Below are 56,366 nucleotides of genomic sequence, written 5' to 3' on the forward strand. Positions count from 1 at the left end.
CGAGTGCAAGCTCGACTGGTACAGCGGCACGCTGATCCACCGCAGCACGCCGCTGGAGGGCCTGCGCGAGCGCTTCGGCGCGCAGAACGTCGTCTTCGCGGAGGGCGTGGACCGCGTCCGCCTGCGCACCTCGGCCGGCGCCTTCCTCCATGTGCCGCGGGCCCCGGAGGCCGCCGGCGCGGTACGCGGCGCGGAGGGCGCCCTCGACCCGGCGCTGCTGGCAGGCCGCACGGACCTGCCCCCGCTGACCACCGACGCCGCCGGCACCGAGCTGGCCCTCATCGACTGGGGCGAGGGCGTCCTCACCCTGCGCGCGCCCGACGGCCGCTACCTGTCCGTCGCCGAGGACGGCTACGTGCGCGCCTCCGCCGACCAGCCGGGTGGCTGGGTCGTCCAGGAGACCTTCCGCCTGGAACCCCATGGCGACGGTCACCTCCTGCGGCACACGGGCACGGGTCGCCATGTCTCAGTGACCGCCGAGGGCGTGAAGGTTGCCGACGAATCCCCGGAGATCTTCGAACTCGTGCACATCGAGCGCGGCGAGGACGCCGTGGCCCGGGCGGCGGCCGGCGCCGACGTGGTCGTGGTGGTCGCGGGCAACGACCCGCACATCAACGGCCGCGAGACCGAGGACCGTACGACCCTGGCCCTGCCCGCGCACCAGGACCGCCTGCTGCGCGCGGCCCGCGAGGCGAACCCGCGCACGGTGCTGGTCCTGACCTCCGCCTACCCCTACGCCTTCGACCCGTCCCCGCTCCCGGCCGCCCTGTGGACGGCCCACGGCGGCCAGGCGGCGGGCACGGCCCTGGCCCGCGTCCTGGCGGGCGACGTCTCCCCCGCCGGCCGCCTCCCCCAGACGTGGTACGCCTCGGACGCGGACCTCCCTTCCCTCCTCGACTACGACGTGATCGGCAGCCGCCAGACGTACCTGTACTTCGAGGGGGCCCCGTTGTTCCCCTTCGGCCACGGCCTGTCGTACGCGCAGTTCGCCTACGCCGGCCTGACGGCGAGGGTCACGGACACGACGGTCGAGGTCTCCTTCACGGTCACCAACACGGGCGACGTGACCGCCGACGAGGTCCCGCAGCTGTACGCCCGCGCGGCACAGCCGTCGGCGCCGCGCCCGCGCCGGGAACTGCTGGCCCACGGCCGGGTGACCCTGTCCCCCGGCCGGACCACGACCCTGTCCTACGAAATCCCCCTGTCGGCCCTGGAGTTCTGGGACGTGTCCCGCTCGTCCTGGCGCCTGGACCCCGGCCCGTACGACCTCCTCGTGGGGGCCTCCAGCGAGGACGTCCGCCTCCGCACGACGATCACCCTCACCGGCACCCCGGCGACCCCGCGCCCGCTCGTCGAACGGGGCCTGTCCGCGGCCGACTTCGACGACCACACCGGCGCGGAACTGGTCGACCGCACGAAGAGGTCGGGCGACGCGGTGACCCCGGCGGGCGCGGGGCCGGCCGAACTGGTCTACCGGGCCTGCGACTTCGGCACGGGGGTGACGGGCGTGACGTTCGAGGTGGCGGGCGCGGGCACGATCGAACTGTCCCTGGACGGCGGGGAACCCGTGGTCACGGTGAGCACGCCCGCCTCGGACCCGTACGCCTACACGACCGTGTCGGCGCCGCTCACCGCCGAGGGCGTGCACGACGTCCGGGTCGGGCTGGGCGGGGAGGTGCGGCTGGCGCGGGTGGAGGTCTCCCGCTGAGCCAGCGGAGGACGTCTTCCCCTGACACGCCGATGGCCGGAGCCCCCGCACAGTGGGCTCCGGCCGTCGGGCCGAGGGGTGTCGGTCAGAGGGCGAGGCCGGTCAGGACCAGGACCCGCTCGTAGGTGTAGTCCTCCATGGCGAAGCGGACGCCCTCGCGGCCGACGCCGGACTGCTTGGCGCCGCCGTACGGCATCTGGTCGGCGCGGTAGGAGGGCACGTCGCCGATGACCACGCCGCCGACCTCCAGGGCGCGGTGGGCGCGGAAGGCGGTCTGCAGGTCGTGGGTGAACACGCCGGCCTGCAGACCGTACTTGGACGCGTTGACGGCGGCGAACGCCTCGGCCTCGCCGTCGACCCTCTGCACCGTGAGGACCGGGCCGAAGACCTCCTCGCAGGCCAGGGTGGTGCTCGCGGGGACGTCGGTGAGGACGGTGGGCGCGTAGGAGGCGGCCTCGCGCTTGCCGCCGGTGAGGAGCTTCGCGCCCGCGGCGACGGCCTCGTCGACCCACGCCTCGACGCGCTGGGCGGCGGCCTCGCTGACCAGCGGGCCGACGTCGGTGGCGTCGTCGGACGGGTCGCCGGTGACCTGGGCCTCGACGGCGGCGACGATGCGGGGCAGGAGACGGTCGTAGACCGACGCGTCGGCGATCACGCGCTGCACGGAGATGCAGGACTGGCCGCCCTGGTAGTTCGAGAAGGTCGCGATGCGGTGCGCGGCCCGGTCGAGGTCCTCGTCGCTCGCCCAGTCCGCGAGGACGACGGCCGCGCCGTTGCCGCCCAGCTCCAGGGTGCAGTGCTTGCGCGGCACCGAGTCCATGATCGCGTAGCCGACCTTCTCGGAGCCGGTGAAGGAGACGACCGGCAGGCGCTCGTCCTGGACCAGGGCGGGCATGCGGTCGTTCGGGACCGGGAGGATCGACCAGGAGCCGGCCGGCAGCTCGGTCTCGGCCAGCAGCTCGCCGAGGACCAGGGCGGACAGCGGGGTCGCCGGGGCGGGCTTGAGGACGATCGGGGCGCCGGCGGCGATGGCCGGGGCGACCTTGTGGGCGCACAGATTGAGCGGGAAGTTGAACGGCGCGATGCCGAGGACGACGCCCTTCGGGAAGCGCCGGGTGAGGGCGAGCCGGCCCTGGCCGCCGAGGTCGGTGTCGAGGCGCTGGGCCTCGCCGCCGTTGAAGCGCCGGGCCTCCTCGGCGGCGAAGCGGAACACGGACACCGCGCGGCCGACCTCGCCGCGGGCCCACTTGACCGGCTTGCCGTTCTCGGCGGAGATCAGCCGCGCGATCTCCTCGGTGCGCTCGGCGAGCCGCCGGCTGACGTGGTCCAGTGCGGCGGCGCGGACGTGGGCCGGGGTGGCGGCGAACTCGTCCAGCACGGCGTACGCGGCGGCCACGGCCTCCTCGACCTGGGCGTCGGTCGGCACGCTCACCGTTCCGACGAGCCGGCCGTCCCACGGGGAGGTGACGTCGAAGCTGTCCTCGCCGGTGGCCTGGCGTCCGGCGAGCCAGAAGGCGTGGGTGGAGGTCATGGTCGAAGCCCGTGCCCTTCCGCGTTGGGTGTTCCTGTGCTGCTCTGTCGGGTCAACCGTAGGGCGCGGGGCGCGAAGGGTCGCTTGTCCGATGCGTAGCAGTGCGGGCGGGGGATGCGCCGTATTGGCCCAGTCGCGGGACGTAAGCGGCCGGGGGCCACCGGCTACTGCTCGGCCGACGTCGCCTTCAGCGCCAGCCACAGTTCCATCCGGACGTCCGGGTCGTCCAGGGAGCGGCCCAGGATCTCCTCCACGCGCCGCATCCGGTAGCGCAGGGTGTGGCGGTGGACGCCCAGGTCGGCGGCCGCGGCGTCCCACTGGCCGTGCCGGGACAGCCAGGCGCGCAGGGAGGCGACCAGGTCGCCGCGGCCGGTGGCGTCGTGGTCGTGCAGCGCCCGCAGCAGGCCGTCCGCGAAAGCGCGTACGGCGTCGTCCGCGAGGAGCGGCAGCACGGAGCCGGCCGCCAGATGTTCGTGCTCCACCAGCACGCGGCCCCTGCGGCGGGCGACCGACAGCGCCTGGACCGCCTGTCTGTACGCGGACCCGGCGGCGATCGGCCCGGCCGGCGCCGACAGGCCCACGACCAGGCCGTCCTCCTCGCCGCCGCCCGTGCCCTCGCCCGTCGCCCGGCCCACCTCCAGCCCGGCCGCGTACTCCCCGCACGCCTCGATCACCGCGCCCCCGTCCGTCGCCAGCACCACCAGGCGCTCGCCGTCGCTCTCCGGCACCGCGAGCACCGCCTCCCCCGACCGGGCCGCCGCCGTCTCCACCGCCTCGGCCAGCCCGGCGAGCCCGGCGGCCCCCGACGCGCACTCGGCGACGACGATCCGGAAGGGCGCGTCCAGCAGGTCGCCGTACAGGCCGCCGGCCACCGTGCGGGCGTGGTCCGGTTCGCCCGCCAGCAGCATCCGCAGCACGGCGGCGCCGATCCGCTGCTCGGCGGCGTGCAGGGAGCGGGAGCGTTCCGTCGTCAGGGTGAGCAGGGCGATGGCGGAGTGCACGGCGTAGCGTTCGGCGGTGCCGAGGGCGGCGGCGGTGCCGACGGCGAGGGCCGCGCGCGGACGGCGGCCGGTGCCGAGGGTGTGCAGTTCCACCCGGTCGTCCCGGTCCGGCACGCCCACCACGGAGCTGGCCGGCGCGGGCCGCTCCCGCAGCCGTTCGACGTCGGACGTCAGGCGCGCGGCACGGCGGCCGGCCCACTCCGGCGCGGCGGCGACGACGGCGCCCGAGGCGTCGTACAGCGCCGTCCACCCGTCGACCTGCGCGGCGAGCGCCCCGAGCAGCCCTTCGGGGCCGTCGTTCAGCGCCTGCCTGGTCAGTTCCCGCTGGGCGGCGAACCCGTCCGTCACCGCCCGGTACTGGTCGGCGGCGATCGCGGCCGACACCGCCTTGGTGATGGCGAGGAACGGGGTGCGGCGGGGCACCTCCAGCAGCGGCAGTCCCTCGCGCTCCGCCGCGTCGACCAGGGCCTGCGGGATCTCGTCGTAGTTGACGCCGACCGCGAACCCGAGGCCGACCACGCCCGCCCCGGCCAGCCGCTTCACGTACCGGCGCATCGCCTCCGGGTCCTCCGCGTCCAGTTTCAGCGCGGTGATCAGCAGCAGCTCGCCGCCCTCCATGTAGGGCACGGGATCGGCCAGCTCACTGACGTGGGCCCAGCGCACGGGCACGTCCAGGCGGTCCCCACCGGCCCGCACGGTCAGTTTGAGCGCGGAGTGGTGGACGAGTGAGGCGAGCGTGGGGGGCATGGGACCTTCAGGTCGAGGGGGTGATCTTTTGGCCGCCGCGTATGAACGACCTGTGTCGATTCTGCCTCACCGTACGATCCCGGGTTCCGGACGAGGACTCACGACGGCCGGGAACCGCCCTCCCCGCCCCGGGCCCTCAATCCCGCAGATCCACCAGCAACGGCGGCGCGTGCTCGCCGCCGACCGTCGTCAGGGACAGCACCGCGTGCCCCGGCGGCACCTCGTGGGCGAGCTGGGAGGCGGACCAGCGCTCCCGCTCGACCTGCCGGACGGTCACCGCCTCCGTGGTGACCGCCTTGCCGGTGACCATCTTGCGCAGGGCGTGGATGGCCCGGGTCATGGGCTGGTCGGCGAACACGGTGTGATGGGCCACCTCTTCGGTCTCGACCCACTCCTTGCCCCACGCCTCGGCGAACCGGCTGCCGTCCCAGGTCGTGACGCCGGACAGCGCCATCCGGCAGCCGACCGCCGCGTAGAGCGGCCCGTGCAGCGGCTCGGGCACGTCGGCGACCGTGCGCAGCGCGAGCACGACCCCGGCGTTGCGGGACCGCAGCCGCTGGACGCGCCGCACGGACTCGGCGGTGACCGCGCCGGTCGCGTCGTCGAGGACGAGGCAGGCGAAGTGCTCCCGCTCCTCCTCCCGCACGACGGCCGAGAACTGCGCCAGCACCAGCCGGGTGATCAGCCGGGACGCCTCCTCGTGCCCGTGCTCGGGGACGTCGATCCGCACCCGCAGCGGATGGTGGGCGACGGCCCGCAGCGAGAACGGCCGGATCCCGTCGCCACCCGCGCCGAAGAAGCCCGCGAAGGCCGGCCGGTCCAGGGTGGCGAGCCGGTCGGCGAGCGCCGGACCGGGGTCGCCGGGGGTGTCCGTCTGGCGGATACGCGCTTCCAGTTCCCTGGCCATGGCGACGTGCCGCCCGCCTCCCAGCGCCTCGCGCACCGCGCCCACCACCGCCGGGTCGCCCTCCAGCAGCCGGCGCAGGACGGTGAGGGGCGGAAAGCCGCCGAACGCCGCCCGGTAGGGGCCGAGGAGCTGCGCCAGCGCCGTGGCCGCCCGCTGGACGCCCACGGACTCCAGGTCTCCCGCCAGCGCCTCGGCGAGGAACCCGGCCGCCTCGTCGGGGTCGACGGAGCCGGCGTACGGGTCGAGGTCGTACGACGAGGCCGCGTTGCCGAGGCGTACGACGATGTCGAAGGCCGCGTCGGGGCCGACCGGCGCCCCGGCGGCGCACACCGCGACGACGGCGCAGCCGCCGGTCAGGGCCTGCAGGGCGAGGGACTCCACGACCGGCGCGACGACCCGGCGGGTCTTGCCGGACCCGGACGGCCCCACGACGAGCAGGGAGGTGCCGAGCGTCTCCGGTTCCAGGGCGGCGCCCGCGTTCCGGTAGTCGAGCGGCGTGCGCTCGGCGGGCGTCCAGCGTCCGATGCGCACCTGTCCGGCGAGCAGGTCGTGCCGGGCGGCGCGGACGGGGAGGTCGCGGGCGCCGGAGGGGTGGACCAGCGCGGCGCCGCCCTGGCGCAGCACGGCGTCCGTGAAGGCGGCGGCCCGGCCGAGGCCCCGGGCGCGCCGCCAGGCCCGGTCGAGCCGGGCGCAGTCGACGTCGTTCGTCCGGCCGCCCAGCGTCTCGGCGGTGAGGACGTCCGCCGCGTCGGACGCGCCGGCCTCGCGCAACGCGGGCCAGTGGGATCGGGGGGTCTCGACGGCCGGCGGGGGCTCGTCGGACGCCGTGCGGCGGCGGGCGGCGAGCCAGGTGCGCGCGAGCTGCGGCCAGCCCCCGATCCGGGCGAAGGGCCACAGGACGAGAAGGGTGATGACGGCGTAGAGCGCGTCGGTGGTCCAGGGCGAGGTGAAAACCTCGTAACCGCCCGTGACCAGGACGACGAGGGAGAAGATCGGCGCGACCACGGGGAGGGCGTCCCAGCCGACGCCCGGGAAGGCGCTCGGGAAGACGAAACTCAGCGTGGCGAGCGCGCCGAGGGCCGCGAGCAGGGCGCGCGCGGGCTGCTCACGCCGGGCGACGACGTGGCGCACGATGTCGGACCAGCTGCCGAGCCGGCCCATGGCGTACAGCAGCACCCCGAAGAAGAGGCCGTCGTAGACCACCTTGGCCTCCGCGCCCTCCAGGCCCTTGGGCGAGGCCAGTGAGCCGCCCCACCACCAGTCGTCCGGGGTGAACACGCGCAGCAGGGTCCACTGGAAGGGCACGGCGCCGCGCCGCCACATGGACCACAGCACGAGGGCGAGGACCAGCGGGACCAGTACGCCGACGATGGTGACCGGCGCGAGGCGCTCGGCCGGGCCGTCGTCCCTGGCCGGACGGTGGCCGAAGCGCCAGATCCCCGGCCTGACCGCCGGGCGCGGCTCGTCGAGCCAGTCGGCGACGGCGGAGCGGGCGGGCGCGGGCTGCTCGGCGCCGGCCGCCGCACCGGGCGGCGACCCCGCGGGCGGACCGGGCGCGGCAGCCGGACGGGGCGGGACGGCCGGGGCGGGCGGCACGGGCGGCACCCCCGCCCCCTCGAAGGGCCCAGACGGCCCGAACGGCCCCGGCGGCCCCGCCGGACGCGGCACCGGGTTCGGGTGCGTGCCCCGCGCGTCCTGCGTCCCGTCGCTGTTCATCGCCCTGCCCCCTGGCCAGCCGCTGCGTGCACCGTCAGCGAGTCAATCTAATGCCCCGGCAGGGGGAGTTCACCGAAGACCGACCCCGGCCGCGCCGGATGCCCCGCCGTGTCCCGCGCCCTCACCCCCGCCGCGCCCTTGCCGCAGGCCCGGCTTTGGCCCCGCCTCCCCCTCCCGATCTGTCCACCACGGACAACCGCCCCTCCCGAACAACGCCCACATGGAGCATGCCCCCACCCCCGCCCCGCCCCTAGCCTGCGAAGAAAGAAGGCAAGCATCCGCAAAACCCCCAGGAGCCCCGCATGTCCGCACTCCCCCAGGAGCGCCGCGTCGTCACCGCCATCCCCGGCCCGAAGTCGCAGGAACTGCAGGCCCGCCGTGTCGCCGCGGTCGCCCAGGGCGTGGGCTCGGTGCTGCCCGTGTTCACCGCGCGCGCGGGCGGCGGCATCATCGAGGACGTCGACGGCAACCGGCTGATCGACTTCGGTTCCGGCATCGCCGTGACGTCCGTCGGCGCGTCCGCCGAGGCCGTCGTGCGCCGGGCGAGCGCCCAGCTCGCCGACTTCACCCACACCTGCTTCATGGTGACGCCGTACGAGGGCTACGTGGAGGTCGCCGAGGCGCTGGCCGAGCTGACGCCGGGCGACCACGCCAAGAAGTCGGCCCTGTTCAACTCCGGCGCCGAGGCCGTCGAGAACGCCGTCAAGATCGCCCGCGCGTACACCAAGCGGCAGGCGGTCGTCGTCTTCGACCACGGCTACCACGGCCGCACCAACCTCACGATGGCGCTGACGGCGAAGAACATGCCGTACAAGCACGGCTTCGGCCCGTTCGCGCCCGAGGTGTACCGCGTGCCGGTCGCCTACGGCTACCGCTGGCCGACCGGCGCCGAGAACGCCGGTCCGGAGGCCGCCGCGCAGGCCGTCGACCAGATCACCAAGCAGGTCGGCGCGGAGAACGTCGCCGCGATCATCATCGAGCCGGTGCTCGGCGAGGGCGGCTTCATCGAGCCGGCGAAGGGCTTCCTGCCGGCGATCCGGAAGTTCGCCTCCGACCACGGCATCGTCTTCGTCGCCGACGAGATCCAGTCCGGCTTCTGCCGCACCGGCCAGTGGTTCGCCTGCGAGGACGAGGGCATCGTCCCGGACCTGATCACCACCGCGAAGGGCATCGCCGGCGGTCTGCCGCTGGCCGCGGTGACCGGCCGCGCCGAGATCATGGACGCGGCGCACGCGGGCGGCCTGGGCGGCACGTACGGCGGCAACCCGGTCGCCTGCGCCGGCGCGCTCGGCGCGATCGAGACGATGCGGGAGCTGGACCTCAACGCCCGCGCGAAGAGCATCGAGACGGTCATGAAGGCCCGCCTCGGCGCGATGGCCGAGAAGTTCGACCTCATCGGCGACGTGCGGGGCCGTGGCGCGATGATCGCCATCGAGCTGGTCAAGGACCGTACGACCAAGGAGCCCGCGCCGGAGGCCACCGCCGCCCTGGCCAAGGCCTGTCATGCGGAGGGCCTGCTGGTCCTCACCTGCGGCACCTACGGCAACGTGCTGCGCTTCCTGCCCCCGCTGGTGATCGGCGAGGACCTGCTGAACGAGGGTCTCGACATCATCGAGCAGGCGTTCGCGCGCATCTGAGCCGGCCGTCCGCACGTCTGGCGGCCCGCGCGATGAGCGTGTGAAGAAGGTGTGCGAGGTGGATGGCGGGATACCGATCCTGCTGTCCCGCGCCCACCCGCTGTCGTAGGTTCTGACCGATGAGAGATACCGCCCGTGGGAAGCCGCGGGCGACAGGCCGGGGCCTCCCCAGCTTCGACCTGGTCGTGCCTCGCGCACACAAACCGGGGCCTCGCGCCCCGGGTCTCCTCACCGATCGGACGGTCGCCCGCCCCAGACCCCCCGGGGCGCGCGACGTTCCGATTCGGACGCCCGTGATCGGCCCCCCCGATCCCGGCCGTCGAGAAGGGCCGACGCACACCCCCCCTTGCGTCGGCCCTTCGGCCGTTTCCGGGGCCAGGTGCGCGCTGCGGCCCGCGGGGGTACGAGGCCGCACGGGGCGGTCATGCGGTAGGCAGTACCTCATGCCGCGACCCCCCTCGCCCCGACCGCGCCCGGCCGCCCCCGTGCCGCCCTCGCTGTGCCCTCCTTTCCTCCTGTGCCTGACCCTCGGCCTGCTGTTCGGCCTGATCACCTGGCAGGTCGTCGCCGACGGGCCGCTGGTGCGGCTGGACGAGCGGATCAGCCGGGCCGCGGTCCGGCCCGGCCGGGTCTCCGACGCCCTCGCGGACCTGGGCAACGTGGAGGTCGCCGTCCCCGTCCTGGCCGCCGTCGCCGCCTACGCCGCCCGCCGCCGACGGCGGGCGGGCGAGCGGCGCTGGTGGCGGCCGGCGGCCGGCGCGCTCGGGCTGATGGCGCTGGTGCCGGTGCTCGTCGTGCCGGTCAAGGAGCTGACCGACCGTCCCGGGACCCCGGCCGTGCCCCCGGCCACCGGCTACTTCCCCTCCGGCCACACCGCCACCGCCGTCGTCGCCTACGGCTGCGCCGCCCTGCTGGTCCTGCCCTGGCTGCGGCGGGCCCTCGTCCGACGCGCGGTCGTCGCGGGCGGCGCCGTCGTCAACCTGGGCGTCGGGGTCGGGCTGGTCCGGCACGGCTACCACTGGCCGCTGGACGTGGTGGCCAGTTGGTGCCTCGGGGCGGTGCTGCTGACGGTGTTCGCCACCTCGGCCGGAGTCAGCCGAAGTAGCCGTCGAACGTGCGCTGGAACTCCCAGTTCGCGAACCGGTCCCAGTTGATCGACCAGGTCATCAGGCCCCGCAGCGACGGCCAGGTGCCGTGCGTGGCGTACGAGCCGCAGTTGGTCCGCTTCGTCAGGCAGTCGAGGGCCTTGGTGACCTCGCCCGGAGGGACGTACCCGTTGCCCGCGTTCGTGGACGCCGGCATGCCGATGGCGACCTGGTCGGGGCGCAGCGGCGGGAAGACGTTGTTCGCGTCGCCCGCGACCGGGAAGCCGGTGAGGAGCATGTCGGTCATGGCGATGTGGAAGTCGGCGCCGCCCATGGAGTGGTACTGGTTGTCGAGGCCCATGATCGGGCCCGAGTTGTAGTCCTGGACGTGGAGCAGGTCGAGGTCGTCGCGCAGGGCGTGGATGACCGGGAGGTAGGCGCCGGCGCGCGGGTCCTGGCCGCCCCATCGGCCGGTTCCGTAGTACTGGTAGCCGAGTTGGACGAAGAACGTCTCCGGGGCCATCGTCAGGACGAAGTCGTCGCCGTACCGGGCCTGGAGGGTCCTGAGCGCCGAGATCAGGTTGACGATCACCGGGGTCTTCGGGTTCTTGAAGTCGGTGTCGTCGGCGTTGAGGGACAGCGAGTGGCCCTCGAAGTCGATGTCGAGGCCGTCGAGGCCGTACTCGTCGATGATCTTCGAGACGGAGGAGACGAAGGTGTCGCGGGCGGCGGCCGTGGTGAGCTGGACCTGGCCGTTCTGGCCGCCGATCGAGATGAGCACCTTCTTTCCGGCCGCCTGCTTGGCCCGGATCGCGGCCTTGAACTCGGCGTCGCTCTCCACGCCCGGGCACTCGGTCGCCGGGCAGCGCTCGAAGCGGATGTCGCCGGAGGTGACCGAGGTCGGCTCGCCGAAGGCCAGGTCGATGACGTCCCAGCTGTCGGGGACGTCGGCCAGGCGGGTGTAGCCGGAGCCGTTGGCGAAACTGGCGTGGAGGTAGCCGACCAGGGCGTGCGGCGGCAGGTCGGAGGAGCCGCCGCCGGAGCCGGGCGCGGTCGTCGCGGTGACCGTCGCGGACCTGGCGGACTCGCCGGCGTCGTTCACGGCGGCCACCTGGAAGGCGTACGCCGTCGAGGGCGTCAGGCCCGTCACGGTGGCCGAGGTCCCGCTCACCGTCTGGACCTTCGTGCCGTCGCGGTAGACGGCGTACCCCGTCGCGCCCGTGACCGGCGACCAGGACAGGGCGACGCTGGTGGCGGTGACGGTGCCGGTGCGCAGGCCGGCCGGCGGGGCGGGCGGCTGTCCGGTCTCGCCGCCGGGGCCGACGAGGGAGATGTCGTCGGCGTGGTAGGCGCCGGTGCCGTACCAGCCGTGGGTGTAGATCGTGACCCGGGTGGTGTTCGGGCCGGTGCGGAAGGTCGTCGTCAACTGCCGCCAGTCGGGGGCCGACTGGGTCCAGGTGGAGACGTCGGTGGTGCCGGTGCCGCTCGCGCCGAGGTAGACGTACGAGCCCCGGACATGGCCGCTGAGCGTGTACTGGGAATCGGGTTTGACGGTCACGGTCTGGGAGCAGCGGGCGTTGTCGCTGCCGGCCGGGGTGGCTTTCAGCGCGGAAGTGCCGCTGCGGACGGGACTGTTGACGGTGGTGCCGGCGGTGCAGGACCAGCCGTCCAGGCCCGCCTCGAATCCGCCGTTCCTGGCGAGGTCGGCGTCGGCCGCACGGGCGGCCGACGACAGCGCGGTCACGCCGGGCATGGTCAGTGCCACGGCGGTGAGGACGGCGAGAGGTCTGAAGCGATCCACGAGTGCCTCCGCGGAGGGGGGAAGGGGCAGGGTGGAGCGCCCACAACTTGGTCCAGACCAATCCCGGTTGTCAAGGGTTGCGGCGGCCGGAGCCGTCCTCCGTCACGCCCGGGGAGCCCCGCCCCCGGACGATCCGCCCTCCGCCCGTCCGTCCTCCGCCAGTCCCGCCGCCGCCTCGTGCATCGCCAGTTCCAGCAGCGCCGGGTCGGTGAGGGTGCCCGAGCCGTCCGGCGGCACCAGCCAGCGCACGCCGCCGGACGGCCGGCCGGGATACGGCACCACGATCCAGGTGCCGCTTCCGGCGGTGCGGACGCCGGTGCCGACCCAGCGCGAGGCGGTGCCCGGCGGCACCAGGAAGCCGACCCGCGCGTCGCCGAAGTCGGCCAGCACGGGCCCGGGTTGGTCGATGATGCGGGTGAGGACGTCGAGCGTGGGGTAGCCCAGCTCGCCGGGCAGGATCAGGACGTCCCAGGCCTTGCCCGCCGGCAGCAGCGCGACCCCGCGGGGGCTGCGCTCCCACTCCCAGCGGCACGCCTCGGGATCCGGCGCCACGGATGCCAGCCACTCGACCGCCGTCTTCGCCCCTGCCATGAGGAGACCTCCCTGTCTCTCGTGTCCGACGCTGGTCGCGTCACGAGGGAGAGGGAGGTCACCGGCGTCCATTACGCGGGTCCGGCTCACTCGTCCGAGTGAGCCGGATCACACGGGCGTGTGCCGCACGCCCGCCCGTTCGCCCGTGCGGGCGGTCAGCTGTCGAAGCCGAGCCCCAGCCGGTCCATCGTCCGCAGCCACAGATTGCGCCGCCCGGCGTGGGCGTCGGCCCTGGCCAGCGACCACTTGGTGAGCGCGATGCCGGTCCAGGCGAACGGCTCCGGCGGGAAGGGCAGCGGCTTCCTGCGGACCATCTCCAGCTCGGTCCGTTCGGTGCGCTCCCCCGCCAGCAGGTCGAGCATGACGTCGGCGCCGAAGCGGGTGGCGCCCACCCCGAGGCCGGTGTACCCGGCCGCGTAGGCGACCCGGCCGCCGTACGCCGTGCCGAAGAACGCCGAGAAGCGTGAGCAGGTGTCGATCGCCCCGCCCCAGGCGTGCGTGAAGCGCAGGCCCTCCAGCTGCGGGAAGCAGGTGAAGAAGTGGCCGGCGAGCTTGGCGTACGTCTCGGGGCGGTCGTCGTACTCGGCGCGCACCCGGCCGCCGTAGGGGTAGATGGCGTCGTAACCGCCCCACAGGATGCGGTTGTCGGCGGAGAGGCGGAAGTAGTGGAACTGGTTGGCGCTGTCGCCGAGGCCCTGCCGGCCGCGCCAGCCGACCGACGCGAGCTGCTCGTCGGTGAGCGGCTCGGTCATCAGGGCGTAGTCGTAGACGGGGACGGTGTAGTGCCGCGCCCGTCTGACCAGGCTGGGGAAGATGTTGGTGCCCAGGGCTGCCTTGCGGGCGCGGACCTCGCCGTACGGGGTGCGCACGCTCATCCCGGCGCCGTACGGCTTCAGGGTGAGCGCGGGGGTGTGCTCGTAGACCCGCACGCCGAGGCGCAGGCAGGCCCGCTTGAGGCCCCAGACCAGTTTGGCCGGGTTCACCAGGGCGACGCCCCGGCGGTCGTGCAGGCCGGCCTGGAAGGTGGGCGAGTGGACCTGGGCGCGGACGGCGTCGGCGTCCAGGAACTCGAAGCCGTCGCCGAGCCCCTCGCGCACCATCCGCTCGTACCAGTCGCGCAGTTCCCACGCCTGGTACGTCTCGGTGGCCACGTCGATCTCGCCGGTGCGCTCGAAGTCGCAGTCGAGGCCGTGCCGGGCGACCGCCTGCTCGATCTCGTCGAGGTTGCGGGCGCCCAGCTCCTGCAGCTTGTGGATCTCGCCGGGCCAGCGGGTGAGGCCGTTGGGCAGGCCGTGGGTGAGGGAGGCGGCGCAGAAGCCGCCGTTGCGGCCGGAGGCGGCCCAGCCCACCTCGCGGCCCTCCAGCAGGACGACGTCCCGTGCGGGGTCGCGCTCCTTGGCGATCAGCGCGGTCCACAGTCCGCTGTAGCCGCCGCCGACGACCAGCAGGTCGCAGGTCTCGGCGCCGGTCAGCGCGGGCTCGGGGCGGGGCCTGCCGGGGTCGTCCAGCCAGTACGGGACCGGCTGGGCGTCGGAAAGAGATCTGGTCCAACGGTTCATGGCGCTTGGGGCCATGATTTTCAACTCCCCACGACTGTCAGGACTTGTGCTTGGTGCGGCGGTTTCCGACGACCATGGAAACCAGGACGAACAGCACGGCGAGCAGGAACATGGCCGTGCCGACGACATTGATCTGGACGGGCGTTCCGCGCTGTGCCGAGCCCCAGACGAACATGGGGAAGGTGACGGTCGAGCCCGCGGTGAAATTGGTGATGATGAAATCGTCGAAGGAGAGCGCGAAGGCGAGCAGCGCGCCCGCCGCGATGCCCGGCGCCGCGATCGGCAGGGTCACCCGGAGGAACGTCTGGAAAGGACCGGCGTAAAGGTCCTGCGCGGCCTGTTCCAGACGCGGGTCCATCGACATCACGCGCGCCTTGACGGCCGTGACGACGAAACTGAGGCAGAACATGACGTGGGCGATGAGAATCGTCCAGAAACCGAGCTGCACGCCCATGTTGAGGAAGAGCGTCAGCAGCGAGGCGGCCATCACGACCTCGGGCATCGCCATCGGCAGGAAGATCAGCGAGCTGACCGCGCCCCGCGCCCGGAACCGGTAGCGGACCAGCGCGAAGGCGATCATCGCGCCGAGCACGGTCGCGCCCAGCGTCGCCCAGAAGGCGATCTGGAGACTGAGCGCGAGCGAGTCGCACAGCCCGGAGACCCCGCAGGGATCGGTCCAGGCGTCCGTGGAGAACGTCTGCCACTCGTAATTGAAGCGGCCCTTCGGGTCGTTGAAGGAGAACACCGTCACGACGACGTTCGGCAGCAGCAGATAACCGAGCGTCAGCAGTCCGGCGAGCACCACGAGATGGCGCCTGAACCAGTTCACGAATGCCATTTAGACCAGATCCTCCGTGCCGGACCTGCGGATGTGGAGCGACACCATGACGAGGATCGCGAACATCAGGATGAAGGACAGCGCCGCCGCCGTCGGATAGTCCAGAACCCGCAGGAACTGCGACTGGATCACATTGCCGATCATGCGGGTGTCGGTGGAGCCGAGCAGGTCGGCGTTCACGTAGTCGCCCGCGGCCGGGATGAACGTCAGCAGGGTGCCCGCGACCACGCCCGGCATCGACAGCGGGAAGGTGACCTTGCGGAAGGTGGTGACGGGCCGCGCGTACAGGTCCCCGGCGGCCTCGTGCAGCCGGCCGTCGATCCGCTCCAGCGAGGTGTACAGCGGCAGGATCATGAACGGCAGGAAGTTGTACGTCAGTCCGCACACCACCGCCAGCGGGGTGGCCAGCACCCGGTCGCCGGCGGTCATGCCGAGCCAGGAGGTGACGTCCAGGACGTGCAGCGCGTCCAGGGCGCCGACGACCGGGCCGCCGTCCGCGAGGATCGTCTTCCAGGCCAGCGTGCGGATCAGGAAGCTGGTGAAGAACGGCGCGATCACCAGGATCATGATCAGGTTGCGCCAGCGGCCCGCGCGGAACGCGATCAGATACGCCAGCGGATAGCCCAGCAGCAGGCACAGCACGGTCGCGGCGCCCGCGTAGAGCACCGAGCGCAGGAACTGCGGCCAGTACTCGGACAGCGCGTCCCAGTAGGTGGCGAAGTGCCAGGTGACCTCGTACCCCTCCTCCAGCGAGCCGGTCTGCACGGAGGTGGAGGCCTGGTAGACCATCGGCAGCGCGAAGAAGACCAGCAGCCACAGCAGACCGGGCAGCAGCAGGAGGTACGGCGTCCAGCGGCCCCGCCGGCGCGGGGGTTTCGCCTCGGGTGCGGGCGCCAGGGGCGGCGCTTCGGTGACGGTCGCCATCAGACCGCCTCTTCCTCGGTGCCCGCGTCGATGTCCTGGGCCGCGTCCAGACCGAAGGTGTGGGCCGGGTTCCAGTGCAGGACGACCTCGGCGCCGGGGACGAGACGCATGTCGCGGTCGACGTTCTGGACGTACACGGACAGCTCCGCGCCGGCCGGGCTGTCGACGACGTACTGCGTGGAGACGCCGATGAAACTGGCGTCGGCGATCCTGCCGGTGACGCGGTTGCGGCCCGCCGGGATCGCGCCCGCGTCGTCGGCGTGGGTGAGGGAGATCTTCTCGGGCCGCACGCCGACCAGCACCTTTCCGCCGGCCGCCGTGGGGGCCGTACAGCGCGCCCGGGGCAGCGTCAGCTTGCCGCCGCCCGCCCTCAGCACGATCTCGTCGCCGCCCGCGGTGTCGACCTCGGCCTCGATGAGGTTGGAGGTGCCGAGGAAGTTGGCGACGAACGTCGTCCTCGGGTTCTCGTACAGGTCGGCGGGGGCGCCGAGCTGCTCGACGCGGCCCGCGTTCATCACGGCGACCGTGTCGGCCATGGTCATGGCCTCCTCCTGGTCGTGCGTGACGTGGACGAAGGTGATGCCGACCTCGGTCTGGATGCGCTTGAGCTCCAGCTGCATCTGGCGGCGCAGCTTCAGGTCGAGCGCGCCGAGCGGCTCGTCGAGCAGCAGCACCTTGGGGCGGTTGATCAGCGCCCGGGCGACGGCGACGCGCTGCTGCTGGCCGCCGGAGAGCTGGTGCGGCCTGCGGCGGGTCTGCTCGCCGAGCTGGACCAGGTCGAGCATCTCGCCGACCTGCTTCTTCACGCTCTTGATCCCGCGCCGGCGCAGCCCGAAGGCGACGTTCTCGAAGACGTCGAGGTGCGGGAAGAGGGCGTAGGACTGGAAGACGGTGTTCACCGGCCGCTTGTACGGGGGCAGCCGGGTCACGTCCTGGTCGCCGAGGTGGACGGTGCCGCCGGTCGGTTCCTCCAGGCCCGCGATCATGCGCAGGGTGGTGGTCTTGCCGCAGCCGGACGCGCCGAGCAGGGCGAAGAAGGAGCCCTGCGGGACGGTCAGGTCCAGCGGGTGGACGGCGGTGAAGGAGCCGTAGGTCTTGGTGATGCCCGAGAGGCGGACGTCGCCGCTGTGGTCTGTGGTCGTCATGGTCGTCACGCCCCTGTGAGCTTCGCGAACTTCTCTTCGTAGGCCGTCTCTTCCTTCGAGCTCAGGGAGCGGAAGGCGCGGGACTTCGCGGCCATCTCCTCGTCGGGGAGGATCAGCGGGTTGTTCGCCGCGTCCTCGTCGATCTCGGCGAGTTCGTCCTTCACCCCGTCGACCGGGCACACGTAGTTGATGTACGCGGCGAGCTGCGCGGCCGGTCCGGGCTCGTAGTAGTAGTCGATGAGGCGCTCGGCGTTGGTCTTGTGCCGTGCCTTGTTGGGGACCAGCAGGTTGTCCGTGGACGTCATGTAGCCGCTGTCCGGGATGAGGAAGTCGACGTCGGGGCTGTCGGCCTTGAGCTGGACGACGTCGCCGGCCCAGGCGAGGCAGGCGGCGAAGTCTCCCTTGGTGAGGTCGGAGGTGTAGTCGTTGCCGGTGAACCGGCGGATCTGGCCCCGGTCGACGGCCTTCTGGAGGCGGGCGATCGCCGCGTCGAAGTCGTCGTCGGTGAACCGGCCCGGGTCCTTGCCCAGGTCGAGCAGGGTCATGCCGACGCTGTCGCGCATCTCGGACAGGAAGCCGACCCGCCCCTTGAGCTTCGGGTTGTCCAGCAGGTCGGAGACGGACTTGACCTCGACGCCGTCCAGCGCCTTCTTGTTGTAGGCGATGACCGTGGAGATGCCGGTCCACGGGTAGGAGTAGGCGCGCCCCGGGTCCCAGTCGGGGCTGCGGAACTGCCGGGAGAGATTGGCGTACGCGGTGGGCAGGTTGGCCGGGTCCAGCTTCTGGACCCAGCCGAAGCGGATGAGCCGGGCGGCGAGCCAGTCGGTGACGCAGATCAGATCGCGTCCGGTGGGCCGGCCGGCCGCGAGCTGCGGCTTGATCTTGCCGAAGAACTCGACGTTGTCGTTGATGTCCTCGGTGTACTCGACCCTGATCCCGGTCCGCCTGGTGAACGCGTCGAGCGTCGGGTGGTGCTTCTCGCTCTCGTCGACGTCCATGTACTCGGTCCAGTTGGAGAAGCTGACGGTCTTCTCCTTCGCCGAGTGGTCCTCCGACGAGACGCCCGAGGTCTTCGCGGCCGGCGGAATGCCGCAGGCGCTCAGCGCGCCGAGGCCGCCGGCCGTGAGTGCGCCGCCCGCGGAGGCGCGCAGCAGCGAGCGGCGGCTGAGGGAGGCCCTGCCGTTGCGGAGGCTGCGCCGCATGGCGGCCACTTGGGCCGGCGACGGGCGGTCGGGCTCGTACTGCTCCATGCGCGTGGTGCCCTTTCGGAGGATGGGCGGCCGCGGGTCGGGCGGCCTGGTGGCTATCGGTCCCCGAAGACGGTGCGGTGCCAGTCCTTGCGGGCCACCGCCGTGTTGTCGAACATGACGTGCTTGATCTGCGTGTACTCCTCGAACGAGTACATGGACATGTCCTTGCCGAAGCCGGACTGCCCATAGCCGCCGTGCGGCATCTCGCTGATGATCGGAATGTGGTCGTTGACCCAGACGCACCCAGCCCGGATCTCACGGGTGGCACGGCCCGCGCGGTACACGTCCCGGCTCCACGCGGAGGCGGCGAGCCCGTACGGGGTGTCGTTGGCGAGCGCGATCCCCTCGTCGTCGGTGTCGAAGGGCAGGACCACGAGGACCGGGCCGAAGATCTCGGCCTGGACGATCTCGCTGTCCTGGGGCGCGTCGGCGATCAGCGTGGGCCGGTAGTAGGCGCCGTCCTTCAGCTCCCCCCGCGGGGCCTCGCCGCCGGTGACCACGCGCGCGTAGGCGCGCGCCCGGTCGACGAAGCCGGCGACCCGGTCGCGGTGGGCGTGCGAGATCAGCGGCCCGAGGTCGGTGCCGGGGGCGAACGGGTCGCCGAGCCGGACGGTCTCCATGAGGGCGGCGGTCCGGGCGACGAACTCCTCGTACAGGGGGCGCTGCACGTAGGCGCGCGTGGCGGCGGTGCAGTCCTGCCCGGTGTTGATGAGCGCGCCGGCGACCGCGCCGTGCACGGCGGCCTCGAGGTCGGCGTCGTCGAAGACCACGAAGGGCGCCTTGCCGCCGAGTTCGAGGTGGATCCGCTTGACGGTGGCGGTGGCGATCTCGGCGACGCGCTTGCCGACGGGGGTGGAGCCGGTGAAGGAGGTCATCGCGACATCGGGGTGGCCGACGAGGCGCTCGCCCGCGTCCCGGCCGGCGCCGGTGACGATGTTGACGACCCCGTTCGGCAGGCCCGCGTCGGCGGCGGCCCGGGCGAACAGCAGGGAGGTGAGCGGGGTGGGTTCGGCGGGCTTGAGGACGACGGTGTTGCCCGCGGCGATCGCCGGGAGGATCTTCCAGGCGGCCATCTGGAGGGGGTAGTTCCAGGGCGCGACGGAGCCGACGACGCCGATGGGTTCGCGGCGCACGTACGAGGTGTGGTCGCCGGAGTACTCGCCGGCCGACTGGCCCTGGAGGTGACGGGCGGCGCCTGCGAAGAAGGCGGTGTTGTCGATCGTGCCCGGCACGTCGAACTCGCGGGTCAGCTTCAGCGGTTTGCCGCACTGCAGGGACTCGGCGCGGGCGAAGTCCTCGGCGCGGTCGGCGAGGACGGCGGCGAGGCGGTGCAGGGCGTCGGACCGCTCGCCGGGGGTGGCGGCGGACCATCCCGGGAAGGCGTCGCGGGCGGCGGCCACGGCGGCGTCGACGTCGTCGGCGCCGGCCAGTGCGTAGCGCAGCACCTCGTCGCCGGTGGCCGGGTCGACGACGGCGTGCGTACGGCCCGACGTGCCGTGGGTGAGACGGCCGGCGATGTACTGCGCACCGTCCGCGAACCGGTCCCGTGCGGCGAATCGTTCCGGGGTGCCCTGACCCGCGTCGTGCATGTCGCTCTCCTTCGGCGGCGTGGCTCCAGCTCGATTTGAGTGCCGATCCTGACAGAGCAGTGGGTCATCAACAAGGGATTCCGTTGTTGCCTTTTGGTTACACGACGGAATCTGTCGACCAGGTGTCGAGTCGCCCGGGAAAAGGCAGGACGGACTGTCAGTGGCGCCTGCCAGACTCGCGTGCATGGAGAACACGACGGGGGCGCCGGGACGGATCGGCTCGCGCGAAGCGCTGGTCGAGGCCGTCCGGGCGGGCGTGAGGGTGAAGTACCTGTACTTCTGGGGGCACCGGCCGCGACCGGGCGGACGGATCGGTCCCGGCTGTCTCAGCCAGTGGTGGCCGTCGCCGTTCACGGTGGACGGCGTGGCGTACGCGAGTGCCGAGCACTGGATGATGGCCGCGAAGGCCCGTCTCTTCGGGGACGCGGAGGCCGAGCGGCTGGCGCTGGCCGCGGAGCATCCGGCGCAGGCCAAGCGGGCGGGGCGGCTGGTGCGCGGCTTCGACGAGGCGGTGTGGGAGCGCGAGCGGTTCGGCATCGTGGTCGAGGGGAGCGTGCACAAGTTCGGCGCCGACGCCGGTCTGCGGGAGTTTCTGCTGGACACGGGGGACCGGGTGCTGGTGGAGGCGAACCCCGTGGACCGGGTCTGGGGCATCGGCCTGGCGGCGGACGACGCCGCGGCCGGGGACCCGGAGCGGTGGCGGGGGGCGAATCTGCTGGGGTTCGCGCTGATGGCGGCGCGCGAGCGGATACGGGCGCGGGATCAGGAGGCCGTCCCGCGCCCGGCGTGAGCGGTCAGGCGAGGAACAGCGCCAGCATCAGGAGGATGCCGACGACCGCGCCGACGGCTCCGCAGATGATGCCGGCCAGGGCCTGGCCCCCGTTGGTGGCCTCGCCCCGGCTCGCCCGCTGCCTGCCGATCACGCCGAAGACGACGCCGAGGACGCCGGTGACGATGGCGAGCGGCCACAGGCAGAAGCCGACGACCGAGACGATGCCGACGATCAGCGCGGCGGTGCCCAGCCCGTTGTTCGGCATGGCCGGCATGGCCGGCATGCCGGTCCAGCCGGGGTAGGGCTGATGGTGGTGGCCGGGGGCGTGCTGGCCGGCGTGGACGGGCTGCGCCGGGTAGGCGTAGCCGGCCGCCGGATAGCCGTACGGCGCCCGGCCGGGGCCGTCGGGGGCGATCGCCGGGGCCGGGACGGCGCCCTGCGGGGGCGCGGCCGGGCCGGTGGGCGGCGCGTAGGGGGTGCCGGCCGAGGGGGTGCCCGGCTGGTGGGGGGTGCCCGCCGGCGGGGTGCCGGGGCCGGGGGGCGCGAACGGGTTGGGCGGCGGGTACGCCCCGGGTCCGCCGGTCGACGGGGCCGGCGCCGCCCAGGGCTGGGCGGGGGCCGGGTTGCCGTCGGCGGTGGGCATCGAGGTGACCGTCTGCTGGTCGTGCACGGAGGGCGGCACGGGGGCGACAGGGCCGCTCGACGCGACGGTCATGCCGGGTCCCGCGGGCGCGGCCCACGGGTCGGGGTCGTCCCGCACGACCGGGATGGCGTCGCTGTCCAGCGCCGCGCCGGGGCTCGTCTCCCGCACGGACTTCTCGGGCGCCCACGGGTCACGGGCGTCACCGCCGGTCGCGGACGCCCCCTGCCCGTCGGCGGCGTTGTGCTCCGGCGCTGCCGGCGGCTGCGGGTCGTCGGACATGCGCGGGGTCCCCTCTGTCGTACGCGGTCGAACGCGTGCGGTCATGCTACGACCAGAACCGTCGGCACGGGGGCCCGGTCCCCCGCGACATCTCCCGGCCTACGATGATCCCGACCCGTCGATCAGCCGATCACCCGCGTCCCGCCGGCCAGGCCCGGGGCGCCGTTCCCGGGGAGGAACCCTTGTCCGACCGTCTCGTGGCCGCCATGACCGGCGACCGTGATCTGCGCGCCTTCATCGCCGGACTGCCCAAGGCGGAGCTGCATGTCCACCATGTCGGCTCGGCGTCCCCGCGGATCGTCGCCGAACTGGCCGCCCGCCACCCCGACTCGAAGGTGCCCACCGACCCCGAGGCTCTGGTCGACTACTTCACCTTCACGGACTTCGCGCACTTCATCGAGGTGTACCTGTCCGTGGTCGAGCTGATCCGCACCCCGGAGGACGTGCGGCTGCTGACGTTCGAGGTGGCCCGGGAGCTGGCCCGGCAGCAGGTGCGGTACGCGGAGCTGACCGTCACGCCGTTCTCCTCCACCCGCCGCGGCATCGACGCCAAGGCGTTCATGGAGGCGATCGAGGACGCCCGCACCGCGGCCGAGGCCGAGTTCGGGACCGTGCTGCGCTGGTGCTTCGACATTCCCGGCGAGGCGGGGCTGGAGTCCGCCGAGGAGACCGTCCGGCTCGCCACCGACGACCGGCTGCGCCCGGAGGGGCTGGTCTCCTTCGGGCTGGGCGGGCCCGAAGTGGGCGTGCCCCGGCCGCAGTTCAAGCCGTACTTCGACCGGGCCATCGCCGCGGGGCTGCACTCGGTGCCGCACGCCGGCGAGACCACCGGGCCGGAGACCGTGTGGGACGCCCTGACGCATCTGCGCGCCGAGCGCATCGGGCACGGCACGAGTTCCGCCCGCGACCCGAAGCTGCTGGAGCACCTCGCCGAGCACCGCATCGCGCTCGAGGTGTGCCCGACCTCCAACATCGCCACCCGCGCGGTGCGCACCCTGGACGAGCACCCCATCCGGGAGTTCGTCGACGCGGGCGTGCCGGTGACGGTCAACTCCGACGATCCGCCGATGTTCGGCACCGACCTCAACACCGAGTACGCCGTCGCCGCCCGCCTCCTCGACCTGGACGAGCGCGGTCTCGCCGGCCTGGCGCGGGGCGCGGTCGAGGCGTCGTTCCTGGACGAGCCCGGCAAGGCGCGACTGACCGCCGAGATCGACGAGTACACCGCGCGGTGGCTCGCGTCCTGACCCGCCGGGGCCGACCCGTTACAGGGCCCGACCCACCACAATGGGCCCATGCGGAACGTGATCGCCGTGGCCCACCGCGGCGCCCCCTACCACCACCCCGAGAACACGATCGACTCCCTGCGCACCGCGCTCGACCTGGGCGCGGACGCGGTGGAGACCGATGTGCGCCTGACCCGCGACGGCGTCCCCGTGCTGCTGCACGACCCGACGCTGAAGCGGCTGTGGGAGCACGACCGGCCGGTGCTCGCCCTGTCGGCGGACGAGGTGCGGGGCCTGACCGGGGGCCGGGTGCCGACGCTGGCCGAGGCCCTCGCGGCGACGGACGGCAGCCGGCTGATGCTGGACCTGCCCGGCACGCCGGACGTCCGGGCGGCGCGCCGGGTGGTCGACGTGGTCCGCGAGTGCGGGGCTCAGGACCGGGTGTACTACTGCGCCGGCGCGCGGGCGATGCTCGCGGTGCGCGAGGCCGACCCGGCCGCCGAGATCGCCCTGACCTGGACGACGCTGGCCCCGCCCCGGCCCGCCCTGCTGGAGGCGGTGCGCCCGCGCTGGCTCAACTACCGCTTCGGCCTGGTGGACCGGGACCTCGCCGACCGCGTCCACCGCGACGGCTACCTGCTGTCCGTCTGGACCGCCGACACCCGGCGCACGATGCGCCGGCTGGTCGCGGCGGGCGTCGACTCCATCACCACCAACCGCGTCGACGCCCTGTGCGCCCTGCGCGACCGCCTCACCGCCGGGGCCCGGCGAAGCTGAGCGGCGGCGCGATCGCCTGCGCGTCGGCCCCGTCCCCCACCCACAGCCCGATCAGCAGCGCCGCCGTCGCCTCCACCAGCCCCGCCCGGTCCAGTCCCCGGCGTTCACCGGCTCGCAGCCGATGTCGCGCACCAGCCGCCGTACGCGGACAGCGCCCGTTCGTCGTCGCCGCACAGCGGCACCGCCAGGGGGCGGCCGTCGAAGACGGACGGGGTCAGCCTCCAGACGTCGACGTGGCAGAGGTTGAACGCCTTCACCACACGGGCGTCCGGGGCCGCGGCGGCGATGCGCTCGGCGGCGGAGGGATCGACGCCTTCGGGGCCCGGGCGTTCGAGCACGGCGACGAGGTCATGGCCGCGCAGGAGCGGTTCGAGCGAGACGGGCGGGGTCCGGGGCCGCGGTGAGCGCCTCCAGCCGCTTGATCCTGCGGCGCACCACGTACAGCGGGATCACCCCGAACACCCCGAACGACATGTCGATGGCCGTCCACCACCCGGGGATGCCGCGGACCGGCCCGCAGATCAGGGCGAGCGGGACGACCATCGCGCAGGCGATCATCCCGAACTCGACCACCCAGATGTTGCGGACCGGGTCGCGGTAGGGGCCGTAGAAGGCGACCGCGATGACCAGGTGGGCGAAGGCGAGCCAGTCCGTGCCGTACAGGACGAACGGGTGGTCGGCGTCGGTGGCGTCCAGCCCCCGCCGCACCCGCTCGACCCATTCCATCAGCCCCGGCAGCTGCTCGGGCACGAACGTCGACCGGAGGAACTCCTCGGCCCAGCGCAGCTCGTGGACCAGGGGGAAGGCCGTCGCCCCGCTGAGGACCAGGCAGACCACGAAGAACGCCAACCACGCGCGAATGCCCTTCAGCAGGGCGGCTCTGTCGCTCATGACCCGAGCCTACGCCCCCCTTTTGAACGTGTTCAAAAGGGGGGCGGAAAGATGCCTCACGCCGCCTTGAAGCCCCGCAGCCGCAGGGAGTTGCTCACCACGAAGACCGACGAGAAGGCCATGGCCGCCCCGGCGAGCATCGGGTTGAGCAGTCCGGCCGCGGCGAGCGGCAGCGCGGCGACGTTGTAGGCGAAGGCCCAGAACAGGTTGCCGCGGATCGTGCCGAGGGTGCGCCGGGAGAGCCGGATCGCGTCGGCGGCGGCGCGCAGGTCGCCCCGGACCAGGGTGAGGTCGCCGGCCTCGATGGCCGCGTCGGTGCCGGTGCCGAGGGCGAGTCCGAGGTCGGCCTGCGCGAGGGCGGCGGCGTCGTTGACCCCGTCGCCGACCATGGCGACCGTACGGCCCTCCTCCTGGAGCCGGCGCACGACGGCGGCCTTGTCCTCGGGCAGCACCTCGGCGATGACCTCCTCGATGCCGACCTCGGCGGCGACCGCCCGTGCGACGGCCTCGTTGTCGCCGGTGAGCAGCACGGGCCGCATCCCCAGCGCCCGCAGCCGGGCCACCGCCTCGGCGCTGGTGTCCTTCACCGCGTCGGCGACCACCAGCACGGCACGCGCCCGCCCGTCCCAGGCGACCGCGACGGCGGTGCGGCCGTCCCGCTCGGCCGCCGTCTTGGCCGCGCGCAGTGCCTCCGGCAGTTCCAGCGACCGGTCGGCCAGCAGCTTCTCCCGTCCGACGAGGACCGCGTGACCGTTAACGACGCCCCGCACTCCCAGTCCGGCCACCGACGTGAAGTCCTCCGGCGCCGGCAGGCTTCCGACGCGCTCCTCGGCGCCGGCGGCGACGGCCCGCGCGATCGGGTGTTCGGAGGCGTGCTCCAGCGCCCCGGCCAGCCGCAGCACCTCCGCCTCGCTCTCGCCGTCGGCGGTGTGCACGGCCAGCAGGGTCATCCGGCCGGTGGTGACGGTGCCGGTCTTGTCCAGGACGACGGTGTCCACGCGCCGGGTGTTCTCCAGCACCTCCGGGCCCTTGATCAGGATGCCGAGCTGGGCGCCCCGCCCGGTGCCCACCATGAGCGCGGTCGGGGTGGCGAGGCCGAGGGCGCAGGGGCAGGCGATGATCAGCACGGCGACGGCGGCGGTGAACGCCGTCGCGGCTTCGGCGCCGTTGCCGAGCCAGAAGCCGAGGGTGCCGAGGGCGAGCGCGATGACGACCGGCACGAACACGCCGGATATCCGGTCGGCGAGCCGCTGGGCGGCGGCCTTGCCGTTCTGGGCGTCCTCCACGAGCCGGGCCATCCGGGCGAGCTGGGTGTCGGCCCCGACCCGGGTGGCCTCGACGACGAGCCGCCCGCCCGCGTTGACGGTCGCGCCGGTGACGGTGTCGCCGACGCCGACCTCCACGGGCACGGACTCGCCGGTCAGCATCGAGGCGTCGACGGCGGAGGAGCCCTCGACCACGGTCCCGTCGGTGGCGATCTTCTCGCCGGGCCGGACGAGGAAGCGGTCGCCCGGCTTCAGATCGGCGACGGGCACCCGGTGCTCGGCGCCGTCGCGCAGCACGGTGACGTCCTTCGCGCCGAGTTCCATCAGCGACCTCAGCGCGGCGCCCGCCCGCCGCTTGGAGCGGGCCTCGAAGTAGCGGCCGGCCAGCAGGAAGGCGGTCACCCCGGCGGCCGTTTCCAGGTAGAGGTTCCCGGAGCCGTCGCCCCGGGCGATGGTCAGCTCGAAGGGATGGGTCATGCCCGGCGTGCCCGCGGTGCCGAGGAACAGCGCCCACACCGACCACAGGAACGCCGCCGCGGTGCCGACGGAGACCAGCGTGTCCATGGTGGACGCGCCGTGCCGGGCGTTGGTCCAGGCGGCACGGTGGAAGGGCCAGGCGGCGTAGGTGACGACGGGCGCGGTGAGGGTCAGGGACAGCCACTGCCAGTACTCGAACTGCAGGGCCGGGACCATCGCCATGGCGATCACGGGCACGGCCAGGACGACGGCGGTGACGAGCCGTTCGCGCAGCGGCTTCAGCTCGTCGGTCTCGGCGGGCGGGGCGGCGGCGTCCGGCGCAGTGGGCTCGTGGGCGGTGTACCCGGTGGCCTCGACGGTGGCGATCAGGTCGGGGACGGTCACGCCGGCCGGGTAGCTGACCTTCGCCTTCTCGGTCGCGTAGTTGACGGTGGCGGTGACGCCCGGCATGCGGTTGAGCTTCTTCTCGACGCGCGCCGCGCAGGAGGCACAGGTCATTCCGCCGATGGCCAGCTCGACCTGGGCGGCGCCGGGTGCCGGGGCGATCGTCATGGCGTCCTCACTCCTCCTGTCCGGGGGGCGTCCTCCCCGGGCGCTTCGTCCAACTTCCCTCATACCCCAGTGGGGTATAAGCTGAGGCCATGTATACCCCCCAAGGGTATGCTGAGGCAAGTCAGACGAGCGACTCCAGGAGCCCGCGATGCGTCCCGCACAGAAGATCGGCGCCTTCACCGCCGCACTCGCCACGTCCTTCGCCGTCGCCTACGGCATCGGCGACGCCGTGAACCCGATCTCCACGGAGACGACGGCGGAGATGAAGACGGAGACGGCGGCGAAGCGCCCGGCGGCGAGCAGCACGCCCTCCGCGCCGGGGACCGCCCCCGGCGGCCTCCAGGTCTCCGAGCGCGGCTACACCCTGGACCTGGACACCCCGCGCGTGCGGGCGGGCGAGGAGAGCGAACTGCGTTTCGTCGTGCGCGACGGCAGGGGACGGCCGGTGACCGAGTACCGGCGCGAGCACGGGAAGGAACTGCACCTGATCGTCGCCTCACGCGATCTGACCGTCTACCGCCATCTGCATTCCGCACGCGGCTCCGACGGCGTCTGGCGCTCCACCGCCGACCTCCCCGACCCCGGCGCCTACCGCGTCTTCGCGGACTTCACGCCCGCCGCCCAGCAGGACGGCCTGACCCTGGGCGCCGACCTCGCGGTCACCGGGGACTACGCGCCGGGGAACCTCCCCGCGCCGTCCCGCACCGCCGAGGTGGACGGCTACACGGTCGCCCTCGCCGGCGGCCTGAAGGCGGGCGGCGAGAGCACGCTGACGTTCACGGTCACCCGCGCGGGCCGCCCCGTCACCGCCCTCCAGCCCTACCTGGGCGCGTACGGCCACCTGGTCGCCCTGCGCTCCGGCGACCTGGCCTACCTCCACGTCCACCCGCACGACGAGGTCCACGGCGACGCCGAGTCCGGCCCCGAGGTCGCCTTCTCCGCGACGGCGCCGAGCCCGGGGACGTACCGCCTGTTCCTGGACTTCAAGATCGACGACGAGGTCCGCACCGCGGCGTTCACCGTCCGCGCGGGCGGCGACGCACCGGCGGCGACGGAGCCGGCCCCGGAGCCGACCGGGCACGACGAGGCGCCGCACGGCCACTGACCGGCGCACGTCCGCGCGGGCGACCACGTCCGGGCGGGCACGTCCGCGCGGGCGCCCCACCGGCATCCGTGGAACCCGCCCCGCCCCCTCCCCGGCACGGCCCCGAGCACGCCGCGGCCCCGGACGGAGAGTCCCGTCCGGGGCCGCGCGCCGTCCGTCGTCAGGCGTCCAGCGACGTCATCACGTGCTTGATCCGCGTGTAGTCCTCGAAGCCGTACCCCGACAGGTCCTTGCCGTAGCCGGACTTCTTGAAGCCGCCGTGCGGCATCTCCGCGACCAGCGGGATGTGGGTGTTGATCCACACGCAGCCGAAGTCCAGCTTCTTGGACATCCGCATCGCGCGGGCGTGGTCCTTGGTCCACACCGAGGAGGCGAGGGCGTACTCGACTCCGTTGGCGTAGCCCACCGCCTGGTCCTCGTCGGTGAAGGACTGGACGGTGATGACGGGGCCGAAGACCTCGTTCTGGATGATCTCGTCGTCCTGCTGGAGGCCGGAGACGACCGTCGGGGCGTAGAAGTAGCCCTTGTCGCCGACCCGCTGACCGCCGGTCTCCACCTTGGCGTGGGCGGGCAGCCGGTCGATGAAGCCGGCGACCTGCCGGAGCTGGTTCGGGTTGTTCAGCGGGCCGTACAGGACGTCCTCGTCGTCGGGCTGCCCGGTCTTCGTCTCCGCCGCCGCCTTGGCGAGCGCGGCCACGAACTCGTCGTGGATGGACTCCTGCACGAGCACGCGGGTGGCGGCCGTGCAGTCCTGGCCGGCGTTGAAGAAGCCCGCGACCGAGATGTCCTCGACGGCCTTGGCGATGTCGGTGTCCTCGAAGACCACGACCGGGGCCTTGCCGCCCAGCTCCAGGTGGACGCGCTTGACGTCCTTGGCGGCGGACTCGGCGACCGACATGCCGGCGCGCACCGAGCCGGTGATGGAGGCCATCGCCGGGACCGGGTGCTCGACCATCAGACGGCCGGTGTCGCGGTCGCCGCAGATGACGTTGAAGACGCCCTTGGGCAGGATCTCCCCGAGGATCTCGGCGATCAGGACCGTGGAGGCAGGGGTCGTGTCGGACGGCTTGAGCACGACCGTGTTGCCCGCCGCGATGGCCGGGGCGAACTTCCACACGGCCATCATCATCGGGTAGTTCCAGGGCGCGACCTGCGCGCAGACGCCGACCGGCTCGCGGCGGACGATCGAGGTCATGCCGTCCATGTACTCGCCCGCGGAGCGGCCCTCCAGCATCCGGGCCGCCCCCGCGAAGAAGCGGATCTGGTCGACCATGGGCGGGATCTCCTCGGAGCGGGTCAGCCCGACCGGCTTGCCCGTGTTCTCCACCTCGGCCGCGATCAGGTCCTCGGCCCGCTCCTCGAAGGCGTCGGCGATCTTGAGCAGGGCCTTCTGCCGCTCGGCGGGCGTGGTGTCCCGCCACGCCGGGAACGCGGCCGCGGCGGCGGCCATGGCGGCGTCGACGTCGGCCTGTCCGGAGAGCGGAGCGGTCGCGTACGCCTCGCCGGTGGCGGGGTTGACCACCTCCGTGGTCCGTCCGTCGGCGGCGTCCCGGAACTCTCCGTCGATGTAGTTGCGCAGGCGACGCAGTTCGGTGGTCACTGCCGGCCCTCCTGTCGGGGTGTCCATTCCTTGAGATGCCCACCCTAATCGGTTGCCCGACGGTTTCAACACCCCCCGCCGCGCCGATTCTGCGAAATCCGCACACTGCGAACGCGTAAACAACGGATTTCATCAATCCGGCCTTGCGAAACCGTCGAGTCCTCATGCACAGTGAGGTCGTGGCCAGTCGAAGCGCAGACCAGAGAGGCACGCGGGACCTCCGCGAGACCTCCCGTGAGACCCCCCGCGAGCCGAGGAACGGCAGCCCCCAGCTGGACGCCGTCTCGCTCGCGATCATCGAGCAGCTCCAGGAGGACGGCCGCCGGCCGTACGCCGCGATCGGCAAGGCCGTGGGCCTGTCGGAGGCGGCCGTGCGCCAGCGCGTCCAGAAGCTGCTCGACCAGGGCGTGATGCAGATCGTCGCCGTCACCGACCCGCTCACCGTGGGCTTCCGGCGGCAGGCGATGGTCGGGATCAACGTCGAGGGCGACGCGGAGTCCGTGGCCGACGCGCTGACCGGCATGGCGGAGGTCGAGTACGTGGTGATGACCGCGGGCTCGTTCGACGTGCTCGCGGAGATCGTCTGCGAGGACGACGACCACCTGCTGGACGTCATCAACAAGCGCATCCGCGCCCTGCCCGGCGTGCGCTCCACCGAGAGCTTCGTCTACCTCAAGCTCAAGAAGCAGACCTACATGTGGGGAACCCGATAACCCGTGAGGACCCGATAACCGTGAGCACCAAGGACCTCAGCCGCTCCGCGTACGACCACCTGTGGATGCACTTCACCCGCATGTCCTCGTACGAGAACTCCCCCGTCCCGACGATCGTCCGCGGCGAGGGCACCTACATCTACGACGACAAGGGCAGGCGCTACCTCGACGGACTCGCGGGCCTGTTCGTGGTCCAGGCCGGGCACGGCCGCACGGAGCTGGCCGAGACCGCCGCCAAGCAGGCCCAGGAGCTGGCCTTCTTCCCGGTCTGGTCCTACGCCCACCCCCGCGCCGTCGAGCTGGCCGAGCGCCTCGCCGACCACGCCCCGGGCGATCTGAACAAGGTCTTCTTCACCACCGGCGGCGGCGAAGCGGTCGAGACCGCCTGGAAGCTCGCCAAGCAGTACTTCAAGCTGACGGGCAAGCCCACCAAGTACAAGGTCATCTCGCGCGCGGTCGCCTACCACGGCACCCCGCAGGGAGCCCTGTCCATCACCGGCCTGCCGGCCCTGAAGGCCCCCTTCGAGCCGCTGGTGCCGGGCGCGCACAAAGTGCCGAACACCAACATCTACCGCGCCCCGATCCACGGCGACGACCCCGAGGCCTTCGGCCGCTGGGCCGCCGACCAGATCGAGCAGCAGATCCTCTTCGAGGGCCCGGACACGGTGGCCGCGGTCTTCCTGGAGCCGGTGCAGAACGCCGGCGGCTGCTTCCCGCCGCCGCCCGGCTACTTCCAGCGGGTGCGCGAGATCTGCGACCGGTACGACGTGCTGCTCGTCTCGGACGAGGTCATCTGCGCCTTCGGCCGCCTGGGCACGATGTTCGCCTGCGACAAGTTCGGCTACGTCCCGGACATGATCACCTGCGCCAAGGGCATGACCTCGGGCTACTCCCCGATCGGCGCGTGCATCGTCTCCGACCGTCTCGCCGAGCCGTTCTACAAGGGCGGCAACACCTTCCTGCACGGCTACACCTTCGGCGGCCACCCGGTCTCCGCCGCGGTGGGCCTGGCCAATCTCGACCTGTTCGAGCGGGAGAACCTCACCCAGCACGTCCTGGACAACGAGGGCGCGTTCCTCTCCACGCTGCAGAAGCTGCACGACCTGCCGATCGTCGGCGACGTCCGCGGCAACGGCTTCTTCTACGGCATCGAACTGGTCAAGGACAAGGCGACCAAGGAATCCTTCGACGCGGAGGAGACCGAGCGGGTCCTGTACGGCTTCCTGTCCAAGGCCCTGTTCGAGAACGGCCTGTACTGCCGCGCCGACGACCGCGGCGACCCGGTCGTGCAGCTCGCGCCGCCGCTGATCTCCGACCAGCGGACGTTCGACGAGATCGAGCAGATCCTGCGCGCGACGCTGACGGAGGCGTGGACGAAGCTCTGACCGTCCCGTCGCTGATCAACACCGGCCCCGGACCCGTCCGTTCGAGTGAGAACGGCCGCCCGGGGCCGTGTGCTGTCCGGGCTTCCCGCGTGGTCTGCCTAGCGTGCCAGTGACCGATCGGCCCGGCTGTTCGTTCCCCCGGACGGGGGACCACACGGGAAAACGGATCAGAACCGAGGTGTACGCCCATGGAGGCCCCACCGGACAACGACGTGCTGTGGGCACGGTCCCTGCACTTCACCCACCCCGACGGCTTCGCCGCGCTCGGCGGCGTCTCGCTCGCCGTGCGGGAGGGCGAGATCCTCGCCGTCACGGGTCCGCGCGGCAGCGGAAAAACGACCCTGCTGCACTGTCTCGCGGGACTGGTCCGCGTCCGCCGCGGCGAGGTCTGGTTCAACAGCCTCCCCGTGCACACCATGGGCTCCGTGGCCCGTGAACGGCTGCGCCGGGAGCGCTTCACCTGGATCGACCCGGGACCCTCGCTGGTCCCCGAGCTGAACGCCTGGGAGAACGCCGCGCTGCCGATGATGCTGCGCGGCATCGGCCGCCGCCGCGCCAAGGCCGCCGCCCTGGAGTGGCTGGAGCGCCTCGACGTGGGCGGCAAGGCCCGCAAACGCCCGCACCAGCTCACCAAGGCCGAGCGCCAGCGGGTGTGCGTCGCCCGCGCGGTGGCCCCCGCTCCGACGGTCCTGTTCGCCGACGAGCCGACCGCTCCCCTGCACCGCGCCGACCGCGCCCAGGTGCTGCGCACCCTCACCACGGCCGCCCGCTCGCACGGCATCACCGTCGTGTTCGCCACCCACGACCCGGACGCCGCGGCCGTCGCCGACCGCACGGTGTCGCTGCGCGACGGCCGGCGCGTCAACACCGTGCACCTGCCGCCGGTCGCCGACTCGGAAGGCCGGGCCGCGTGCTCGCTCTCCGTCTGACCCGAAGCGCCCACCCGGCCGTCCAGCTGCGCCGGCTGCTCGTCGCGGCGGCCTCGGCGGGCACGGGCTTCCTGCTGCTGTGCGCCCTCGGCCACGCGCTGAGCCACCCGCACGATCCGGCCGCCTCCGCGCTGCGGCTCGCCTGGTGCGCGGCGCCGCTCGCCGCCACCGTCCAGTTCGCGGTGGCCGTCGCCCGCACCGACCCCGGCACCCGGCCCCGCCCCGGCCTCTCCGCGATCGGCCTCGGCCCGGCCCGTCTGATGGCCGTCGCGGCGACGACGACGGCCCTGTCGACCACCGTCGGCTCGACGCTCGCCCTGCTGTTCTTCCTGCACCTGCGCGGCGACCTCACGGGCCTGCCCTTCGACGCCGCGGCGGCGGACTTCCTCGCCGCGGGCCACCCCCTCCCGCTCCCCGCCGCCCTCACCCTCCTCGCCCTGGTCCCGGCGGCGGCGTCCCTGGCCGTCGCCGTGGTCCTGCGGCCACGGGAGAGCCGGCGCACGGGGCGGAGGCAGGGCGGCCGGTCGGGGTGGGCGAGGCAGGGCGGCCGGTCGGGGTGGGCGCGGGCCGGCGGCCACGGCACCAGGCGCGGGTCCGCCGGAGCGGGCGGCCGCGTCCGCCCGCCGTCCGCGGATGCCGCCCGGCCCGTCGGGACGGACGGCGCCGGCGAGGCCCGCCGGGCCCACGCGACCGGCGGCCGGGACGGCGCCCCCCGGCCCCACGCGGCGGAGGGTTCCGGTCGCGCGCCCGCGGCCGTCGGGTCGTACGGCCCCTCCGGCCACCGGCCCCACCGGGCGCCGACCGCGCGCACCGCGGACGCGCGGGAGACCGACGTGTGGGAGGCGGACGTGTGGGAGGCGGCCCCCCGTCCGACGGACCGCCACGAGGACCGCTCCCGCCCGGCGTACGGCGTCACCGCCCCCTCGCCCCTCCCCACCGACCACCGCGCCGCCCCCGTCGCCCTTCCCTGGGGCATGACCACCGTCGCCGCCGGGCTCGCCGTCGAGGCCTACGCCGGGCATGCCACGGCCACTCCCGCCGGACTCGCCCTCCCCGGAGGACTGACCGGCGGACCGGCCGGCGTGCTTCTCGGGTGGGCGCTCACCGCCCTCGGGCTCGCCCTCGCCGGCCCCGGCCTCACGCACCTGTCCGGCAGGCTGCTCCAGGCCGTCCGGCCCGGGGCGCTGCGGCTGCTCGCGGGCCGGGTCCTGATGGCGGAGGCGTCCCGCATCGGACGGCCCCTCGGCGTGGTCTGCGCCGTCGCCTCCGCCGCGTACGCGACGGCCGTCCTGCGCGCTCCGGACGGGCCGTCCTTCGGTCCGCTGTCCACCCTCGGCGCGCTGCTCGTCGCCGGCTGCGCCGTCGCCACGCTGCTCACCGCGGCCGTGGAGGCCCGGCAGATCCGCGCCGAGACCACCGCCGCCCTGGTGCGGCTCGGGGCCCCCGCCGCGCTGCTGCGCGCCGCCGCCGCGCTGCGCGCCGGGGCGCTCGTCGCCGTCTTCACGCCGCTGACCCTGGTCGTCGCCGAGCTGGCCGCCCAGCCCCTGGCCCGCTGAGGGACACTGCGGAGATCCCGCGGAAAAAAATCTTCGGGCGCCGATGAGTTCGCGGACCCGCCCCGGTCTACCCACCGAACACGACGAACCCGACGGGAAAGGCCCCGCCATGTACCAGCAGATGATCTTCGTGAACCTGCCCGTGAACGACATCGAGGCCTCGAAGAAGTTCTTCACGGAACTGGGCTACTCGATCAACCCCCAGTTCAGCGACGAGACCACGGCCAGCGTCGTGATCAGCGACACGATCATCGCGATGATGCTCTCCAAGGAGAAGTACGCCCAGTTCACCAAGAAGGAGATCGCGGACGCCACGAAGACCAGCGAGGTCCTGATCGCGCTGAGCGCCGAGAGCCGCGAGAACGTGGACGAGCTGGTGGACAAGGCGATCGCGGCGGGCGGCACCGCCTCGGGCGAGACCCAGGACCTCGGTTTCATGTACGGCCGCGCCTTCGACGACTTGGACGGCCACACCTGGGAGGTCGTGTGGATGGACCCGGCGGCCATCGAGGGCTGAGCCCGCACCGGCCGCCCGTCGGCGGGGCGGGCGGCCCTCGTGCCTAGCATGGGCGGGTGCAGCAACCACCCGCCCGCGCATCCCACCCGTCCGCTCCCGCGCCGGCCCCCGCGGACTCGTCCAGCGGAGCCTTCCCCACCGGCGCCACGGCCTCCCACACAGCCTCGCACGACCGCGAGATCGAGTCGCTCGCCGAGTTCGACGAGGTCCTCGCCGCCCATGGCACCCTGGCCCGGTTCCGGGTCCAGGCCGTCGATCTGACCGGCCGTACGGACCGCCTGCTGACCGCCGACGTCTCGGGCGCCGTCTTCCTCGGCTGCCCGATGAGCCCCGAGGCCGCGAACCGGGTCGCCGCCGCCGGGGCACTCGTCTTCCCGCCCGCACCGGGCCTGCCCTTCGACCCGTACCGGGGCTTCGTGTACACCCCCGAGGAGCTGTTCGACTCCCTCGACGCGGGCTACGAGGCCACCCCCGACTTCCACGCCTACGCCTGGTTCCGGTCGACCCGGGCCGACGGGGACGTCTTCGCGTCCATGCTGCGCACCGTCCACGACGACGCGATCTCCGACGCGCTCGACGAACTCCTCGTCGGCGCACGGGTGGTGGGCGTCATGGGCGGCCACGCGATGGCGCGCGGCACCGCGCCGTACGAGGGCGCCGCCCGGCTCGGGCGCGAGCTGGCCCGCGCCGGACTGACCGTCGCCACCGGCGGCGGCCCGGGTGCGATGGAAGCGGCCAACCTCGGCGCGTACGCCGCCCCGTTCGACGACGGGATGCTCGCCGAGGCCCTGCGGCTCCTCGCCGAGGCACCGCAGTTCGTCCCGTCGGTCACCGACTGGGCGCGGGCCGCCTTCGAGGTGCGCGCCCGCTGGCCGCACGGCGGTCCCTCGGTCGGCGTCCCGACCTGGTTCTACGGCCATGAGCCGCCGAACGCCTTCGCCGCGCACATCGCCAAGTACTTCGCCAACGCCACCCGCGAGGACGGCCTGTTGGCGCGCTGCACCGCGGGTGTGGTCTTCCTGCCGGGAGCGGCCGGGACCGTGCAGGAGATCTTCGACAACACGACCCCGAACTACTACGAGTCGCGCGGCGAGCCGACCCCCATGGTTCTGGTCGACCGCGCGCACTGGACGGAGCGGTTGCCGGCCTGGCCGCTGCTGCGATCACTCGCCCGGGAGCGGCCGATGGAGGCGCGGATCGCGCTGGTGGACACCATCGAGGAGGCGCCGGCGGCCCTCGAGCGGCTCGGTGGCCGGTAAGACCCCTTCGCGGCCCATGAGCGGGTAAAGGCAAGTCCCCCGCGGGGACCGCGGATTGACACTGTTATCGAACGCTTATAGACCTGTGAGTCTCCTGGGAGTGGTGAGGCGCCGGCACACTCCGATCGTCCCGCCTCTCCCCTCAACCCCCCGCAATCTGCGCGATCCTGAAGGACAAACGTGTCCATAATCCACCGCACCGCACGTCGCCGCGTGCGTTTCCTCGGTGCCGCCTCCGTCTCGGCCGCGCTCGCGCTCGGCGTCGCGGGCCACGCGTTCGCCAGTGACATCGGTCAGTTCTCCGCCGCGGCCGAGTGCGACGGCGGCAAGGGGATCATCACGGTCACGGCCAAGGATCCGGCCGGCACGCCCGCGCTCGTCTCCGTCTACCTCGAGAACAACGGGGCGGACGCCCGGTTCGTCGGTGAGCAGGAGGTCCGGGGCTCGGCCGAGGGCGTCAGCGTGGTCTTCGCCGAGGACTGGAAGCCGGGCGCCGTCTACCGGATCCGCGTCAAGGCCGGCGCCGAGGTCGACGAGGACATCCGGCCGAATCTGACCGCGCCGGGCACGGCCTGCGCCGACGACTCCGAGGACCCGAAGCCGGCCCCGTCGCAGCCGGCGGCCGCCATCTCGGCGCACCCGACGTCCCAGGCGCCCGCGCCGGCCACTCCGCAGACCAGCATCCCGCCGGCCTCCGCGGACAGCGTCCCGTCGCCGGCCACCGGCGACTCCCATCTCGCCGCGACCGGCTCCAGCTCCAACACCGGCCTGATCATCGGCATCGCCGCCGTGCTGGTCGCCGTCGGCGTGGCCGCGGTGTTCCTGGGCCTGCGTCGCCGGGGCACGAACGACGACCGCTGAGCCGAGCGGGCGGGGCATCGGCGAAGGTCGCCCCGGCGGGCGGCCTCATGCGCAGGTCGCCCCCGGCGGGCGGCTTCGGTCGAACGCCGTCCCGGGCGGGCGTTCTCCTCAGTCGAAGGACGCCCGCTCCAGCCAGAACTCCAGCAGCCCGCGCTCGCCGAGCACGTCGAGGCCGGGGCTGTCCAGCGGCAGTCGGCGGTAGAACGCGAGCAGCACGGAGGTGAGCGGCCCGCGCAGGGCGACGGTCGCCTTCTCGTGGCCGCGCCGCCACACCACCCCCTCCCCGGTGAGTTCGATGGTCCACTCGGCGTCGAGGGCGGCGTCCGTGTCGGTGGCGTGCAGGTGGATGCTGCCGGTCCGCCCGAGCAGCTCGCGCGTCGCCTCGCCGGGGGCATAGCGCTGGAGGTACGCCACGATGCCGAGCCACTCGTCGAGGGCGTCGGCGGCGATCTCGGGGGCCACGCGGTACGGCAGGCCGGCGGCGAGGACCGCGTCGGCGCGGTGGACGGCGAGTTCGTGGGTCATCCGGCGCGCCCAGAAACCCGCGGTGCGGGTCCCGGCCCAGCCCCACACCTCGGCGTCGGGCCCGGCCTCGCGCAGGGTGCGCGCCAACCGCTCGCCGCTCTCGGCCATCCAGGCCGCCAGCGCCGGCGCGTCCCCCCGGGCCTCGGGCCCGGCCGCTCCCGGCACCCGGTCCCCGGGGATCATCTCCACGGCGCGGGTGCGCACCATCAGCTCCGCCCAGCGCAGGGCGGAGCCGACGTGCCGGACGAGCTGTTCCAGGGTCCAGTCCGGGCAGGTCGGCACGGTCGCGGACAGATCGGCGCCGGAGGCGACCAGCACCTCCAACTCCTGTGCCTGCGCGGCGATTTCCTCGCAGTAGCGGTCGTACGTCAAAGGTTCGGCACGGTCGGTCATGCCCGCACCCTACGGTCGCCCGGTCAGCCGAGCACCACGATTTCCGCCGGGTCGAACTCCACCCCGACCACGCCCCCGGCCTCGGGAGCGTCCCGCAAAGCACACGCCGCCTCCAGCCGCGGCGTGCCCTCCGGCTGGAGCTGTACGGCGACATGGGTGCCCTTGAACGTGCGCGCGACCACCGTGCAGCGCAGGCCGGCGCCGGCCTCGACCAGGCGCACCCCGGCGGGCCGTACGAGCAGGGTCCGGGAGCCCTGGGGGGCGCCCTCGGGCACGGGCAGCCTGCCCCACGGCGTGTCCGCGGCCCGTCCGCCCACTGTCGCCGAGGTCACGTTCTCGAAGCCGAGGAAGCGGGCCACGAACGCGTCGGCCGGCCTCTGCCACACGTCAAGGGGCGAGCCCGACTGGGCGATCCGTCCGTCCCGCATGACCACGACCCGGTCGGCCAGCGCGAACGCCTCGCCCTGGTCGTGCGTCACGGCGAGCACGGTGGTGCCCAACCGGGTGAACAGCTCGCGCAGCTCCACCACCAGCCGCTCCCGCAGAGAGCGGTCGAGCTGCCCGAGCGGCTCGTCCAGCATCAGCAGCCTCGGCCGCGGCGCCAGCGCCCGGGCGAGGGCGACCCGCTGCTGCTCACCCCCGGAGAGCGAGGCGACGGCCCGCCGCCCGGCGCCCGGCAGCCCGACCAGCTCCAGCAGCTGCGCGACCCGTTCGCGCTGCCGCTCCTTCGGCGCCCCGTGCATCCGCAGCCCGAAGGCCACATTGCCGGCCACGTCCCGCTGCGGGAACAGCTGATGGTCCTGGAACATCAGCCCGACGCCCCGCTTGTGCGCGGGCGTCCCCGCCTGGTCCCGCCCGTCGAGCAGCACCCGCCCGGAATCCAGCGGCTGCAGTCCGGCGACCGCCCGCAGCAACGTCGACTTGCCGCTGCCGCTCGGCCCGAGCACGCACACGATCTCGTGCTCGGCGACGCCCAGGCCGACGCCGTCGAGCACGGCCCGCCCGCCGAATCGGACGGTGGCGTCCTGGAGGGCCAGCAGCATCAGAACTCTCCCGTCCGGTCGGTACGCAGACGTTCCAGCACCAGCAGGGCCACCGCGCACACCACCATCAGAATCGTGGACAGGGCCATCGCCTGCCCGTAGTTGAGTTCGCCGGGCCGGCCCAGCAGCCGGGCCACGGCGACCGGCAGCGTCGGGTTGTCGGGCCGGGCGATGAACACCGTGGCGCCGAACTCGCCGAGGGACACGGCGAACGCGAACCCGGCCGCGACCAGCAGCGCCCGCCGCACCATCGGCAGGTCGACCTCGCGCCAGACCCGCCAGGGCGACGCCCCGAGCACCGCCGCCGCCTCGCGCAGCCGCGCGTCCACCGCCCGCAGCACGGGCAGCATCGTCCGCACCACGAACGGCACCCCGACCAGCGCCTGCGCCACCGGCACCAGCAGCCAGGAGGAACGCAGGTCCAGCGGCGGCTCGTCGAGCGCGATCAGGAAGCCGAAGCCCACGGTCACCGCGGACACGCCGAGCGGCAGCATCAGCAGCGCGTCGAAGCCGCGCACGAACCGGCCCGCGTCCCGCCGGGTCAGCGCGGCGGCGGCCAGCCCGCCGACCAGCACGGCGATGGCGGTGGCGACGACGGCGTACCCGAGGGAGTTGCCGACCGCGTTGATCGGCGGCACCAGGAAACTGCCGCCCTCCTGACTGGTCAGCGCCCGGTAGTAGGCGAAGTCGGGGGCGTCGAGGGACCGTTCGACGAGCACGGCCAGCGGCAGCAGGATCAGCGCCGCCACGGTGGCGAGGACCCCGGCCAGCAGCCACCGCTCCCCCGCTCCGCGCGGCCGGTGCGCGGTGACGGAGGCGTCGACCAGCTTCAGCGCGGTCTCCCTGCGCCGTACCGTCCAGGCGTGCAGGGCGAGGATCGCGCCGACCGCGAGGAACTGGATGAGCGTGAGCACCGCGGCCGTGGACAGGTCGAAGATCTCGGAGGTCTGCCGGTAGATCTCCACCTCCAGGGTCGCGAAGGCCGGTCCGCCGAGGATCTGCACGACGCCGAAGGAGGTGAAGGTGAACAGGAAGACCATCAGCGCGGCGGCGGCCACGGCGGGCGCGAGCGCGGGCAGCGTGACCTGCCGCCACGCCCGCAGCGGCGAGGCGCCGAGCATGCGCGCGGCCTCCTCCTGGCGCGGGTCGAGCTGGGCCCACAGCCCGCCGACCGTGCGGACGACGACGGCGTAGTTGAAGAAGACGTGCGCGAGCAGGATCGCCCACACGGTGGTGTCGAGCCGGACGCCCCACAGCTCGTCCAGCAGTCCGCCGCGCCCGACCAGCGCGAGGAACGCCGAGCCGACGACGACCGTCGGCAGCACGAACGGCACGGTCGCCACCGCCCGCAGCACCTGCTTGCCGGGGAAGTCGAGGCGGGCGAAGGCGTAGGCGGCGGGCAGCGCGATCAGCAGCGTCAGCGCGGTGGAGAGCAGGGCCTGCCAGGTGGTGAACCACAGGACGTGCCGGATGTCCGGCCGGGTGAGGACGTCCGCGATCCGGCCCAACTGCCAGGCCCCGTCGACGCGCAGACCGCGGGCGACGATCGCGGCGACGGGGTGGGCGAAGAAGACGCCGAAGAACGCGACGGGCAGGGCGATCAGGCCCAGCCGCGCCGCGCTCCCCTTCGCACGGAGCGCCCGGGACGTCACTTCAGGACGAGCGAGGTCCACGCGCCGACCCACTCGTCGCGGTGGGCGGCGATGTCGTCCGGGGCCATGGTCCGCGGGTCCTCGGCCTGCCGCCCGTACTTCCTGAACTCCTCGGGCACCTGGGCGCCCTCGCGCACCGGGTGGACGAACATGTTCAGCGGCATGTCCTCCTGGAACTCCTTCGAGATCAGGAAGTCCAGCAGCGCCTTGCCGCCCTCGGGGTTCTTCGCGTTGCCGAGCAGCCCGGCGTATTCGATCTGCCGGAAGCAGGTGCCGGTCGCCACGCCGGTCGGGGCGGTGTCCGGCCTGGGGTCGGCGAAGACGACCTCGGCGGGCGGCGAGGAGGCGTACGAGACGACGAGCGGCCGCTCTCCGCCGGCCTCCCGGCCGCCGGAGGACCCGGAGAACTCCTCGTTGTAGGCCTGCTCCCAGCCGTCGACCACCTTCACGCCGTTGGCCTTGAGCTTCTTCCAGTACTCCGGCCAGCCCTCGTCCCCGTACGCGGCGGCGGTGCCGAGCAGGAAGGCGAGGCCGGGCGAGGAGGTGGCGGCGTTCTCGGTGACGAGGAGGTCCCGGTACGCGGGCTTCACCAGGTCGTCGAAGGTCCGCGGCGGGTCCAGCTTGCGGTCGGCGAAGTACTTCTTGTCGTAGTTGACGCAGACGTCGCCGGTGTCGACGGGCGTGACCCGGTGCTTCACCGTCTCGTCGCGGTACTCCGGGCGGATCAGGTCGGCGCCCTTCGCCTCGTACGGCTGGAACAGGCCGTTGTCGAGCGCGCGGGAGAGCAGGGTGTTGTCGACGCCGAAGAAGACGTCGCCCTGCGGGTTGTCCTTGGTGAGGATGGCCTTGTTGACGGCGGTACCGGCGTCGCCGTCCATGAGGACCTTGAGCCGGTAGCCGGACTTCTTCTCGAAGGAGGCGATCACGTCCTTCGACACGACCCACGAGTCGTGGCTGACCAGCGTCACGGTCTTCGAACCGGACGTCCCGGTGCCGTCGGAGCCGTCGGAGTCGCCGGACGTGCACGCGGACAGCGTGACGAGGCCCAGCCCCACGACCGCGGCCGTGAACTTCTTGGCGGTGGTGCTCACCGATTTCCTCCTGGCTGACCAGGAAGAGACGCGGCCCTGCCCGTTCGCGGGCAGGGCGCAACAGCTCGAGTGGTGACCGATCTCCCTACCCAGAATGACCTGGGCGAGGTTCGGAGGGTCTGCGGTCTTGAACCGCACTCTCAGCGCTGTGGCGCTCCCCTGTCGGAATATGTAGGAATACTCAGATCACGAACATGTACGTACGAAGGTCAGACTACCGCTCGGTGGCCGCGAGCTGACCACACGCCCCGTCGATCTCCTGGCCACGGGTGTCCCGGACAGTGACCGGCACCCCGTGCGCGGCGATGGCCTCCACGAACGCCTTCTCGTCCTCGGGCCGCGAGGCGGTCCACTTCGAGCCGGGCGTGGGGTTGAGCGGGATCAGGTTGACGTGCACCGGCCGACCCTTGAGCAGCCGGCCGAGCCGGTCGCCGCGCCATGCCTGGTCGTTGATGTCGCGGATCAGCGCGTACTCGATGGACAGCCGCCGCCCGGACCTGGCCGCGTAGCCGAAGCCCGCGTCGAGCACCTCGCGGACCTTCCACCGGGTGTTGACGGGCACGAGGGTGTCGCGCAGCTCGTCGTCGGGAGCGTGCAGGGAGATCGCGAGCCGGCACTTGAAGCCCTCGTCGGCGAACCGGTGGATCGCCGGGACCAGTCCGACGGTGGACACGGTGATCCCGCGCTGCGACAGCCCCAGCCCGTCCGGCTCGGGGTCGGTCAGCGCGCGGATGGCGCCGACGACCCGCTTGTAGTTGGCGAGCGGCTCGCCCATCCCCATGAAGACGATGTTGGACAGCCGCGCCGGCCCGCCCGGCACCTCGCCGTCCCGCAGCGCCCGCATGCCGTCCACGATCTGGTGCACGATCTCGGCCGTCGACAGGTTCCGGTCCAGTCCCGCCTGCCCGGTGGCGCAGAACGGGCAGTTCATCCCGCATCCGGCCTGCGAGCTGATGCACATCGTCACCCGGTCCGGGTAGCGCATCAGCACCGACTCGACCAGCGTGCCGTCGAACAGCCGCCACAGCGTCTTGCGGGTGGCGCCCTCGTCGGTCGACAGATGCCGTACGACGGTCATCAGCTCGGGGAACAGCGCCTCCCGCAGCCTGGCACGCGAACCGGCGGGGATGTCGGTCCACTGCTCGGGGTCGTGCGCGTACCGCGCGAAGTAGTGCTGCGAGAGCTGCTTGGCGCGAAACGGCTTCTCGCCGATCTCGGCGACGGCTTCCCTGCGCTCGGCGGGCGAGAGATCGGCAAGGTGCCGCGGCGGCTTCTTGGCTCCGCGCGGGGCGACGAAAGTGAGTTCTCCGGGCTTGGGCATGGTCCTACCAGTGTCGCAGATCGAAAACGCCGCCCCGGACGCCCGCCCGCCGCGCTAGAGATCGCCCAGCAGATCCGTGATCGCGGAGAACCAGCCCTCACGGTGGTCCTTGCAGTACTTGTAGCGGCTCCTGCGGATCCGTATCCGCGGCTGCCGGACCGGGACGCCGCACGCGCGGCAGGGTCTCGTCCGTCTGCTCATCGTCGCTCTCCCCCTGTGAACGCCTGCAGCCACTCGTGCAGGTACCAGCCGGAACCCGTGAACGCGGCGAGGGCCCCCCGCCCCGAAGGACGACGGGCCCTCGCCCACTGCCGTCGGTCAGCCGCTGCCCACGAACAGCACCAGCAGCAGCCACACCACCGGCGCCGTCGGCAGCAGCGAGTCCAGCCGGTCCATGATGCCGCCGTGCCCGGGCAGCAGGGTACCCATGTCCTTGATGCCGAGGTCCCGCTTGATCATGGACTCGCCGAGGTCGCCCAGCGTGGCGCTGGCGGCGACCGCGAGGCCCAGGAGCAGGCCCTGCCACCAGGCGCCGTCGTCCACCAGGAACTGCATGCACAGCGCGCCCGCCGCCATGGCGAACGCCACCGCGCCGAGGAGCCCCTCGCGGGTCTTGCCGGGGCTGATGCGCGGCGCCAGCTTGCGCCGGCCGAACCGCCAACCCACCGCGTACGCCCCGGTGTCGCTGACCACCGTCAGCAGCAGGAACGTCAGCACCCGGCGCGGGCCGTCGTCCGCGGCGAGCATCATCGAGACGAACGTCGCCAGGAACGGGACGTAGAACGCGGCGAAGACGCCCGCCGTCACGTCCCTGAGATAGTTCTCCGGCGGTGCGGTCATCCGCCACACGAGCACCGCCAGCGCCGTGAGCGCCATGGCCACCCACGCGCCCTCGGCGCCCCGCGCATAACCGGCGACGACCATCGCAGCGCCGCCCACCGCGAGCGGCACGAGCGGCACGTGGATCTGCTTGCGCTCCTCGAGCCGCTTGGTCAGCTCCCACAGCCCGACGGCCGCGGCGACCGCGATCACGCCCACGAACACGGCCTTGACGACGAACAGCGACACGACGATCACCGCGCCGAGTCCGACGCCGACCCCTATCGCCGCGCCCAGGTCCCGTCCCGCGCTCTTCTTCTGCGGTGCGGGGGCCGGCTGCGGGGCGTCGGGCATGGGCTCCGGATTCTGCGGGGCCGCGCCGTGGTGCGGCGCCGGCCGGCTCTGGTCGCGGAAGGAGGGGCCGCCCGGCCGAGCGGCCCCCCTCTCGTCATCCTGGTCTCCGCCGTGGGCGGACACGTCGGGCACGATGGGCATGGGGCGAGTCTGCTGCGCGGCGAGCGCATCGTAGGCGGGACCCGCCGGGGCGACCCCCTGGAGGGGCCCCCGGTCGGACGGCCCCCAGTACCCAGCGTGCGGCGGCGCCCCCCAGGAAGAGTCGTTCATCAGACCTCGAGAAGCTCCGCTTCCTTGTGCTTGAGCAGCTCGTCCACCTGGGCGACGTACTTCGCGGTGGTGTCGTCGAGCTCCTTCTCCGCACGGCGGCCCTCGTCCTCGCCGACCTCGCCGTCCTTGACCAGCTTGTCGATGGCGTCCTTGGCCTTGCGGCGCACCGAGCGGATGGACACCTTGGCGTCCTCGCCCTTGCCCTTGGCGACCTTGATGTACTCGCGTCGGCGCTCCTCGGTCAGCTCGGGGAACACCACGCGGATGATGTTGCCGTCGTTGCTCGGGTTGACGCCCAGGTCGGAGTCGCGGATCGCCTGCTCGATGTTGCGCAGCGCGCTCTTGTCGAACGGGGTCACGACGGCCATGCGCGGCTCCGGCACGGAGAACGAAGCCAGCTGGTTGATCGGCGTCGGCGCGCCGTAGTAGTCGGCCACGATCTTGTTGAACATCGCCGGGTGCGCACGGCCGGTGCGGATCGCGGCGAAGTCCTCCTTGGCGACCACGACGGCCTTCTCCATCTTCTCCTCGGCCTCGAGGAGGGTCTCTTCGATCACCACTTGCTCCTGCGTGTCTTGAGTAGGCCCGGCTGCGGTTCCGTGGCTGCGGTCGGCGGCCGGCTGCGTCGCGTCTTCTTCCTGCACGTTTCCCGACCGGCGGGACATTGTCCATCCCCCGGCCGGGCAGCGTGGTTCACCGGTCAGTCCCGGCTGCCCTGGTCACCCACGAGCGTGCCGATCTTCTCACCCTTGACGGCGCGGGCGATATTGCCCTCCTTCAGCAGCTCGAAGACCACGATGGGCAGCTTGTTGTCGCGGCACAGCGTGACGGCGGTGGCGTCGGCGACCTTGAGGTCCCGGGTGATGACGTCGCCGTAGCCGAGGGAGTCGAACCGGACCGCGTCCGGGTTGGTCTTGGGGTCGGAGTCGTAGACACCGTCGACGCCGTTCTTGCCCATCAGCAGCGCCTCGGCGTCGATCTCCAGGGCGCGCTGGGCGGCGGTGGTGTCGGTGGAGAAGTACGGCATGCCCATACCGGCGCCGAAGATCACCACGCGGCCCTTCTCCAGGTGCCGTACGGCGCGCAGCGGAATGTACGGCTCGGCGACCTGCCCCATGGTGATGGCGGTCTGCACCCGGCACTGGATGCCCTCCTTCTCCAGGAAGTCCTGGAGGGCGAGGCAGTTCATCACGGTGCCGAGCATGCCCATGTAGTCGGAGCGGGCCCGGTCCATGCCGCGGACCTGGAGTTCGGCGCCGCGGAAGAAGTTGCCGCCGCCGATGACGATGGCGATCTGCGCGCCGTCGCGGACGACGGCCGCGATCTCGCGGGCGATGGCGTGCACCACGTCCGGGTCGACGCCCAGGCCCCCGCCGCCGGAGAAGGCCTCACCGGACAGCTTCAGCAGAAACCGGCCGGGTACTTTGCCGTCGTCGCTCTTCTGGGCCTGCGTCGTCATGGGGTTCTCGCCTCTTCATACGTGGTGCACATACGAAGAAGGCCATTGCCGGTGGTGGGTTCACATCCCCTACGCGGCAATGGCCTCCTCGTCAGATCTGCTGTCGTCCGTGACCCGCCGGGCGCCGGCGCGCACGGCACGGACGACTGCGGTCGACCCTAGCGGTATTCCTCACGGCGTTCCGCCCGGGTCCGCGAGTCGCTCGCGGTTCGGACTCAGATGCCGACCTTGATGCGCGAGAAGCGCTTCAGGGTGACACCGGCCTCATCCAGGACCTTCTGGACCGACTTCTTGTTGTCGAGGGCGTACGGCTGACCGAGCAGCGTGGCGTCCTTGAAGAAGCCGTTCAGGCGACCCTCGACGATCTTGGCGATCGCGGCCTCGGGCTTGCCCTCGGCGCGGGTGGTCTCCTCGGCGATGCGGCGCTCCGACTCGACGACGTCGGCCGGCACGTCCTCCTTGGAGAGGTACTTCGGCGCGAAGGCGGCGATGTGCTGCGCGACGCCCTTGGCGACCTCGGCGTTCGGCTTGTCCAGCTCGACCAGGACACCGATCTGCGGGGGCAGGTCGGGCATGGTGCGGTGCATGTACGCGGTCACGAAGCCGTCCGCGAACTGCGCGAAGCGGTCCAGGACGATCTTCTCGCCGAGGTTGGCGTTGGCCTCGTCCACGTACGCCTGGACCGTCTTGCCGGGCTCGATCTCGGAGGCGAGCAGCGCCTCGATGTCGGCCGGGGAGGTCTTGGCGACGTGCTCGGCGATGGTCTTGGCGACGGCCTGGAACTTGTCGCCCTTGGCGACGAAGTCCGTCTCGCACTTCAGCTCGACCAGGACGCCGGAGGAGTTGTCGTCGGCGATGATGGAGACCACGGCGCCGTTCTCGGCGGAGCGGCCCTCGCGCTTGGCGACGCCCTTCTGGCCCTTGATACGGAGCGCCTCGACGGCCTTCTCGACGTTGCCCTCGGCCTCGTCCAGCGCCTTCTTGCAGTCCATCATGCCGGCGCCGGTGAGCTCGCGGAGCTTCTTGACGTCGGCGGCGGTGTAGTTCGCCATGAGTCTGTGAGTCTTTCTCGAAGTCTGGAGGATCGGAGATCTGCACGGTCTGCGATCCACATGTAGATGCAGATCCGCGACTCGATGCTGACCTACGGGTGAACGGCGGGGGCGGAGTTCATGTCACCGCCCCCGCCGTCAACGCTGACGTCGGCGGTCAGGCCTGCTCGCCCTCGGCGGCCGGAGCCTCGGCGGCCGGAGCCTCGGCGGCGGGGGCCTCCTCGGCGGCGGCCTCGGCAGCGGGGGCCTCGGCAGCGGGGGCCTCGGCCGGCTTCTCGGCGCTGTCCTCGCCGTCGGCCTTCTTCTCGCCCTCGAGCAGGTCGCGCTCCCACTCGGCCAGCGGCTCGCCGGCGGCCTTCTCGCCCTTGCCCTCGGTGGCAACACCGGAGCGGGCGATGAGGCCCTCGGCCACCGCGTCGGCGATCACGCGGGTGAGCAGGGTGACGGAGCGGATCGCGTCGTCGTTGCCCGGGATCTTGTAGTCGACCTCGTCGGGGTCGCAGTTGGTGTCGAGGATGGCGACGACCGGGATGTTGAGCTTCCGGGCCTCGCCGACCGCGATGTGCTCCTTCTTGGTGTCCACGATCCAGACGGCGCTGGGCACCTTCTGCATCTCGCGGATACCGCCGAGGGTCTTCTCCAGCTTGGCCTTCTCGCGCGAGAGGACCAGCAGCTCCTTCTTGGTGAGGCCGGAGGCGGCCACGTCCTCGAAGTCGATCTGCTCGAGCTCCTTGAGGCGCTGCAGACGCTTGTAGACGGTGGAGAAGTTGGTGAGCATGCCGCCCAGCCAGCGCTGGTTGACGTAGGGCATGCCGACGCGGGTGGCCTGCTCGGCGATGGCCTCCTGCGCCTGCTTCTTCGTGCCGACGAACATGACCGTGCCGCCGTGGGCGACGGTCTCCTTGACGAACTCGTAGGCGCGGTCGATGTACGACAGCGACTGGAGCAGGTCGATGATGTAGATGCCGTTGCGCTCGGTGAAGATGAAGCGCTTCATCTTCGGGTTCCAGCGACGGGTCTGGTGACCGAAGTGGACGCCGCTCTCCAGCAGCTCCCGCATCGTGACGACGGCCATGGCCGTATCTCCTTGAATTTCTCGGTTGTGCCGCGGCTGCCGGACGGCTGCCGCGCCTGACGCCCGCTGTGCGCCGTTGCCGCGAAGGACCGAGGGGCGCTGATACCGGGGAGGTACCGGGGCGTGCGAAGTCGACCCGGTGGCCCGGGTCGCCACGAGAAGTGTACGGGACCGTCGCACCGCCGGGTGACGCGGCTGTCCACAACCTGCGGGCGGTCCACAGGCTGCGGCCCTGCTCGCCCGGGGTGCGGGACGGTGGCCGTCATGTGTTCCGTACCTGCGTACCGATGGGCGACGAGGGGTGCGGCGGGGCTGTTGCCGTTCCTCGTCCTCGTGCTGCTGACCGCTGTCGCGATCCTCCCGGCCGGGGCGGCCCCGGCCCCGCGGGTTGCTTCCGCACCGCCCCGGGCCCCGGCCGTATCGGCGCCGCGGACGCCGAGCCCACCGCCGCCGCCTGTGCCTGCGGTCGGCCGGAACTGGCCGGTGGGGGTGCGTCCCGTGGTGTCCCGGGGCTGGGAGCCGCCGCCGACGCCGTACGCCCGCGGTCACCGCGGGGTCGACCTCGCGGCGCCTGCGGGTGCGCCCGTCCGTGCGGTCGCGGCGGGGCGGGTGACCTTCGCGGGCCGGGTGGCCGGAAAGGGCGTGGTCGCCGTGACCCTGACGGGCACGGGTACGCCCGCGCTGCGCACCACGTTCGAACCCGTACGGGTGACCGTGGTCAAGGGCGACGAGGTGATTCCCGGCCAGATGATCGGCACGGTCGAGGCGACCGGCTCGCACTGCACGACGCCCTGCGTCCACTGGGGCCTGCGGCGCGGGGAGGCCTATCTGGACCCGCTGTCCCTGCTGCCGCCGTGGCTGCTGCGCCGGGGGCCGTCGAGACTGCTTCCGGTGCTGGGGGTGCCGCTGCCCGGCCGACCCGCGGACCGGCGTAGGGGCCGTGAGACCCGTGGCCCGGGGCAGCGACCGCGAGCCCCGCGGCCGGCGCAGGGGCCGTGAGCCCCTCGGCCCGGCGCAGGGGCCGTGAGCCCCTCGGCCCGGCGCAGGGGCCGTGAGCCCCTCGGCCCGGCGCAGGGGCCGTGAGCCCCACTGAACGGCGCAGGGGCCGGTCAGCCCCGCACGCCCCGCAGGGCCATGGCCACCGCGGCCTCGGTGATGGCCCCCGGGTCCTCCGCCGCGCCCAGCTCGATACGGCGCACCGCCGCGTCCACGACGCCCTGGAGCAGCATCGCCGCGAGTCGCGGCTCGGTGTGGCCCAGGTCTGCCAGCGCGGCGCCGATCATCGCCACCAGGCCCCCGTGCGCGGCACGGATCTTCTCGCGGGCGCCGGCGTCCAGCTCGCTCGCGGAGATCGCGACGACGGCCCGGTGCCGGCGGTCGCCGACCAGTTCCAGCTGCTTGCGGACATAGGCCTCGACCTTGCCCTCGGCCTCGTCGGCCGCAGCCATCGCGGCCTGGACCTCGGCCGCCCAGACCGGGAAGTCGACGGCGCACAGTTCCTCGACCACGGCCGCCCGCGAGCGGAAGTACTCGTACACGGACGACCGCGCCAGTCCCGTGCGCTCGGCGAGGGCCGGGAAGGTCAGCGCCTCCGTACCGCCCTCGGACAGCAGGGAGCGAGCCGCGTCCAGCAGGGCGGCTCGCTGCATCGACCGGTGCTCGGCCACGGAGGCCGCTCGAATCCTTGGCACGACGTCCACTGTACGGAGCCACTCCGGCGAGCGGGAGTGACGCGCACCGCTTTGGACCGGTACGGGCGGACGCGGATCACCGGCCGAAGCCGGCCAGCTTCGCGCGCAGCTGGAGCACCGACTTGGTGTGGATCTGGCTGACCCTGCTCTCGGTGACGCCGAGCACATTGCCGATCTCGGCGAGCGTCAGGCCCTCGTAGTAATACAGCGTGACCACGGTCTTCTCCCGCTCCGGCAGCGTGTTGATCGCCCGTGCCAGAAACCGCCGCAGCTCCCGGTCCTCGGCCACCTCCACCGGGTTGTCCGCCGTGGTGTCCTCGAGCGTGTCCATCAGGCTCAGCCGGTCGCCGCCCTCGCCGCCGACGTGCAGCAGCTCCTCCAGGGCCACGACGTTCGCCAGCGACAACTGGCTGAAAACCGCGTGCAGTTCCTCCACCGCGATGTCCAGCTCGGCGGCCACCTCGCTCTCGCTCGGAGTACGCCGCAGCCGGGCCTCCAAGGTCGCGTACGCCCGCTCCACGTTCCGCGCCTTCTGCCGCACCGACCTCGGGATCCAGTCCAGCGCGCGCAGCTCGTCGATCATCGCGCCCCGGATCCGGGTGATCGCGTACGTCTCGAACTTGATCTCCCGGTCGATGTCGAACTTCTCGATCGCGTCGATCAGCCCGAACACGCCGGAGGAGACGAAATCGGCCTGCTCGACGTTGGGCGGCAGGCCGACGCTCACCCGTCCCGCCACATACTTCACGAGCGGCGAGTAGTGCAGGATCAGCTGCTCCCGCAGCCGCTCGTCCCCCGTCGCCTTGTACGACCGCCACAGCTCGTCGAGCGTCGAGGGAGCGGGCGGCCGCACGCTGCCACCGTCGCGGGCGGCTGGGGGGATCGCCGCCCGGTCGGACCCGGAGGTGTGCTGGGGCATTCGTCGCCTTGTGCCGTTCTGCCGTGAGGGTGCTGCCTGGGTGACCTGTCGGTCCTTGCCGTCGGTTCGCCGTCTGGTGGTTCTGTCCGTTGGTCCTGCCGGCTCTGCTGCTTGCGCCGGTGCTGATTCTGTTGGTTCGTCCGAGATCCTCGTGAGCGTAGCGTGACTGAAGAGTCGCGGTGTGCGAAGAACGGCCGGACACCGGTACCGGGATGCGTTCGACCGGCCGCACCACCGGGTCACCGCGGTCGCTGTGCGTCATCGCCGGAAGGCGTCAACTCCGCGATTCCACAAGGGCTTCCGGCAGGACCGCGGCGGTTCCCCCGGACGGCCGAACACGCTGGGTCAGCGGGCGGCGCGGCCCTCTCGAACGGACGTCACCGCCTGGCGTGTCAACTTCCAGTCATCGCCGTGTCGTTCGACGTAACCAAGCGCTCTGAGTTCGTACAGTCTCGCGATGGCGTCGTCCTGTGTGGTCAGCGCGACCCGCGCGATCTCGGCCGGCCCGGCCGCCGAGGAGCCCGGCAGCGCGGCGAGAACCCGGCGGGCGGCCGGCTCCAGCAGGTCGCGCGGCAGCACCGGGCCGCGCCGCTCCGGGGCCAGCTCGCCCACTTCCCCGACGAGTTCTACGACCTCGGCGGCGTCGGTGACCAGCTCGGCGCCACCGCGCAGCAGCTCGTGCACACCGGCGGACAGCGCGCTGGTGGCGGGCCCCGGCACGCCCATGGTGTGCCGCCCCAGCCGCTGCGCCGCCCGCGCGGTGACCAGGGATCCGCTGCGGTGGGCGGCCTCCACCACCACGGTGCCCCGGGTCAGCGCGGCGATGACCCGGTTGCGCAGCACGAACCGGCTGGGTGTCGGATGCTCGCCGGGCGGCAACTCCCCGACCACCAGGCCCTGTTCCGCGATCCGGCCGATCAGCTGGGCGTGTCCGCGCGGATAGGGCCGGTCGACGCCGCAGGCGAGTACGGCGACGGTGGCGCCGCCCGCGCCGAGGGCGCCCCGATGGGCGGCCCCGTCGACGCCGTAGGCTCCGCCGGAGACGACCACCCAGCCGCGCTCGGCCAGCCCCGCGGCGAGGGTGACCGCCATGTGCGACCCGTACTCGGTGCACGCCCGCGCGCCGACGAGGGCGACGGATCGGAGCGCCCACATGCGCAGGCCGGCCCGCCCGCGCACCCACAGCCCGAGCGGCCGCGCGTCCCCCAGGTCGTCGAGCTGCCCGGGCCACTCGGCCGCACCCGGGCACACGAACCGCACCCCCGACGCCCGCGCGACCGCGAGGTCCCGTTCCGGCTCGGCCCGCGCGGCCCGCGCCCGTATCCCGGCCCACCGCCTGGCGCTCACCCCGGGCAGCGGCCTGCCCCCGTCCCGCAGTCGCCGCACCACCTCACCGGCCCCCAACTCCCGCACCCACCGTCCGCCCGCCTCGTCCCCGGGCTCCAGGACCCGGGTGAGGAAGACCCGGGCGAGCAGCTCGGGACGAGGCGCATCCGCGCCGGCCTCAGGGGCGGACCGGGTGCCGGCCCCAGGGGCAGACCGGGTGCCGGACTCGGGGGCGGACCGGGTGCCGGACTCGGGAACGGACCGGGTGCCGGACTCGTGGGCGGACCGGGTGCCGGACTCGGGAGCGGCGGTCCAGCCGCCGGTGCGCGGCTCGCAGTCGGCCCGCCCGGGACCAGGCTGCTCCCCGGAAGCCCAGGCCCCGCCGCCGCGTGCCACGTCCCCTCCCGACCGGTCGCCGTCCCACGCCCGCGCGCCCCGCGCCTCACCCCCGCTCACGTCAACGCCCCGATCGCCATGGGCACCCCCCGCGGCACCCCCGTGCGCAGTTGCAGTGCCAGGGCCACGTCCGTGGCGTCGGGGCGGGAGTGGCCGACCAGGTCGGCGATCGTCCAGGCGACGCGCAGGACCCGGTCGAGTCCGCGGGCCGTCAGCGCCCCCCGCTCCAGCGTGCGCTCGGCCTCGTCCATGGCGCCCGGCGCAGCCTGCCACCGGCTGCGCAGCTCCCGGCCGGGCACTTCGCTGTTGGTCCGCCACGGAGTCTCCGCGAGCCGCGCCGTGGCGCGCTCCCTGGCCGCCCGCACCCGGTCGGCGACCGTCGCGCTGGACTCGCCGCGCGTCCCCCGGTCGACCAGCTCGGCCCGTGTCACCCGGTCCACCTCCACCCGCAGGTCGACCCGGTCGAGCAACGGCCCGGACAGCCGGGCCTGGTACCGGCGGACCGCCGAGGGCGGGCACTCGCACAGGTCGCCGGTGAGGGAGTAGCGGCCGCAGGGGCAGGGGTTGGCCGCGAGGACCATCAGGAACTTCGCCGGGAACCTCACCACCCCCGCGCTGCGGGCGATCACCACGTGCCCCGACTCCAGCGGCTGCCGCAGCGCGTCGAGGGCCTGCGAGCCGAATTCCGGGGCCTCGTCCAGAAAGAGCACCCCGCGGTGCGACAGGGACACCGCGCCGGGCCGGGCGACGCCGTGGCCGCCGCCGACGAGCGACTGCATGGTGGCCGAGTGGTGCGGGGCGCAGTAGGGGGCGGCGTCGATCATCGGCTTGTCCGGCGGCAGCAGACCCGCCACCGAGTGCACGGCCGTGACCTCCAGCGACTCCTCCCGGCCGAGCCGGGGCAGGATGCCGGGCAGCCGCTCCGCCAGCATCGTCTTGCCGGCTCCCGGCGGCCCTTCCAGGAACAGATGGTGACCGCCCACGGCGGCGACCTCCACCGCCGTGCGCGCCGCGATCTGGCCCACGACGTCGGCCAGGTCGTGTCCGGCGTCGTGCCCGGCGTGCGTGCCGTGCATGCCGGTGGCCGCCCCGGCGCCCGGCACCCGCAGCCCGGCGAGCAGCGGGTCGGGGCGTCCCTCGTCGAGGGGTTCCTCGTCGGGCACCGGTTCGTCGGCCAGGACCGCGATCAGCTGGCGCAGGCTGCGCACCCCCAGCACGGACACCCCGGGAACCAGCGACGCCTCGGCCGCCGCGCACTCCGGCACGACGACCTGCTCGTAACCGGCGTCCGCCGCGGCCAGCACGGCCGGCAGGATGCCCCGCACCGGCCGCACCCGGCCGTCCAGGCCCAGCTCGCCGATCATCACGATGTCGGCGAGCACCCGCGGGTCGATCCGCTCGCTCGCCCCGAGAACGGCACAGGCAACAGCGAGATCGAAACCGCTGCCAGCTTTGGGCACCGAAGCCGGGCTGAGTCCCACCGTCAGCTTCTTCTGGGGCCACTCGGCCCCGGAGTTCACCACCGCGGCCCGGACCCGGTCCCGGCTCTCCGTCAGGCTCTTGTCCGGCAGGCCCACGAGCGTGAACGCCGCGACTCCCGGTTCGAGGTCGGCCTGCACCTCGACCACCACGCCCTCGACGCCCACGAGGGTGACCGAACAGGTGCGGGCGAAGCCCATCACGCCACCCCCCGCGCGTGCTCGACCACCGGGGCGCCGCGGTCCGGCAGGACCACCCCGACCAGGTCGATGCGGACCCCGCCGGGCGGCGCTCCGCCGTGCGACTGGATCCAGCGCTCGGCGAGGTCCCGCAGCCGCGCGGCCTTCTCCGGGGACATCGCGGCCATGGGGTGCTCGAAGGAGCCGCCCCGGCGGGTCTTGACCTCGCAGACGACGAGCGCGTCGCCGTCCCGGGCGACGATGTCGATCTCGCCGGTCCTGCCGCAGCGCCAGTTGCGCTCCACCACCGTCATGCCGGCCTCGGCCAGTCGCCTCGCCGCCAGATCCTCGCCGTACCTGCCCGTCGCACTTCGTGCGTTCATGTCGGCACCACCTCCGGCGCCAACCGTCACGCATCCGGACCCGGCGAGTGGATCTTGGTGGGCTACCCGCCGGTTGTGGACAACCCCACCACCTGTTCGGGTGACGATCAGCTGCCGGGCAGTTCCAGGTCGCTCTTGTTCAACTCCTCGATGTTCACGTCCTTGAACGTGAGGACGCGGACCTGCTTGACGAACCGGGCCGGCCGGTACATGTCCCACACCCAGGCGTCCGCCATGGACACCTCGAAGAACACCTCACCCTGGACCGAGTGCACCTGCATCTCGTAGTCGTTGGTCAGATAGAAGCGCCGCTCGGTCTCGATCACGTATTTGAACAGACCGACGACATCGCGGTACTCCCGGTAGAGCTTGAGCTCCATCTCGGTCTCGTACTTCTCGAGGTCCTCGGCGCTCATGGCATGTTCCCCTTCAGCCGTGCGATCCCCCCATTGTGCGCCAGTCCCGTGGACCCCTAGGCGATTTCCGTGTCAAGGATCTCGGGCCTGGCCGGAGGACCTTCGTCGAGCAGCCTGCTCAGCAGCTCGGCGAGTCTGGTCGGGTACACCGTCTCACGCGCGTCGGCCAGTTCCCGACAGGTCCACCAGCGCGCTCCGACGACGCTGCGCCGCTCCAGTTCGGTGAGCGCGGCCGGCTCGGTCGCGGTCTGCGCCGTACGGGCCAGGTAGTACCACTCGTCCTGGTCCCAGCGCCGCCCGGCGAAGGGGAAGGAGCACCGCCGCCGCCACAGCACCGGCCCCAGCTCGACCTCTGTGATTCCCGTCTCCTCCGCGAGTTCCCGCAGGGCGGCCTGTGCACGGGTCTCGTCGCCCTCCAGGCCGCCGCCCGGCGTGAACCACCAGTCGTCGGCCGGGTCGTCCGGCTCATGGCCGTGCAGGAGCAGGATCCGGTCGTCGGGGTCGAGCAGTACCACGCGGGCCACCTTGCGCACCTCGTCGGCCGGCCCGTCGTACGGCGTGCCCGTACTCGGATCAGCTTGCACCGGCGGGCTCCGTCCGGTCCTTTCGGCGGCCCGCGCCGGCCAGCTTGGCGATCGGGCCGTACGCCGCGCCGCCGAGCACCAGCACCGCCCCGGCGCCGATCAGGTAGCCGATCGTGCGCAGCGGCCCCGGGGCGGACAGGGGGCCGAGTGCCTCGAAGCCGGTCGGGCGCGTCAGCATGCCCTCCATCGGCCAGACCACGGCGTCCACCCGCGCGGAGACCGCGTCGCGCGCCACGCTGCCACGGGCCGCGTCCGTGAGGTGGGCGGTGGAGTCCAGCGAGCCGTGCCGCTCGTCGCCGAGCAGGAACAGCCGCCCCTCGGGCACGGTCACCTCGCGGAAGGCGTACGCCCCGGTCACCCGTCCGTCGTCGAGATAGGGCTCGTCGATCTGCCGCCCGTCGACCGTGAGCCGGCCGTCCCGGCAGCAGGACACCCGGTCCCCGCCGACCCCGACCACCCGCTTGATCAGCGGCGCGTCACCCCAGTCGGTGTCCCGGAAGACCACGACGTCGCCGCGGCGCACCTCCGCGCCGTCGACGCGCTGCGCCAGCACCCGGCCGCCCGCGTCGATCGTCGGCGCCATGGAGTTGGTGGGCACGGTATAGGGCCGGTAGACGACGGCCGCCCAGGCGAAACCGCCGAGGAACAGCACCAGGCCCAGCGCGACCGCCAGCCCGGACAGTCGCTGTCCGAGCCGGCCGCCCGCCGGGCCGTCGCTCGCTGTGCCGCCGCGCGGGGCCGTACGTATCGTGCTCTCGCCACCCATGGATCCGCACCCTACCCGGCGGTACGGGACCCGGTCAGCCCCGCGCGTCCGCGCACCGGACCCCGCTCAGCGGGTCGGCCGGACGGTGATCCGGCGCCGGCGCCACAGCGCCACCGGCAGCACCGCGGCGAGCGCCAGCGCGTTCGGAGCGGCGACCTGCGCCGCCGCGGAGGAGGACGCCCCCGCGTCCAGACCCGGCTGGTCGAAGGTGGGCGGCACCGGCAGGGTGCCCCAGCGGTCGACCGGCCAGGCCTTGAAGACCGCGCGGCCGACGACCTTGTCCACCGGGACCATGCCCTTGTTGGCGTCGGCCTGGTTGTAACGGGAGTCGCGGGAG

The 56,366-nt window shown here is 73.0% G+C and carries 50 protein-coding genes, 1 pseudogene and 1 riboswitch (2 of these 52 cut by a window edge); of the genes and pseudogenes, 15 read left to right on the forward strand and 36 right to left on the reverse strand.

Features of this window, described 5'->3' with window-relative positions:
• On the forward strand, positions 1 to 1,708 hold the 3' portion of the coding sequence (locus tag ABZY13_RS13275; protein ID WP_356629960.1) for a glycoside hydrolase family 3 C-terminal domain-containing protein. The gene continues 1,112 nt to the left of window position 1, outside the view; 1,708 of the gene's 2,820 nt are visible here — the last part of the coding sequence; its start codon lies off the left edge, out of view; its stop codon occupies positions 1,706 to 1,708.
• An 85-nt stretch (positions 1,709 to 1,793) separates the two neighbouring features.
• Here the strand turns inward: ABZY13_RS13275 and ABZY13_RS13280 are convergent, their stop codons facing one another.
• The 3 genes from ABZY13_RS13280 to ABZY13_RS13290 all read right to left on the reverse strand — a co-directional run bounded on the left by ABZY13_RS13280 (position 1,794) and on the right by ABZY13_RS13290 (position 7,610).
• A complete protein-coding gene (locus tag ABZY13_RS13280; protein WP_356629962.1) occupies positions 1,794 to 3,239 on the reverse strand; it encodes an aldehyde dehydrogenase family protein in 1,446 nt (481 codons plus the stop codon).
• A gap of 164 nt (positions 3,240 to 3,403) precedes the next feature.
• Positions 3,404 to 4,987, reverse strand: coding sequence for a PucR family transcriptional regulator (locus ABZY13_RS13285; protein ID WP_356629964.1), 1,584 nt, complete (start codon positions 4,985 to 4,987; stop codon positions 3,404 to 3,406).
• A 136-nt stretch (positions 4,988 to 5,123) separates the two neighbouring features.
• Positions 5,124 to 7,610, reverse strand: coding sequence for an ATP/GTP-binding protein (locus ABZY13_RS13290; protein WP_356629966.1), 2,487 nt, complete (start codon positions 7,608 to 7,610; stop codon positions 5,124 to 5,126).
• A 302-nt stretch (positions 7,611 to 7,912) separates the two neighbouring features.
• Between ABZY13_RS13290 and gabT the strand changes: the two genes are divergently transcribed.
• Together gabT and ABZY13_RS13300 are read left to right on the forward strand one after the other, a co-directional pair.
• Complete coding sequence (gene gabT, locus ABZY13_RS13295; RefSeq protein WP_356629968.1) at positions 7,913 to 9,247, forward strand: 4-aminobutyrate--2-oxoglutarate transaminase; 1,335 nt, start codon at positions 7,913 to 7,915, stop codon at positions 9,245 to 9,247.
• Positions 9,248 to 9,690: 443 nt separating this feature from the next.
• Positions 9,691 to 10,401 carry a phosphatase PAP2 family protein gene (locus ABZY13_RS13300; protein ID WP_356629970.1) on the forward strand — a complete coding sequence of 237 codons (711 nt, stop codon included), beginning with the start codon at positions 9,691 to 9,693 and terminating at the stop codon, positions 10,399 to 10,401.
• Here the strand turns inward: ABZY13_RS13300 and ABZY13_RS13305 are convergent.
• The 8 genes from ABZY13_RS13305 to ABZY13_RS13340 all read right to left on the reverse strand — a co-directional run bounded on the left by ABZY13_RS13305 (position 10,340) and on the right by ABZY13_RS13340 (position 20,029).
• On the reverse strand, positions 10,340 to 12,085 hold the full coding sequence (locus ABZY13_RS13305) for a glycoside hydrolase family 18 protein (RefSeq protein ID WP_356630148.1): 1,746 nt from the start codon (positions 12,083 to 12,085) through the stop codon (positions 10,340 to 10,342). The two genes, ABZY13_RS13300 and ABZY13_RS13305, sit on opposite strands and share 62 nt — an antisense overlap.
• A gap of 150 nt (positions 12,086 to 12,235) precedes the next feature.
• Positions 12,236 to 12,724 carry a hypothetical protein gene (locus tag ABZY13_RS13310; RefSeq protein ID WP_356629972.1) on the reverse strand — a complete coding sequence of 163 codons (489 nt, stop codon included), beginning with the start codon at positions 12,722 to 12,724 and terminating at the stop codon, positions 12,236 to 12,238.
• Positions 12,725 to 12,879: 155 nt separating this feature from the next.
• Positions 12,880 to 14,298 carry an FAD-dependent oxidoreductase gene (locus ABZY13_RS13315; RefSeq protein WP_356629974.1) on the reverse strand — a complete coding sequence of 473 codons (1,419 nt, stop codon included), beginning with the start codon at positions 14,296 to 14,298 and terminating at the stop codon, positions 12,880 to 12,882.
• 22 nt (positions 14,299 to 14,320) lie between these two features.
• Positions 14,321 to 15,121 (reverse strand): ABC transporter permease, encoded by an 801-nt coding sequence (locus ABZY13_RS13320; protein ID WP_356629976.1) that lies wholly within the window; start codon positions 15,119 to 15,121, stop codon positions 14,321 to 14,323.
• Entirely contained in the window at positions 15,122 to 16,045 is a 924-nt protein-coding gene (locus tag ABZY13_RS13325; RefSeq protein WP_356629978.1) for an ABC transporter permease, read from the reverse strand.
• Positions 16,045 to 17,190 carry an ABC transporter ATP-binding protein gene (locus tag ABZY13_RS13330; protein WP_356629980.1) on the reverse strand — a complete coding sequence of 382 codons (1,146 nt, stop codon included), beginning with the start codon at positions 17,188 to 17,190 and terminating at the stop codon, positions 16,045 to 16,047. Before ABZY13_RS13330 ends, ABZY13_RS13325 begins: the two co-directional genes overlap by 1 nt.
• Positions 17,191 to 17,195: 5 nt before the next feature.
• On the reverse strand, positions 17,196 to 18,440 hold the full coding sequence (locus ABZY13_RS13335; protein ID WP_356629982.1) for a spermidine/putrescine ABC transporter substrate-binding protein: 1,245 nt from the start codon (positions 18,438 to 18,440) through the stop codon (positions 17,196 to 17,198).
• Between the two features lie 53 nt (positions 18,441 to 18,493).
• On the reverse strand, positions 18,494 to 20,029 hold the full coding sequence (locus ABZY13_RS13340; protein WP_356629984.1) for a gamma-aminobutyraldehyde dehydrogenase: 1,536 nt from the start codon (positions 20,027 to 20,029) through the stop codon (positions 18,494 to 18,496).
• Positions 20,030 to 20,213: 184 nt separating this feature from the next.
• Here ABZY13_RS13340 and ABZY13_RS13345 point away from each other — a divergent pair, with 184 nt between their 5' ends.
• Complete coding sequence (locus ABZY13_RS13345; protein WP_356629986.1) at positions 20,214 to 20,819, forward strand: NADAR family protein; 606 nt, start codon at positions 20,214 to 20,216, stop codon at positions 20,817 to 20,819.
• Positions 20,820 to 20,823: 4 nt separating this feature from the next.
• Here ABZY13_RS13345 and ABZY13_RS13350 read toward each other — a convergent pair whose 3' ends face one another.
• The gene (locus ABZY13_RS13350; protein ID WP_356629988.1) at positions 20,824 to 21,723 is read right to left on the reverse strand and encodes a DUF4190 domain-containing protein; all 900 of its coding nucleotides are present in this window, start codon (positions 21,721 to 21,723) and stop codon (positions 20,824 to 20,826) included.
• A 104-nt stretch (positions 21,724 to 21,827) separates the two neighbouring features.
• On the opposite strand from ABZY13_RS13350, the gene ABZY13_RS13355 reads away from it, so the two are divergent.
• Positions 21,828 to 22,970, forward strand: a complete 1,143-nt coding sequence (locus ABZY13_RS13355) for an adenosine deaminase (protein ID WP_356629990.1) — start codon at positions 21,828 to 21,830, stop codon at positions 22,968 to 22,970.
• Between the two features lie 48 nt (positions 22,971 to 23,018).
• Positions 23,019 to 23,726 (forward strand): glycerophosphodiester phosphodiesterase, encoded by a 708-nt coding sequence (locus ABZY13_RS13360; protein ID WP_356629992.1) that lies wholly within the window; start codon positions 23,019 to 23,021, stop codon positions 23,724 to 23,726.
• Here the strand turns inward: ABZY13_RS13360 and ABZY13_RS13365 are convergent.
• From ABZY13_RS13365 to ABZY13_RS13375, 3 genes and pseudogenes are all read right to left on the reverse strand, one after another.
• Positions 23,701 to 24,031: pseudogene (locus tag ABZY13_RS13365) on the reverse strand (NADP oxidoreductase); the annotation flags it as partial. The gene ABZY13_RS13360 and the pseudogene ABZY13_RS13365 overlap by 26 nt on opposite strands.
• 43 nt (positions 24,032 to 24,074) lie before the next feature.
• Entirely contained in the window at positions 24,075 to 24,617 is a 543-nt protein-coding gene (locus ABZY13_RS13370) for a hypothetical protein (RefSeq protein WP_356629994.1), read from the reverse strand.
• Between the two features lie 56 nt (positions 24,618 to 24,673).
• Positions 24,674 to 26,911: a heavy metal translocating P-type ATPase gene (locus ABZY13_RS13375; RefSeq protein WP_356629996.1), complete on the reverse strand. Its 2,238-nt coding sequence runs from the start codon at positions 26,909 to 26,911 to the stop codon at positions 24,674 to 24,676.
• A gap of 148 nt (positions 26,912 to 27,059) precedes the next feature.
• Between ABZY13_RS13375 and ABZY13_RS13380 the strand changes: the two genes are divergently transcribed.
• A complete protein-coding gene (locus ABZY13_RS13380; protein ID WP_356629998.1) occupies positions 27,060 to 28,016 on the forward strand; it encodes a hypothetical protein in 957 nt (318 codons plus the stop codon).
• Between the two features lie 160 nt (positions 28,017 to 28,176).
• Here the strand turns inward: ABZY13_RS13380 and ABZY13_RS13385 are convergent, their stop codons facing one another.
• Positions 28,177 to 29,616: a gamma-aminobutyraldehyde dehydrogenase gene (locus tag ABZY13_RS13385; RefSeq protein ID WP_356630000.1), complete on the reverse strand. Its 1,440-nt coding sequence runs from the start codon at positions 29,614 to 29,616 to the stop codon at positions 28,177 to 28,179.
• Positions 29,617 to 29,780: 164 nt separating this feature from the next.
• Between ABZY13_RS13385 and ABZY13_RS13390 the strand changes: the two genes are divergently transcribed.
• From ABZY13_RS13390 to ABZY13_RS13420, 7 genes are all read left to right on the forward strand, one after another.
• Positions 29,781 to 30,329: an Lrp/AsnC family transcriptional regulator gene (locus tag ABZY13_RS13390; protein WP_356630002.1), complete on the forward strand. Its 549-nt coding sequence runs from the start codon at positions 29,781 to 29,783 to the stop codon at positions 30,327 to 30,329.
• Between the two features lie 20 nt (positions 30,330 to 30,349).
• Positions 30,350 to 31,714, forward strand: a complete 1,365-nt coding sequence (locus tag ABZY13_RS13395) for an aspartate aminotransferase family protein (protein WP_356630004.1) — start codon at positions 30,350 to 30,352, stop codon at positions 31,712 to 31,714.
• 188 nt (positions 31,715 to 31,902) lie between these two features.
• On the forward strand, positions 31,903 to 32,643 hold the full coding sequence (locus tag ABZY13_RS13400) for an ATP-binding cassette domain-containing protein (protein ID WP_356630006.1): 741 nt from the start codon (positions 31,903 to 31,905) through the stop codon (positions 32,641 to 32,643).
• The gene (locus ABZY13_RS13405; protein WP_356630008.1) at positions 32,625 to 34,199 is read left to right on the forward strand and encodes a hypothetical protein; all 1,575 of its coding nucleotides are present in this window, start codon (positions 32,625 to 32,627) and stop codon (positions 34,197 to 34,199) included. Before ABZY13_RS13400 ends, ABZY13_RS13405 begins: the two co-directional genes overlap by 19 nt.
• A 109-nt stretch (positions 34,200 to 34,308) precedes the next feature.
• A complete protein-coding gene (locus tag ABZY13_RS13410; protein ID WP_356630010.1) occupies positions 34,309 to 34,716 on the forward strand; it encodes a VOC family protein in 408 nt (135 codons plus the stop codon).
• Positions 34,717 to 34,895: 179 nt separating this feature from the next.
• Positions 34,896 to 35,975 carry a Rossmann fold nucleotide-binding protein gene (locus ABZY13_RS13415; RefSeq protein ID WP_356630150.1) on the forward strand — a complete coding sequence of 360 codons (1,080 nt, stop codon included), beginning with the start codon at positions 34,896 to 34,898 and terminating at the stop codon, positions 35,973 to 35,975.
• A 180-nt stretch (positions 35,976 to 36,155) separates the two neighbouring features.
• Entirely contained in the window at positions 36,156 to 36,836 is a 681-nt protein-coding gene (locus ABZY13_RS13420) for an LAETG motif-containing sortase-dependent surface protein (protein WP_356630012.1), read from the forward strand.
• 108 nt (positions 36,837 to 36,944) lie between these two features.
• On the opposite strand, the gene ABZY13_RS13425 is transcribed toward ABZY13_RS13420, so the two are convergent.
• From ABZY13_RS13425 to rpsB, 11 genes are all read right to left on the reverse strand, one after another.
• A complete protein-coding gene (locus tag ABZY13_RS13425; RefSeq protein ID WP_356630014.1) occupies positions 36,945 to 37,754 on the reverse strand; it encodes a maleylpyruvate isomerase family mycothiol-dependent enzyme in 810 nt (269 codons plus the stop codon).
• A 23-nt stretch (positions 37,755 to 37,777) separates the two neighbouring features.
• Entirely contained in the window at positions 37,778 to 38,797 is a 1,020-nt protein-coding gene (locus tag ABZY13_RS13430; protein WP_356630016.1) for an ABC transporter ATP-binding protein, read from the reverse strand.
• A complete protein-coding gene (locus ABZY13_RS13435; protein ID WP_356630018.1) occupies positions 38,797 to 40,470 on the reverse strand; it encodes an iron ABC transporter permease in 1,674 nt (557 codons plus the stop codon). Before ABZY13_RS13435 ends, ABZY13_RS13430 begins: the two co-directional genes overlap by 1 nt.
• Positions 40,446 to 41,540 carry a thiamine ABC transporter substrate-binding protein gene (locus ABZY13_RS13440; RefSeq protein ID WP_356630020.1) on the reverse strand — a complete coding sequence of 365 codons (1,095 nt, stop codon included), beginning with the start codon at positions 41,538 to 41,540 and terminating at the stop codon, positions 40,446 to 40,448. The genes ABZY13_RS13435 and ABZY13_RS13440 overlap by 25 nt, the downstream gene beginning before the upstream one ends.
• 64 nt (positions 41,541 to 41,604) lie before the next feature.
• Positions 41,605 to 41,711: riboswitch (TPP riboswitch) on the reverse strand.
• A 43-nt stretch (positions 41,712 to 41,754) separates the two neighbouring features.
• The gene (gene rlmN / locus ABZY13_RS13445; RefSeq protein WP_356630022.1) at positions 41,755 to 42,861 is read right to left on the reverse strand and encodes a 23S rRNA (adenine(2503)-C(2))-methyltransferase RlmN; all 1,107 of its coding nucleotides are present in this window, start codon (positions 42,859 to 42,861) and stop codon (positions 41,755 to 41,757) included.
• Between the two features lie 54 nt (positions 42,862 to 42,915).
• Positions 42,916 to 43,062, reverse strand: coding sequence for a hypothetical protein (locus ABZY13_RS13450; RefSeq protein WP_356630024.1), 147 nt, complete (start codon positions 43,060 to 43,062; stop codon positions 42,916 to 42,918).
• A 117-nt stretch (positions 43,063 to 43,179) separates the two neighbouring features.
• Positions 43,180 to 44,304, reverse strand: coding sequence for a phosphatidate cytidylyltransferase (locus tag ABZY13_RS13455; RefSeq protein WP_356630026.1), 1,125 nt, complete (start codon positions 44,302 to 44,304; stop codon positions 43,180 to 43,182).
• Complete coding sequence (gene frr, locus ABZY13_RS13460; RefSeq protein ID WP_044388432.1) at positions 44,304 to 44,861, reverse strand: ribosome recycling factor; 558 nt, start codon at positions 44,859 to 44,861, stop codon at positions 44,304 to 44,306. Before frr ends, ABZY13_RS13455 begins: the two co-directional genes overlap by 1 nt.
• 143 nt (positions 44,862 to 45,004) lie before the next feature.
• Complete coding sequence (pyrH, locus tag ABZY13_RS13465) at positions 45,005 to 45,763, reverse strand: UMP kinase (RefSeq protein ID WP_356630029.1); 759 nt, start codon at positions 45,761 to 45,763, stop codon at positions 45,005 to 45,007.
• 215 nt (positions 45,764 to 45,978) lie between these two features.
• Positions 45,979 to 46,815, reverse strand: coding sequence for a translation elongation factor Ts (gene tsf / locus ABZY13_RS13470; protein ID WP_356630031.1), 837 nt, complete (start codon positions 46,813 to 46,815; stop codon positions 45,979 to 45,981).
• A 157-nt stretch (positions 46,816 to 46,972) separates the two neighbouring features.
• The gene (gene rpsB / locus ABZY13_RS13475) at positions 46,973 to 47,890 is read right to left on the reverse strand and encodes a 30S ribosomal protein S2 (RefSeq protein ID WP_356630033.1); all 918 of its coding nucleotides are present in this window, start codon (positions 47,888 to 47,890) and stop codon (positions 46,973 to 46,975) included.
• A gap of 264 nt (positions 47,891 to 48,154) precedes the next feature.
• Between rpsB and ABZY13_RS13480 the strand changes: the two genes are divergently transcribed.
• A complete protein-coding gene (locus ABZY13_RS13480; protein ID WP_356630035.1) occupies positions 48,155 to 48,889 on the forward strand; it encodes a M23 family metallopeptidase in 735 nt (244 codons plus the stop codon).
• A gap of 110 nt (positions 48,890 to 48,999) precedes the next feature.
• Here ABZY13_RS13480 and ABZY13_RS13485 read toward each other — a convergent pair whose 3' ends face one another.
• The 9 genes from ABZY13_RS13485 to lepB (ABZY13_RS13525) form a co-directional block, all read right to left on the reverse strand.
• Entirely contained in the window at positions 49,000 to 49,557 is a 558-nt protein-coding gene (locus tag ABZY13_RS13485; RefSeq protein WP_356630152.1) for a helix-turn-helix domain-containing protein, read from the reverse strand.
• Positions 49,558 to 49,657: 100 nt separating this feature from the next.
• A complete protein-coding gene (gene whiG, locus ABZY13_RS13490; RefSeq protein ID WP_356630037.1) occupies positions 49,658 to 50,500 on the reverse strand; it encodes an RNA polymerase sigma factor WhiG in 843 nt (280 codons plus the stop codon).
• A gap of 345 nt (positions 50,501 to 50,845) precedes the next feature.
• Positions 50,846 to 51,976: a DNA-processing protein DprA gene (gene dprA / locus ABZY13_RS13495; RefSeq protein ID WP_356630154.1), complete on the reverse strand. Its 1,131-nt coding sequence runs from the start codon at positions 51,974 to 51,976 to the stop codon at positions 50,846 to 50,848.
• A 302-nt stretch (positions 51,977 to 52,278) separates the two neighbouring features.
• Positions 52,279 to 53,901, reverse strand: coding sequence for a YifB family Mg chelatase-like AAA ATPase (locus ABZY13_RS13500; RefSeq protein WP_356630039.1), 1,623 nt, complete (start codon positions 53,899 to 53,901; stop codon positions 52,279 to 52,281).
• Positions 53,901 to 54,263, reverse strand: coding sequence for a YraN family protein (locus ABZY13_RS13505; RefSeq protein WP_356630041.1), 363 nt, complete (start codon positions 54,261 to 54,263; stop codon positions 53,901 to 53,903). The genes ABZY13_RS13500 and ABZY13_RS13505 overlap by 1 nt, the downstream gene beginning before the upstream one ends.
• Before the next feature lie 107 nt (positions 54,264 to 54,370).
• Positions 54,371 to 54,679: a DUF2469 domain-containing protein gene (locus ABZY13_RS13510; RefSeq protein WP_005311352.1), complete on the reverse strand. Its 309-nt coding sequence runs from the start codon at positions 54,677 to 54,679 to the stop codon at positions 54,371 to 54,373.
• A 56-nt stretch (positions 54,680 to 54,735) separates the two neighbouring features.
• The gene (locus ABZY13_RS13515) at positions 54,736 to 55,263 is read right to left on the reverse strand and encodes an NUDIX hydrolase (RefSeq protein WP_356630043.1); all 528 of its coding nucleotides are present in this window, start codon (positions 55,261 to 55,263) and stop codon (positions 54,736 to 54,738) included.
• A complete protein-coding gene (gene lepB / locus ABZY13_RS13520; protein ID WP_356630045.1) occupies positions 55,253 to 56,029 on the reverse strand; it encodes a signal peptidase I in 777 nt (258 codons plus the stop codon). The genes ABZY13_RS13515 and lepB (ABZY13_RS13520) overlap by 11 nt, the downstream gene beginning before the upstream one ends.
• Positions 56,030 to 56,095: 66 nt before the next feature.
• A protein-coding gene (lepB, locus tag ABZY13_RS13525; protein ID WP_356630047.1) for a signal peptidase I crosses the window boundary here: on the reverse strand, positions 56,096 to 56,366 show its end. Its footprint extends 593 nt past the window's final position; the window shows 271 of its 864 coding nt (coding positions 594–864); the start codon falls outside the window, past its right edge; it ends in the stop codon at positions 56,096 to 56,098.

Origin of the sequence: Streptomyces sp. NPDC006610 (assembly GCF_040611575.1) — a bacterium.
Lineage (GTDB): Bacteria > Actinomycetota > Actinomycetes > Streptomycetales > Streptomycetaceae > Streptomyces.

Bases quoted from the DNA above. Each gene is read 5' to 3' on its own strand.
- ABZY13_RS13345 (WP_356629986.1), top strand. From the start codon at position 20,214: ATGGAGAACACGACGGGGGCGCCGGGACGGATCGGCTCGCGCGAAGCG.
- ABZY13_RS13360 (WP_356629992.1), top strand. From the start codon at position 23,019: ATGCGGAACGTGATCGCCGTGGCCCACCGCGGCGCCCCCTACCACCAC.
- ABZY13_RS13355 (WP_356629990.1), top strand. From the start codon at position 21,828: ATGATCCCGACCCGTCGATCAGCCGATCACCCGCGTCCCGCCGGCCAG.
- ABZY13_RS13280 (WP_356629962.1), bottom strand. From the start codon at position 3,239: ATGACCTCCACCCACGCCTTCTGGCTCGCCGGACGCCAGGCCACCGGC.
- ABZY13_RS13330 (WP_356629980.1), bottom strand. From the start codon at position 17,190: ATGACGACCACAGACCACAGCGGCGACGTCCGCCTCTCGGGCATCACC.
- ABZY13_RS13400 (WP_356630006.1), top strand. From the start codon at position 31,903: ATGGAGGCCCCACCGGACAACGACGTGCTGTGGGCACGGTCCCTGCAC.
- ABZY13_RS13350 (WP_356629988.1), bottom strand. From the start codon at position 21,723: ATGTCCGACGACCCGCAGCCGCCGGCAGCGCCGGAGCACAACGCCGCC.
- ABZY13_RS13290 (WP_356629966.1), bottom strand. From the start codon at position 7,610: ATGAACAGCGACGGGACGCAGGACGCGCGGGGCACGCACCCGAACCCG.
- ABZY13_RS13325 (WP_356629978.1), bottom strand. From the start codon at position 16,045: ATGGCGACCGTCACCGAAGCGCCGCCCCTGGCGCCCGCACCCGAGGCG.
- ABZY13_RS13310 (WP_356629972.1), bottom strand. From the start codon at position 12,724: ATGGCAGGGGCGAAGACGGCGGTCGAGTGGCTGGCATCCGTGGCGCCG.
- rpsB (WP_356630033.1), bottom strand. From the start codon at position 47,890: ATGGCCGTCGTCACGATGCGGGAGCTGCTGGAGAGCGGCGTCCACTTC.
- whiG (WP_356630037.1), bottom strand. From the start codon at position 50,500: ATGCCCCAGCACACCTCCGGGTCCGACCGGGCGGCGATCCCCCCAGCC.
- ABZY13_RS13390 (WP_356630002.1), top strand. From the start codon at position 29,781: ATGCACAGTGAGGTCGTGGCCAGTCGAAGCGCAGACCAGAGAGGCACG.
- pyrH (WP_356630029.1), bottom strand. From the start codon at position 45,763: ATGACGACGCAGGCCCAGAAGAGCGACGACGGCAAAGTACCCGGCCGG.
- gabT (WP_356629968.1), top strand. From the start codon at position 7,913: ATGTCCGCACTCCCCCAGGAGCGCCGCGTCGTCACCGCCATCCCCGGC.
- ABZY13_RS13375 (WP_356629996.1), bottom strand. From the start codon at position 26,911: ATGACGATCGCCCCGGCACCCGGCGCCGCCCAGGTCGAGCTGGCCATC.
- ABZY13_RS13500 (WP_356630039.1), bottom strand. From the start codon at position 53,901: ATGGGCTTCGCCCGCACCTGTTCGGTCACCCTCGTGGGCGTCGAGGGC.
- ABZY13_RS13285 (WP_356629964.1), bottom strand. From the start codon at position 4,987: ATGCCCCCCACGCTCGCCTCACTCGTCCACCACTCCGCGCTCAAACTG.
- ABZY13_RS13510 (WP_005311352.1), bottom strand. From the start codon at position 54,679: ATGAGCGCCGAGGACCTCGAGAAGTACGAGACCGAGATGGAGCTCAAG.
- ABZY13_RS13480 (WP_356630035.1), top strand. From the start codon at position 48,155: ATGTGTTCCGTACCTGCGTACCGATGGGCGACGAGGGGTGCGGCGGGG.
- ABZY13_RS13320 (WP_356629976.1), bottom strand. From the start codon at position 15,121: ATGGCATTCGTGAACTGGTTCAGGCGCCATCTCGTGGTGCTCGCCGGA.
- ABZY13_RS13340 (WP_356629984.1), bottom strand. From the start codon at position 20,029: ATGCACGACGCGGGTCAGGGCACCCCGGAACGATTCGCCGCACGGGAC.
- lepB (WP_356630045.1), bottom strand. From the start codon at position 56,029: ATGGGTGGCGAGAGCACGATACGTACGGCCCCGCGCGGCGGCACAGCG.
- ABZY13_RS13305 (WP_356630148.1), bottom strand. From the start codon at position 12,085: ATGCCCGGCGTGACCGCGCTGTCGTCGGCCGCCCGTGCGGCCGACGCC.
- ABZY13_RS13425 (WP_356630014.1), bottom strand. From the start codon at position 37,754: ATGACCGACCGTGCCGAACCTTTGACGTACGACCGCTACTGCGAGGAA.
- ABZY13_RS13370 (WP_356629994.1), bottom strand. From the start codon at position 24,617: ATGAGCGACAGAGCCGCCCTGCTGAAGGGCATTCGCGCGTGGTTGGCG.
- ABZY13_RS13315 (WP_356629974.1), bottom strand. From the start codon at position 14,298: ATGGCCCCAAGCGCCATGAACCGTTGGACCAGATCTCTTTCCGACGCC.
- ABZY13_RS13380 (WP_356629998.1), top strand. From the start codon at position 27,060: ATGCGTCCCGCACAGAAGATCGGCGCCTTCACCGCCGCACTCGCCACG.
- ABZY13_RS13455 (WP_356630026.1), bottom strand. From the start codon at position 44,304: ATGAACGACTCTTCCTGGGGGGCGCCGCCGCACGCTGGGTACTGGGGG.
- ABZY13_RS13430 (WP_356630016.1), bottom strand. From the start codon at position 38,797: ATGCTGCTGGCCCTCCAGGACGCCACCGTCCGATTCGGCGGGCGGGCC.
- ABZY13_RS13410 (WP_356630010.1), top strand. From the start codon at position 34,309: ATGTACCAGCAGATGATCTTCGTGAACCTGCCCGTGAACGACATCGAG.
- rlmN (WP_356630022.1), bottom strand. From the start codon at position 42,861: ATGCCCAAGCCCGGAGAACTCACTTTCGTCGCCCCGCGCGGAGCCAAG.
- ABZY13_RS13335 (WP_356629982.1), bottom strand. From the start codon at position 18,440: ATGGAGCAGTACGAGCCCGACCGCCCGTCGCCGGCCCAAGTGGCCGCC.
- ABZY13_RS13450 (WP_356630024.1), bottom strand. From the start codon at position 43,062: ATGAGCAGACGGACGAGACCCTGCCGCGCGTGCGGCGTCCCGGTCCGG.
- ABZY13_RS13505 (WP_356630041.1), bottom strand. From the start codon at position 54,263: ATGAACGCACGAAGTGCGACGGGCAGGTACGGCGAGGATCTGGCGGCG.
- ABZY13_RS13300 (WP_356629970.1), top strand. From the start codon at position 9,691: ATGCCGCGACCCCCCTCGCCCCGACCGCGCCCGGCCGCCCCCGTGCCG.
- tsf (WP_356630031.1), bottom strand. From the start codon at position 46,815: ATGGCGAACTACACCGCCGCCGACGTCAAGAAGCTCCGCGAGCTCACC.